Source organism: Ruegeria sp. YKSD163, assembly GCF_059612905.1.
This window is the reverse complement of sequence record NZ_JBXWRM010000025.1, coordinates 1-44,242: the sequence shown is the minus strand read 5'-3', so window position 1 is coordinate 44,242 and position 44,242 is coordinate 1. Positions and strand designations below refer to the sequence as shown.

The 44,242-nt window shown below is 65.2% G+C and carries 39 protein-coding genes and 1 riboswitch; of the genes, 16 read left to right on the top strand and 23 right to left on the bottom strand.

All coding sequences use genetic code 11. From position 1 onward, the window contains the following. Positions 1–21: 21 nt before the first annotated feature. From bhcB to AC2FNA_RS21660, 3 genes are all read right to left on the bottom strand, one after another. Positions 22–975 carry a beta-hydroxyaspartate dehydratase BhcB gene (bhcB, locus tag AC2FNA_RS21670; protein ID WP_496830150.1) on the bottom strand — a complete coding sequence of 318 codons (954 nt, stop codon included), beginning with the start codon at positions 973–975 and terminating at the stop codon, positions 22–24. After that, positions 975–2,258: a D-amino acid dehydrogenase gene (locus AC2FNA_RS21665; protein ID WP_496830148.1), complete on the bottom strand. Its 1,284-nt coding sequence runs from the start codon at positions 2,256–2,258 to the stop codon at positions 975–977. Before AC2FNA_RS21665 ends, bhcB begins: the two co-directional genes overlap by 1 nt. Before the next feature lie 98 nt (positions 2,259–2,356). Beyond that, positions 2,357–2,441, bottom strand: a riboswitch (glycine riboswitch). A gap of 49 nt (positions 2,442–2,490) precedes the next feature. Further along, positions 2,491–2,979: a MarR family winged helix-turn-helix transcriptional regulator gene (locus tag AC2FNA_RS21660; protein ID WP_496830146.1), complete on the bottom strand. Its 489-nt coding sequence runs from the start codon at positions 2,977–2,979 to the stop codon at positions 2,491–2,493. A gap of 145 nt (positions 2,980–3,124) precedes the next feature. Between AC2FNA_RS21660 and AC2FNA_RS21655 the strand changes: the two genes are divergently transcribed. The 4 genes from AC2FNA_RS21655 to AC2FNA_RS21640 all read left to right on the top strand — a co-directional run bounded on the left by AC2FNA_RS21655 (position 3,125) and on the right by AC2FNA_RS21640 (position 7,242). Further along, the gene (locus AC2FNA_RS21655) at positions 3,125–4,315 is read left to right on the top strand and encodes a M20 metallopeptidase family protein (protein WP_496830144.1); all 1,191 of its coding nucleotides are present in this window, start codon (positions 3,125–3,127) and stop codon (positions 4,313–4,315) included. A 28-nt stretch (positions 4,316–4,343) separates the two neighbouring features. After that, complete coding sequence (locus AC2FNA_RS21650) at positions 4,344–5,396, top strand: TRAP transporter substrate-binding protein (RefSeq protein ID WP_496830142.1); 1,053 nt, start codon at positions 4,344–4,346, stop codon at positions 5,394–5,396. Between the two features lie 101 nt (positions 5,397–5,497). After that, positions 5,498–5,953 (top strand): TRAP transporter small permease, encoded by a 456-nt coding sequence (locus tag AC2FNA_RS21645; protein WP_496830140.1) that lies wholly within the window; start codon positions 5,498–5,500, stop codon positions 5,951–5,953. Beyond that, positions 5,950–7,242, top strand: coding sequence for a TRAP transporter large permease (locus AC2FNA_RS21640; RefSeq protein ID WP_496830138.1), 1,293 nt, complete (start codon positions 5,950–5,952; stop codon positions 7,240–7,242). The genes AC2FNA_RS21645 and AC2FNA_RS21640 overlap by 4 nt, the downstream gene beginning before the upstream one ends. A 75-nt stretch (positions 7,243–7,317) precedes the next feature. On the opposite strand, the gene AC2FNA_RS21635 is transcribed toward AC2FNA_RS21640, so the two are convergent. From AC2FNA_RS21635 to AC2FNA_RS21625, 3 genes are read right to left on the bottom strand one after another with little or no spacing between them, the layout of a single operon-like run. Beyond that, a complete protein-coding gene (locus tag AC2FNA_RS21635; protein WP_496830136.1) occupies positions 7,318–8,277 on the bottom strand; it encodes a glutathione S-transferase family protein in 960 nt (319 codons plus the stop codon). A gap of 12 nt (positions 8,278–8,289) precedes the next feature. After that, entirely contained in the window at positions 8,290–9,111 is an 822-nt protein-coding gene (gene ygiD / locus AC2FNA_RS21630) for a 4,5-DOPA-extradiol-dioxygenase (RefSeq protein ID WP_496830134.1), read from the bottom strand. Between the two features lie 59 nt (positions 9,112–9,170). Then, positions 9,171–9,593: a DoxX family protein gene (locus tag AC2FNA_RS21625; RefSeq protein WP_496830132.1), complete on the bottom strand. Its 423-nt coding sequence runs from the start codon at positions 9,591–9,593 to the stop codon at positions 9,171–9,173. A gap of 126 nt (positions 9,594–9,719) precedes the next feature. Between AC2FNA_RS21625 and AC2FNA_RS21620 the strand changes: the two genes are divergently transcribed. Beyond that, complete coding sequence (locus AC2FNA_RS21620) at positions 9,720–10,613, top strand: LysR family transcriptional regulator (RefSeq protein ID WP_496830152.1); 894 nt, start codon at positions 9,720–9,722, stop codon at positions 10,611–10,613. A gap of 192 nt (positions 10,614–10,805) precedes the next feature. Here the strand turns inward: AC2FNA_RS21620 and AC2FNA_RS21615 are convergent, their stop codons facing one another. The 14 genes from AC2FNA_RS21615 to AC2FNA_RS21550 form a co-directional block, all read right to left on the bottom strand. Then, positions 10,806–11,207: a hypothetical protein gene (locus AC2FNA_RS21615; protein ID WP_496830130.1), complete on the bottom strand. Its 402-nt coding sequence runs from the start codon at positions 11,205–11,207 to the stop codon at positions 10,806–10,808. Next, entirely contained in the window at positions 11,174–11,683 is a 510-nt protein-coding gene (locus tag AC2FNA_RS21610; RefSeq protein ID WP_496830128.1) for an anthrone oxygenase family protein, read from the bottom strand. The genes AC2FNA_RS21615 and AC2FNA_RS21610 overlap by 34 nt, the downstream gene beginning before the upstream one ends. 68 nt (positions 11,684–11,751) lie before the next feature. Further along, positions 11,752–12,162, bottom strand: coding sequence for a DUF4345 domain-containing protein (locus AC2FNA_RS21605; protein WP_496830126.1), 411 nt, complete (start codon positions 12,160–12,162; stop codon positions 11,752–11,754). Positions 12,163–12,195: 33 nt separating this feature from the next. Continuing rightward, positions 12,196–13,023 (bottom strand): NAD(P)H-binding protein, encoded by an 828-nt coding sequence (locus AC2FNA_RS21600; RefSeq protein WP_496830124.1) that lies wholly within the window; start codon positions 13,021–13,023, stop codon positions 12,196–12,198. 104 nt (positions 13,024–13,127) lie between these two features. After that, entirely contained in the window at positions 13,128–14,282 is a 1,155-nt protein-coding gene (locus tag AC2FNA_RS21595) for an AraC family transcriptional regulator (RefSeq protein ID WP_496830122.1), read from the bottom strand. Between the two features lie 30 nt (positions 14,283–14,312). Next, the gene (locus AC2FNA_RS21590; RefSeq protein ID WP_496830120.1) at positions 14,313–14,624 is read right to left on the bottom strand and encodes a glyoxalase superfamily protein; all 312 of its coding nucleotides are present in this window, start codon (positions 14,622–14,624) and stop codon (positions 14,313–14,315) included. 42 nt (positions 14,625–14,666) lie between these two features. After that, complete coding sequence (locus AC2FNA_RS21585) at positions 14,667–16,055, bottom strand: MATE family efflux transporter (protein WP_496830118.1); 1,389 nt, start codon at positions 16,053–16,055, stop codon at positions 14,667–14,669. A gap of 451 nt (positions 16,056–16,506) precedes the next feature. Continuing rightward, positions 16,507–17,649 carry a glycosyltransferase gene (locus AC2FNA_RS21580; protein ID WP_496830116.1) on the bottom strand — a complete coding sequence of 381 codons (1,143 nt, stop codon included), beginning with the start codon at positions 17,647–17,649 and terminating at the stop codon, positions 16,507–16,509. Next, positions 17,646–19,043 (bottom strand): O-antigen ligase family protein, encoded by a 1,398-nt coding sequence (locus AC2FNA_RS21575; RefSeq protein ID WP_496830114.1) that lies wholly within the window; start codon positions 19,041–19,043, stop codon positions 17,646–17,648. Before AC2FNA_RS21575 ends, AC2FNA_RS21580 begins: the two co-directional genes overlap by 4 nt. Beyond that, on the bottom strand, positions 19,040–20,824 hold the full coding sequence (locus tag AC2FNA_RS21570; protein ID WP_496830112.1) for a GumC domain-containing protein: 1,785 nt from the start codon (positions 20,822–20,824) through the stop codon (positions 19,040–19,042). Before AC2FNA_RS21570 ends, AC2FNA_RS21575 begins: the two co-directional genes overlap by 4 nt. Continuing rightward, positions 20,812–21,780 carry a sulfotransferase family protein gene (locus AC2FNA_RS21565; protein WP_496830110.1) on the bottom strand — a complete coding sequence of 323 codons (969 nt, stop codon included), beginning with the start codon at positions 21,778–21,780 and terminating at the stop codon, positions 20,812–20,814. The genes AC2FNA_RS21570 and AC2FNA_RS21565 overlap by 13 nt, the downstream gene beginning before the upstream one ends. After that, a complete protein-coding gene (locus tag AC2FNA_RS21560; protein WP_496830108.1) occupies positions 21,777–23,012 on the bottom strand; it encodes a glycosyltransferase family 4 protein in 1,236 nt (411 codons plus the stop codon). The genes AC2FNA_RS21565 and AC2FNA_RS21560 overlap by 4 nt, the downstream gene beginning before the upstream one ends. Further along, positions 23,009–24,292, bottom strand: coding sequence for a polysaccharide deacetylase family protein (locus tag AC2FNA_RS21555; protein WP_496830107.1), 1,284 nt, complete (start codon positions 24,290–24,292; stop codon positions 23,009–23,011). Before AC2FNA_RS21555 ends, AC2FNA_RS21560 begins: the two co-directional genes overlap by 4 nt. A 9-nt stretch (positions 24,293–24,301) precedes the next feature. Further along, a complete protein-coding gene (locus AC2FNA_RS21550; RefSeq protein WP_496830105.1) occupies positions 24,302–25,504 on the bottom strand; it encodes a sugar transferase in 1,203 nt (400 codons plus the stop codon). Positions 25,505–25,737: 233 nt separating this feature from the next. Between AC2FNA_RS21550 and AC2FNA_RS21545 the strand changes: the two genes are divergently transcribed. Beyond that, positions 25,738–26,880: a glycosyltransferase gene (locus AC2FNA_RS21545; RefSeq protein ID WP_496830103.1), complete on the top strand. Its 1,143-nt coding sequence runs from the start codon at positions 25,738–25,740 to the stop codon at positions 26,878–26,880. 42 nt (positions 26,881–26,922) lie between these two features. After that, the gene (locus tag AC2FNA_RS21540; protein WP_496830101.1) at positions 26,923–27,618 is read left to right on the top strand and encodes a hypothetical protein; all 696 of its coding nucleotides are present in this window, start codon (positions 26,923–26,925) and stop codon (positions 27,616–27,618) included. Here the strand turns inward: AC2FNA_RS21540 and AC2FNA_RS21535 are convergent. Both AC2FNA_RS21535 and AC2FNA_RS21530 read right to left on the bottom strand, forming a co-directional pair. Then, positions 27,582–28,664, bottom strand: coding sequence for a GNAT family N-acetyltransferase (locus tag AC2FNA_RS21535; protein WP_496830099.1), 1,083 nt, complete (start codon positions 28,662–28,664; stop codon positions 27,582–27,584). The two genes, AC2FNA_RS21540 and AC2FNA_RS21535, sit on opposite strands and share 37 nt — an antisense overlap. After that, on the bottom strand, positions 28,661–29,734 hold the full coding sequence (locus AC2FNA_RS21530; RefSeq protein ID WP_496830097.1) for a GNAT family N-acetyltransferase: 1,074 nt from the start codon (positions 29,732–29,734) through the stop codon (positions 28,661–28,663). Before AC2FNA_RS21530 ends, AC2FNA_RS21535 begins: the two co-directional genes overlap by 4 nt. 203 nt (positions 29,735–29,937) lie before the next feature. Between AC2FNA_RS21530 and murJ the strand changes: the two genes are divergently transcribed. From murJ to AC2FNA_RS21490, 8 genes are all read left to right on the top strand, one after another. Further along, complete coding sequence (gene murJ / locus AC2FNA_RS21525) at positions 29,938–31,461, top strand: murein biosynthesis integral membrane protein MurJ (RefSeq protein WP_496830095.1); 1,524 nt, start codon at positions 29,938–29,940, stop codon at positions 31,459–31,461. A gap of 243 nt (positions 31,462–31,704) precedes the next feature. Then, on the top strand, positions 31,705–32,340 hold the full coding sequence (locus AC2FNA_RS21520) for a DUF4956 domain-containing protein (protein WP_496830093.1): 636 nt from the start codon (positions 31,705–31,707) through the stop codon (positions 32,338–32,340). Positions 32,341–32,345: 5 nt separating this feature from the next. Further along, positions 32,346–34,580, top strand: a complete 2,235-nt coding sequence (locus AC2FNA_RS21515) for a hypothetical protein (protein WP_496830091.1) — start codon at positions 32,346–32,348, stop codon at positions 34,578–34,580. Further along, entirely contained in the window at positions 34,577–35,173 is a 597-nt protein-coding gene (locus AC2FNA_RS21510) for a VTC domain-containing protein (protein ID WP_496830089.1), read from the top strand. Before AC2FNA_RS21515 ends, AC2FNA_RS21510 begins: the two co-directional genes overlap by 4 nt. A 144-nt stretch (positions 35,174–35,317) precedes the next feature. Beyond that, positions 35,318–36,298, top strand: coding sequence for an efflux RND transporter periplasmic adaptor subunit (locus AC2FNA_RS21505; RefSeq protein ID WP_496830087.1), 981 nt, complete (start codon positions 35,318–35,320; stop codon positions 36,296–36,298). Further along, the gene (locus tag AC2FNA_RS21500; RefSeq protein WP_496830086.1) at positions 36,291–39,497 is read left to right on the top strand and encodes an efflux RND transporter permease subunit; all 3,207 of its coding nucleotides are present in this window, start codon (positions 36,291–36,293) and stop codon (positions 39,495–39,497) included. Before AC2FNA_RS21505 ends, AC2FNA_RS21500 begins: the two co-directional genes overlap by 8 nt. A gap of 75 nt (positions 39,498–39,572) precedes the next feature. Continuing rightward, positions 39,573–40,355 carry a quinoprotein dehydrogenase-associated SoxYZ-like carrier gene (locus AC2FNA_RS21495; protein ID WP_496830084.1) on the top strand — a complete coding sequence of 261 codons (783 nt, stop codon included), beginning with the start codon at positions 39,573–39,575 and terminating at the stop codon, positions 40,353–40,355. Next, a complete protein-coding gene (locus tag AC2FNA_RS21490) occupies positions 40,355–41,311 on the top strand; it encodes a quinoprotein relay system zinc metallohydrolase 1 (protein WP_496830082.1) in 957 nt (318 codons plus the stop codon). The genes AC2FNA_RS21495 and AC2FNA_RS21490 overlap by 1 nt, the downstream gene beginning before the upstream one ends. Positions 41,312–41,322: 11 nt before the next feature. Here the strand turns inward: AC2FNA_RS21490 and AC2FNA_RS21485 are convergent, their stop codons facing one another. Then, the gene (locus AC2FNA_RS21485; protein WP_496830080.1) at positions 41,323–41,910 is read right to left on the bottom strand and encodes a PQQ-dependent catabolism-associated CXXCW motif protein; all 588 of its coding nucleotides are present in this window, start codon (positions 41,908–41,910) and stop codon (positions 41,323–41,325) included. A 173-nt stretch (positions 41,911–42,083) separates the two neighbouring features. Between AC2FNA_RS21485 and AC2FNA_RS21480 the strand changes: the two genes are divergently transcribed. Beyond that, positions 42,084–44,150, top strand: coding sequence for a 4Fe-4S binding protein (locus tag AC2FNA_RS21480; RefSeq protein WP_496830079.1), 2,067 nt, complete (start codon positions 42,084–42,086; stop codon positions 44,148–44,150). Positions 44,151–44,242: the final 92 nt, after the last annotated feature.

The following is a 44,242-nucleotide window of genomic DNA, read 5'->3' as shown; positions in this document are numbered from 1 at the left end:
CTTTCATGGGAATTCTCCTGTTCAGCCCTGCATCCAGGGCAGTTTGTCCAGATCGACGTTGCCGCCGGTGATGATCACGCCCACGCGCTTGCCACGAAACGCGTCGGGGTTTTTGAGGATGGTCGCCAGAGGTACCGCGCTGGAGGGTTCCATCACGATGCGCAGGTGCTTCCAGATCAGCTTCATCGCATCGACGATTTCCTGTTCCGAGGCGGTGTAGATCTCGGACACGTGGTTTGACACGAAATGCCAGGTCAGGTCCTTGAGCGGCACCAGGAGCCCGTCAGCGATGGTCTTGGGTGCATCATCGGCAATGATGTGACCCGCCTTGAAGCTGCGATAGGCGTCGTCGGCCTGTTCCGGCTCGGCGGCGATCACATCTGTTTCGGGGGCCAGCGTCGACAGTGTCAGACAGGTGCCCGAGATCATCCCGCCGCCCCCGATTGGAGCCACCACCATATCCAGCCCGTCGGTCTGCTCCATGAACTCCCTGGAACAGGTGCCCTGCCCCGCGATCACGCGCGGATCGTTGTAGGGGTGGACGAAATCACCACCCGTCGCGGCCTGCACCTCGGCAAAACGCGCCTCGCGCGAGGTCGTCGAGGGCTCACATTCGGTGATCACGCCGCCATAGCGACGCACCGTGTCTTTCTTGGCCTGCGGCGCGGTGCGCGGCATGACCACGTTGCAGGGAATGCCACGCAGCATCGCGGCATAGCTCAGGCACGAGGCATGATTGCCGCTGGAATGCGTTGCGACCCCTTTGGCGGCCTGCCCCTCATCCAGGCCAAAGACCGCATTCGCCGCGCCGCGCACCTTGAACGCGCCAGGCTCCTGAAAGTTCTCGCATTTGAAGAACAGCTGGCACCCCGCCAACTCGCTCAGATAATCCGACACCCGCACCGGCGTAAGCCGGATATAAGGCGCAATCCGAAAATGCGCACAAAGCATGTCCTCGTAGGTCGGGATATACATCATACCGCTCCTCGCACTTGCAGCGCAGCCCTTGCACCCGGGATCACCGCGCCTGCACTGTTGACAGTCCGCGACCCCGCGACCTTTTCGGCCACCATTTCGGCGGTAACCGCGGACAGCGTCCAGCCAAGATGCCCGTGCCCGGTCTTGTAGAACACCCGGTCGCGGGCACCCTGCCCCACCTTGGGCATCATGTTCGGCATCATCGGTCGCAGTCCTGCCCATGGGATGGCGTGTTCGGTGCTCACACCGGGGAAGAACCGTTCGCACCACTTCACCAGCGGGCGTACCCGGTCGTCCCGAATGTCGAGGTTGTAGCCGTTGAACTCCGCCGTGCCGGCGATGCGGAAACGGTCCTTGCCCAGGCGGCTGGTCACGACCTTCGCCTCGTCATCGAGCAAGCTGATCCAGGGAGCAGACTGCTGGCTTTCCTCGTCATCGAGGCGAACGGTGATCGAATAGCCTTTGACCGGATAGACGTTCACCCGGTCGCCAAGCTGCTCCGCGATAGCCCGGCTTTCGACACCCGCACAAACGACGATGGCATCGAAGGTTTCGGTCTGACTTTCGTTGTTCCGGCTCCAGGTCAGGCGGACCTCGTTCTTGTCGACCTTCAGCGCGTCGACATCGGTGCCGAAGCGTAAAACCGCCCCACCCCGTTCGATGGATTTGGCAAGACCCGTCGTGTAGCGGTGAATGTCGCCGGTGAAATCGCTTTCGGTGTAGTAACCACCGTAGAAATCCCCGCTGAGCGCCGGTTCGATCTGGCGAACCTCTTCGGGCGCCACCGCGCGGCGCTCCAAACCACCCTCAGCCAGCAGCTTGTTGACCTCGGTCGCGTGGTCGAATTCGGCCTTGTCGGTGTAGATATGCAGGATGCCTCGGTTTTCGCAGTCGAAGTCGAAACCATGCCGCTCGGCCTTCTCACGAAGAAGCCCGCGCGCAGCAATCGCCATACGGGTCGTCTCGACGGTGTTCGCCCGGTATTGCGGGATCGACGCCACGAACTCGGCCATCCAGCTATACTTGTGCCAGCTCGGCTTGGGGTTGACGAGAAGTGGCGCGCCCCGGGTCATCATCCACTTCATGCCCTTGAAGACCGTCGACCAACGATTCCAGATTTCGGCATTCGATGCCGACAACTGTCCGCCATTGGCGAACGACGTCTGCATCGCGGCATAACGATTGCGATCGAACAAGGTGACATCATAGCCCCTGTCCATCAGGCTTGATGCTGTAGTTACGCCAGTAATTCCGGCGCCGATTACGGCAATTCTGGTCATGGCATCCTCCCGCGACCCAAGGTTTCGTCCTGCCGGATGACAGGTCCAATCCCCTCTGTCGCGAGATGCGGAGGCTCCACAGCGCGCTTCAGATCGCCGCGCTTGTCACAGTCCTTTTGCCTGAGAGGTTCCGGGGGGTTGCTCCTTCGGCGCCGAGTTATCGGCCTCTCCTGTGACAGCTTGGTAGGCTGAAAAAGGTCTAAACCGTATTTAGTTTCACGTCAAGACTATTTTAAAGTGCATCTTTTTGCAGTTCTTTGGCGAGAGCATCTCGGTAGTCTTCCGAGGTCACCCAGGCCCCAAGACGAGCAAGGATTTCGTTGAACGCCCGCATCTCCTGAGCAGAGAGCGGGTCCGTCAGGATCACCTCTAGCCGATCAGACAAACGGCGCGCCACTTGGCGAACCTCTTTGCCCTTTGGCGTTGTGGAGAGCAGGAACACCCGCGCGTCTTCGCTTGAATTTTCTCGCTCGATCAGACCGGCGCCGATCAAATTCTGGATGATTCTCGAGGTCAAACTTCTGTCAAAACCAGTTATTTTCGCGATTTCTGCGAAAGTTGTGCCCGGCCGATCATCGATCAAACGCAACACACGCAGATCGCGGATCCGGCATCCCGTCTCTCTCAGGAAAATCTCGTCGTTGGCCTGGATCGCTTCTTGGGCGACGATGTTCAATCTGTATGTCAGGCGCTCGTTCTTGAAAGTCTTGTCGGTCTGCACGATCCGCTTCTCCTGTAGTCGATACCAAAAAAGTATCACGTCTTACCCTGATTTCCACACGAAATAGTCTTAACAAGAAACCATCTTGCCGGAAAAGTATCTCCGCGCAATATTCTCACATTGAGATAACTTGGAGCCCGCGAAGATGTTTCCCACCTGGTACGAGACTCACCGCAAAACGTCGCAAGACTGGCTGCAGACCCTGCATCGCCACCCCGAAATCGGCTTCGAGGAAGTGCGGACGGCGGCCTTTGTCGCAGCACGGCTGACCGAGCTCGGTTACAGTGTAGCAACTGGCATCGGCGGCACGGGCGTCGTCGGGACCTTGTATGGTCAAGATGCGTCACCTGCTGCACCCGGACGTTGCATCGCCTTTCGGGCAGAACTTGATGCCCTTCCGATGCAGGAGAAAGCCACGGTCGGCTACGCGTCCGAAGTTCCTGCCCGGTTTCACGGCTGCGGGCATGACGGACACATGGTCACCGCACTGACCGCCGCCGCCTATCTCGCGACGCATCGGGACTTCGACGGCACAATTCGCTTCATCTTCCAGCCTGCCGAGGAACTCCTGACCGGTGCACGCGCGATGATCGCAGACGACCTGTTCGAGCGGTTCCCCTGCGACGAGATCTACGCCTTGCACAACTCGCCGGACCTTCCCGCCGGTCAGCTCGGCGTGCCGGCGACAGCGGCGCTGTCGTCTGCGGACAACATTGATATCACGATCCAGGCGCAAGGTGCGCACGGGTCGATGCCGCATACCGGGCAGGATGCCGTCGCAGCCGCCGCCCACCTGATCTCGTCCGTTCAGCAGGCCGCTACTCGGAATTTTGACGCACGCCAAACCGGGGTGATTTCCTTTGGTCTGATCAAAGGCGGTACGGCCCGCAACATCCTGCCCGATACCGTTCGGATCGAAGGGACCATGCGCACGACGGCGACCGAGGTGCGCGATACGCTGGCCGATTTGCTGCAGGACGCGGTGCGCGCGACCGAGCTTCTCTTTGGCGTTCTCATCGAAATCGACGTGACCAGCATGGTGCCCGTCACGCTGAATAATCCCGCCTGCGTCGCCGCGGCCGTGGCTGCGGCAACGCGGGTCGTTGGACCGGGCCGAGTGACCGAGAACGCCCGCAGTCTCATGGCATCCGAGGACTTCTCCGAACTCTCGGGGCTCGTGCCCGGTGCCTGCTTCTTCATAGGTCAGGGCGGCTATGCCCCTCACCACCCGGAATTCGTCTTCGACCCGGAAATCATCCCTGTCGGAGCCGCCATCTTTGCCGACCTGGCAAAGCACCGCACGAGCGCAACGCTCAACTCTCACCAACTGACCTGAACCAGATATCATCCTAGGGAGGATCCAGATGATCACCTTCACCAAGTCCATGCTCACCTGCGCTGTCGCCGCAACCGCAATGATGGCGGGGACGATGGCAAGTTCCGAGACGCTCACCATGTCGTCCTGGGTGCCGCCGACCCACTTTGTGCACACCGACTTCCTTGTGCCCTTCACCGAGAAGGTCACCGAAGTCACGGAAGGTCGCGTCAACGTCGTGATCCTGCCCGCGCCGCTGGCTAGCCCGCCGCAGCACTGGGAACTGGCACGCAACGGCGTGGCCGACATCACCTGGGGCAACTTCACCTATGAGCCCGAGCGCTTCGTTTCGATGTGGTTTGCCGAGTTCCCGAATGCCGGGACCAATGCCGAAGCTCAAAGCCGGGCACTGTGGCAAACCTATGACGCCTATCTCGCCGACAACGCTGCTTTCGACGGTGTGAAGATGCTCGCGGTTGGCATGTTCGGCGGCGGCCAACTGCACCATGGCTCCAAGACCGTGACCTCGCCCGAGGATTTGGCCAACGTCAAGTTCCGCATGGGCGGGCCGATCCAGGAGAAACTGTTGACCTCGCTGGGCTCGGTTCCGGTGGCCGCACCCGCTACCAAGGCCTACGAGATGCTGGAAAGCGGCGTCATCGACGGATCGCTTCACACCATGGAATCGGTAGTCAACTTCCGCCTCGAAGACAGTCTCGAGCATCACACCATCTTCCCGAACGGCTTCTATGACGCGACCTTCTTCGTCATCATGAACGGCGCCAAATGGGATGGGTTGGCTGACCAGGACAAAGCTGCGATCGAAGGCATCATCGGCGAAGAACTCTCCGCCGCATGGGGCAAGAACTTCGACCTGCAGAACCCCGCCGCCACCGAAAAGCTGGGCGCGGCCGGTCATGAGATCGTGGAAGCCTCGCCCGAACTGATCGCGGCGGTAGATACCATCTACGACACGATGGTTGCTGACTGGGTGGAGGCCGCCAAGGCCGCTGGCGTTGCCGACCCGCAGGCCATGCTGTCCTTTTACAACGACACGTATGAGGCGCTTGCAACCGAATTCGCAGCGTCTGCATCGAACTAAACCGCGCAACGGGGACCGGTTTGCCGGTCCCCGCCTTTTTGGGAGGAGACGGGATCATGCTGTCCATGGCATGGAAAGTCCGCCGGGGAGTTGAAACAGTCATGGCACTGTTCCTTCTGGCAATGGTCGCACTGACCTTCGCAGACGTCATAGGCCGCCGCATCGTCGGCAAGCCGATCTACGGGGCCAATGACATCACAGAGCATCTGATGGCACTGGTTGTTTTTGCCGGCCTTCCGCTGGTGACCGCTGCTGGGGCGCACCTGACAATCGACCTGCTCGACAAGCTTGTGAACAAGCCCTGGATGGCGTGGTGGCGCGTCCTGATCAGTGTGTTGGTGACCACAGTGCTGGCTCTTGTCGCCTGGCTCTTTGTCAAGCACGGACTGAACGCGTCGCGCATCTCGGAAGTCAGCCAGGCTCTCCGTGTCCCACGTGGCCCGCTCTATTTCTACATGGCCGCAAGCTGCGCCCTCTCGGCGCTGGCCGCCCTGGCCACCGCCTTTACCGGGCCGATGGTCGATCCCGAAGACACCCATGAGGAGGAAGCGCTATGATCGTCGGTTCCATTGCAATGCTTGCGGCCATTATGCTGGCCTTTCTGCGGGTTCCCCTCGCCTTTTCCCTGCTCGCCGTCTCTGTGGCCGGGATTGGTTTTTCCATCAACTGGAACATCGCGCTGCAACTCTTGCCATTGACGATTTCCGATGCGGTTCTGTCCTACGATCTGGCCGTCGTGCCGATGTTCATCCTGATGGGAAACGTGATCTCCAAGACAGGCATCGCCCACGATCTGTTCCGCGCGGCCTATGCCTTTGTCGGCCATGTGCGCGGAGGGCTGGCGCTCTCGACCATGGTCGCCTGTTCGGGGTTCTCGGCGGTCTGCGGCTCAAGCTACGCCACGGCGGCCACCATGGCCAAGGTCGCCTATCCCAGCATGAAGAAGTACAAGTATTCTGATGAGCTGGCCTCCGGCACCATTGCCGCTGGCGGCACGCTGGGCATCCTGATCCCGCCCTCGATCATCATGGTGGTCTACGGCATCCTGACCCAGACCAATATCGGGGACCTGTTCATCGCCGGTGTGATCCCCGGTCTGCTGGGCCTCGCACTTTATATGGCCGCGATCCGGTTCGTTGCTGGCCGCAATCCCAGCCACGCCCCTCAAGGCGAAAAGACCCCGTGGCCCGAAAAGCTGATAGCGTTGTCCGGCATTTGGCCTTTCGTTCTGCTCTTCGGTCTCATCATCGGCGGCCTCTATGCCAAGCTCTTCACGCCGACCGAAGCGGCCGGCATGGGCGCGGGCCTTGCGATCCTGATTGCAACCTTTCACGGGCGGCTGACCTGGGCCGTGCTGCGCAGGGTGATCATCGACACGGCCTATACGTCGGTGTCGCTCTACACGGTCCTGTTCGGCGCGCTGATGCTGTCCAAACTGCTGACCTTGTCGGGGCTGGCGGCCGGTGTCTTGGCATTGGTGCAATCCACAGGGTTGGAAGGCTATGCCCTGATCTTCGCGATCATGCTCGTGTTCATGGTGCTGGGCTGCGTGATGGACTCCATGGCGATCATCCTGATCTTCGTGCCGCTTTTCGCGCCTATCGTCGTCGCTCAAGGGTTCGACCTTGTCTGGTTCGGGATCATCGTGATCGTGGTGACCGAGATCGCACTGGTCACGCCACCCGTCGGGATGAACGTGTTCGTGCTCAAGGCGGTCCTGCCCGATGTCCCGGTGGTCCGGATCTTCAAGGGACTTGTCCCCTTCATCGCGGTCGATGTCGTACGCCTTGCCGTGCTGGTCGCCTTCCCCGCAATCACGCTCTGGCTGGGAAGCACCGCCGGATAGAGGCCGACCAGGCACAAAAACGAAGAGCGGCGGACGAAGGAGATCCTTGCCCGCCGCTTTTTTCGTGCCGCATCTTCAGGGGCGCAGCAGGTCCGCAAGGTGATCCGGCGCCATCGGCACGATCCCCGTGGGATTGAGCGCCTTTATCGAATAGTAGCCTTGCAGGATGTGGTCGATATCCACTGTCTCTCGCACACCAGGCAGGTCGAGCATCCGCGCGAGGTAGCCCGACAGACGCGGGTAATCCCTGACCTGTCGCCGGTTGGTCTTGAACAGGCCATGATAGGCGGCGTCGAACCGGATCAGTGTCACAAAGGCGCGAATGTCCGTTTCAGTCAAGCTGTCCCCGAACAGGTAGTCGCCAGTCAACCGCTCCTCAATCTCGCCCAGCATGGCGAACACACCCTCCAGCGCCTCTTCATAGGCGGGCTGGGATGATGCGAACCCCGCCTTGTAGACGCCGTTGTTGAGCAAGTCGTAGAGGCGCGGATTCAGAGCGTCGATCTCGGCTGCCAGATGCAGGGGATAGAGTCGCAGATCTGAGGGCACGAGATGTTCGAAGGCGCTATCGAACATGCGCAGGATATCGGCGCTTTCATTGTTTACCATCACGTTCCGCCTAGTGTCCCAGAGCACCGGAACCGTTGCACGTCCGGTGAAGTTCGGATCGGCACGGGTGTAGAGCTCGTGCATGTAGCGCGCGCCGAAGAGCGGATCCTCGTCAGCGCCGGCAAAGCCACCGAAACTCCATCCCTGATCCGTCAGGGACGGGTTCACCACGGTCACCGGGATCATGTCCTCCAGGCCCTTGAGCTTGCGCGCGATCAGCGTTCGCGACGCCCAAGGACAGATCAGCGCGACATAAAGCCGATAGCGGCCAGGTTCGGCCTTGAACCCTTCCTCGCCTGTCGGGCCGGGCGCACCGTCCGACGTGATCCAGTTGCGAAAGCTGGAGGTCTGGCGCACGAAGCGGCCGTCCTTGTCGGTTTTTTGCACCGGCTGCCAGTTCTCCATCCATTTGCCGTCCACAAGCATGTGCCGGTCTCCTCAGGTTGCGTGAAAGATGAAGGACCGCATCGAGACCGATCCGAGATCGATGGCATCGGTCATGAAGGTCAATTCGTCGCGCGCATCTGACGCGCCGGCGATGGTCAGGGCTGGTAAGTAATGATCCACGGTCGGATGAGCTGCGGTGAGAAGAGCGCCCAGCCCGTCCGCATCCGCGAGCGCGCGGAAATCCCGGTCCACGAGACGATCGGCAAAAAGCGCATCAAACGCCTGCGCGAAATCCTGTGGCGTGCCACCCGGGCGCATGGCGCGCAGGTTGTGGACGACATTGCCCGAGCCGAGGATCAGGATGCCCCGGTCCCGCAGGTCCGACAGAGCCCGACCGACCTCGAGTTGGTGTTCCAGCCCCCGTCCCATGTCGATCGAGACCTGAAAGACCGGAACATCCGCATCGGGATAAAGAAACTTCAGGACAGCCCAGGCACCGTGGTCGAGCCCCCAGGTTTCATCCCCGGCGGCGCGGTGGCTGCTCAGAAGCGATATCACTTCGCGCGCCAGATCGGGCCGGCCGGGTGCCGGGTACTGCTGTTGAAAAAGCGCCTCGGGGAACCCGTAAAAATCATGGATCGTGCGCGGCATGGCCGAGACATCCACAAGCGTCGTTCCGTTGGTCATCCAATGTGCCGAGACGACGAGGATCGCTTTTGGTCGTGGCAGGCTCTGGCCAAGCAGCGCCCAGGATCGGCTGAACGGCCCGTCTTCGATCGCATGCATCGGGCTTCCATGCCCGAGAAAAACGACCGGCATCCGGTCGGAGGGAGCGAAACGTTCCTTAAGGTCTTGTAAGCTGTGTATACGCATGATGGGCCGCTTTCGATTGTGTCCGAGCCGCCCAAAGGCCGCCCGGGATTGATGGAAAATCAGGCGAACTGGCCCAGTGTCCGCTGCAGCGCCGGGACTTTCAGGGCAAAGGCACCGCTGCCGAGCGTTGCAATCGCACCCTGCACGACTGCCCAGAAGATCGGGAACTCCCAACCGCCGCCTTCGGACGAGAACAGCCAGCCATTGCCGGCATGAACCCAAGTAGCGCCCAGAAGCACCGGGATCAGTGCCAGTGAGACAAGCCGCGTGCCGATGCCGAGGACCAGGGCGATCCCGCCGATGATCTCGGCAGCGATCGTGAAATAGGCCAGAAGCCCGGGCAGGCCGAGGCTCTCGAAGAAGCCGACGGTTCCGGCGACGGTGAAGACGCTGATCTTCAGCCAGCCATGGGCGAGAAAGAGCGAACCGCTGGTGACGCGAAGTGCGAAGGCAGCATAGTCAGAATTCGTTTGCGTGGTCATATCCGTGTCCTTTTGTTGAAAGCCGCCCGGAGACAGCTTGTCTGTGAAGGAACATAGGCCTTGCAGATAACCCTCAAAATGGCGAATATAGTAAATTACTTTCTACGATTTGTTCGTAATGGCCACATGGACCTTTTTGATCAACTCCGCGCTTTTGTCGCTACCGCGCAGTCCGGCTCCTTCACCGGGGCGGCAGCACAGCTGGGCATGTCGAACCGATTGACCTCGAAATATGTGGCCGAACTCGAGCAGCGTCTCGGTGTGCGGCTCTTTCAGCGCACAACCCGCAAAGTTGGCCTGACCCCAGCCGGGTCCGATCTTCTGTCCCGAGCCCCCGCCCTGCTGGCCGATCTTAACGAATTGCTCGCCGATATCTCGGACTCCACGAAAGGGTTGTCTGGCGTTCTAAGGATTTCCGCTCCGATCACCTTCGGCGAGGTCTACATCGCGGGTATGCTGGCGCGGTTCTCCGAACTTCACCCCGGGATCATCATCGACCTCAGGCTGAGCGATGCCTTCAGCGATCTTGCCGCAGAGGGGATCGACCTGGCCTTTCGGATTGGACGCTTTGACATAGCCTCTCTCAAGGTCCGACGACTGGGCACGTTCCAGAGCCTGCCTGTCGCCAGTCCGGCCTATGTCGCACGGGCCGGCCTCCCTGAGACCCCAAACGATCTTTCAGAACACAGCTGCATCGTCGATACCAACCGCCGGAATCCCAAGCGTTGGGCCTTCGAACATAATGGCACTCAGGTCGCGGCTCAGATCGAGGGCCGATTTCACGTCAATTCAGCAAGTGCCGCGGTCGATCTGGCACGCCGCGGTCTTGGGATCGCCTATGTGCCAGGTTTCGCCTTGCGCGATGCGCTCGATAGCGGCGATTTGGTCAGGCTGTTTGAAAGCCATACCGGGGAACGCGGCGACGTCGCTGCCGTCTACCTTGAAGGGCGTACTCTGCCTCGAAAGGTGCGCGCGCTGATCGATTTTGCGCTTGCCGATTTTGGAAATGCCGGTGCGTAACAGCCGCCGTGGCCTGGGCAGGACTCCGGCATGGCAGACGCATCAATCCGGAGCGGCGGCAGGGCACGGTCATACACCCGTCCCGATGAAATCCGCCTTCATCCGGGCGCGTCAGACCGCGTTGATCCGGCAGGCGGGGCCCGACAGTGGCAAGGTCGATGGCTATCGCAAGCGCACCGACAGTCTGCGTGATCAAGGGAAACAGGTTTGCGAGAACCGCGTGGTCCGGCTGGCTTGCCCGGCAGGTCTTTCTGCCCAGATCGCCAAGAGCATGCCGGAGGAACGGAAAAACCAGCAGATCAGGATGATCGGCACGTGGAACAGGCCGAGGCTGGTCGGAAAGTGATGAACCAGCGCAACGCGCGGGGAGGTCTGTTCCGTGGCACTCGGCAGATTGTTGATGGCGATGATGCAAGTGATCGTCGAAAGCGGGATCACGATGCCGATCTTTTCGACCGGGTTATTGGTGAACATCACGCAGCGAGAATGCCACGTGATCCGGGAAGCGCGAAGGAAGACCGGGCGGGAGGTCTGGCCGACCCCGCCCTGTCCGAACTGCGTCAGGTCGGCCGTGCCTGGCCTTGTGTCATCCACAGGAGGCCGAACAGCATGAGAGCTGCACCCAGCGCCGCCGCGCCGGTTCGCACCGAGTTCCAGAAGGTCCAGCGCGGCAGGTAGGTCTGCTGCCAGTACTCTCGCGTCGCGCCCTGCGACAAGTCCATCCCGGCCAGCGCCTCGTTCAGCGGCACGTTGAAGGCGACCGTGACGCCGAAGCAACCGACAAGATAGACCAGCGCGGCGAGCAGGATCAGCGTCGCCGCCGGGCCATCGAGCCCGAACCAAGCATACCCGGCGAGGATGACAGATATGCCGGCCATGCCGAGGAACAGAGCCATGAACAACCAGCGAAAGACCTCGCGGTTGATGACCTGCATGGCCTCCACGCCGCCGACGCCACCGGTAAGGGCGAGCGAGCGCATGATGAAGTCTGAAAAGGCGAGGAAGACGCCCGCGACCAGCGCATAGGCGAGGATCGCGAATTGCATCAGGACGAAGACGACAGGGGTCATCGGGCAATTCCTTTCTTGGCAAAGGATGCGGCGGGACAGATGGCTGTCGCACCGCATCAAGGTGTCGGTCAGCGGGTAGCGAAACCGGTGATTGCGGGATCAGCACTTCGTCGAAACGCGAACAGGCAGAACCCGGCGATCGCGAGTTCCAGGACCAGAGCGCCCAGAATGCCGCCCGAGGGTACCCCGTCGACGACAAGGCCCAGAACACGGCCCGCCGGGAAGGCAAGAAAGACAGTCAGCGCGGCGGTCACGGCGGCTTGCCGCAGCGCCGGTCTCACGATGCCGGCCAGCATCACGGCTCCGAAGGCGGCGAGCGCGGCTCCGGGCGCGCGCAACTCGCTCAGCAGGCTGGGCTCTTGCCCCAGAACGATCCCGTAGCCTGCATAGAAGGCATGCGGTGCAACGAGGATGAAAGCGCCGATGCCCAGTGAAGTGATGCCAGAAACGCCGAGTGCGATTTTTTGAACAGGTGTCATTGGGTTTTCTCCGAATTGGGCTGACGACGAGGCTCAGGCCACGACCATCCACGCGTCCGCCTTGGCAGCGGAACGCGCGAACTCGGCGAAATCGCGGGGCGGACGGCCGAGGGCCTGCATGACGCCGTCGGCGGTGTGGGCGTTGCGGCCGTCGAGCGTCTCGCGGGCGATCGCGGTGAAGACATCGGCGACGAAATCGCCACCCGCGGCCGCGACATTCGCGTGGAAATCCTCGAAGCTGATCGGGATATGGCGGATCCTCTGCCCAGTGGCCTCGCTCAACACCCCGGCCATCTCGGCGAAAGTCATCAACCGGGGACCCGTAACTTCGTAGAGCCGCCCTTTGTGGCCCTCTTCCGTCAATGCCGCGACCGCCACATCGGCAATGTCCTCGATATCGATGATCGGCTCTGCGATATCGCCGCCCGGCATCGGCAGCACGCCGGCCAGAACCGGATCGCGCAGATAGCCTTCGGAGAAGTTCTGCGCGAACCAGGCGGCACGGACGATGGTGAAGTTCACGCCGGACTGTCGCACGACCTCTTCGCCGAGCCGGGCGTGGTGCTCGCCACGGCCCGAGAGCAGGACCAGATGCTCGACGCCGACATCTTTCGCTGTCTCGACCAGCGACTCAAGCTTTTCGACCGCGCCGGGGAACGCAAGATCGGGGAAGTAGGTGACATAGGCTGCCCGGGCACCAGTCAGCGCGGGCGCCCAGGTTTCGGGCGATTCCCAGTCGAAGGGAGTGCCGGAACTGCGAGAGCCGCGACGGACGGGAAGACCCTTGGCTTCCAGCTTTGCGGCGACGCGGGTCCCGGTCTTGCCGGTGGCACCGATGACGAGGATGGGTTGGTGTTGCATGGGGTTTCTCCCTGGTTCGAGTTGACGGACCAAGGGATAGTCAATCGCCGTCGACCCGTATTGACCGGGGTCGCCAACGTCTTGACCGACGCCGCCAGCGCCGGTCAGCGGCCCACGCGTTCCTTGCGGTAGCTCGCAGGTGTCATGCCGACCCAGCGTTTGAAGGCGCGGGTGAAGGAACTCTGTTCGGCGAACCCCGTCAGAAACGCGATCTCGGCCAGCGAGTGCCGATCGTCACGCAAGAGCCCTTCGGCCAGGTCGCGCCGGGTCTCTTCGGTCAGGGTCTGAAAGCTCATGCCGTGCTCGGAAAGCCGCCGGTGGAACGACCGTGCGCTGAGCCCGAGATCGCGCGCGATCTCCGCCATTTTCGGCGCGCCCGCGCTCAGCGCCTGCGCGATGGCATCCTTCGTCCGCGTAATCAGCGGGACCTCGTCGGCGATCTCGGAGAGTTCGCGCTCGAGATGACCCGCGAGATAGCGGGAAATGCCCACATCCCCGAGGATGTTCGGCTGCGCCAGCGTCTCGCGAGAAAAAAGGATGGCGTCGAGTTCCGCATCAAACCGGACTGGACTGCCGAACCAGTCCTCATGGGCGGTGACGGACTGCGGAGCGGCATGCTGGATCAGCACCTCGAGCGGCGCAACCGGCACCGGGCTGACCTGCCGGGCAATCGACACGGAACTCGCAAGCGTCGCCTCGTTCGACAACCGCATCCCCAGACGGCGCCCGCCCTCGCGATGCAGGATGAAGAGCGTGCCGCGCGGATCCGGGCGCAACTCGTACTCCACAACGCTGGTCCAGAGCCGCGCATACCGTTCGACCCGCGCATAAGAAGCGCCCAGCGTCGTTGCCGCCTTGAATGCGAGGCCGAGCGCACCGTATTCATCAAGCCGCATCGACGCGCCTACCCGCAGCGGCAGATCGGTGACATCGACCTCCGCCGCGATCCGTTCCAGCAGGCCATAATAAATGCCGTCCGGGATCATCGCTTTCGGGTCCCATGCGCCTTCAGGATCTATGCCCGCGCCACGCAGGAACGCCGCGCCGTCGATCGCGTCGCCAGCCGCGGCGACCACCTTGCGCGCGAAGAGAGAGGTTACATAGCCCATGGCGCCCATCCTAAGGTGGATTTGCGGAGGGGCAAAGCACCTAGGACTGGCAGAAAGCTTGGGGTCGTTATCCTGACCGGCAAACCCCGCGATCCTGTCCGACCAGACCGGGATGAGCGGCGACAGCAGGAGCGCGGCCCAGCCGGCCATCGACATCCCCCCAACAGCGAGAAGATCAGGTCATGGTTCATGGCATGCCCTGTCGGTACCGGTGCGGGCACAATCCAGCAAGACGTGAGCTGTGCCGTCCGAGATCCGCTCCTTCGAGCGCCGCCCCGGACCGACCTCAACCCGGCTCTGCGTGAGCAGGTTGGAGAAGCGGCCGAAGCGAACGACGTCCACCGCTTCGTCAAGGTCGCACACCAGCCGGACCCTTCCGGGCCGGAGCGCCTGGGGCACAAGCACCATTGCGTCGAAAGACTGTGACAGGCAGCACCCGGTCACCCGCCCGCCGCCCCCGGTCTTTCCGCGGTCAGTGCAGCACCTCGGCATACAAGGTGTTCCAGTCTCGCGTGATCGTTGACAAGTCGCGTGTCATGCCCGCACCTCCCGGCCCGTGCTGAAAAGACCCCAGCGCAGGGACTGCGCCCGTGCGATCTGCGCCAGTACGAGTCCCGTCAGCCCGACGAGCAGGACCTCCGCTACCGGTGCCGCGAACCAGATGCCCGGCTCTCCCAACGCGCCCGCCAGCGCAAATGTAAGCGGCACGGCGAAAAGATAGGGTTTGGAAAGCCCCAGTATCGCCGCGCGACCCGCGTCGCCGATAGCCTGGAAATGCATGGCGATCATCATCAGCGGCCCCGCGGCAAAGAACCCGGCCGAAATCACCGGCAAGATGCGCGCGACCTCCGCCACGACTCGCGGATCCGAAACGAAGGCCGATCCGATCGGAGTGGCAAAAGCTGTCATGCCGATCTGTAGCGACAGGCAATAACCGAAAGCCGCGAGGACCGCTGTCCTAAGGCTCGTGTCGCTGCGACGTAAGGCGCCCGCCCCATAATTGTTGCCCGTAATCGTCTGCATCGCATGGGCAAGGCCAAGGAGCGGCAGGAAGGCAAAGGTGATCAGCCGCGTGACGATCCCGTAGGCCGAAACACTCGCATCGTAATCCGGGGCCTCCACCCATTGCAGCGCGGCGATGATCGCCCCCGATCCCAAGGCGAACCCGAGGAAATTGAGGCTTTGCGGCGCGCCGAGCGCGAGAATGTCCCGCCATCCCGACAGCGGCGAATGGTGCCAGAGCGCAGAGGGTCGCAACCCGGTGTCGCCAAAGACCCGGAATGTTAAGATAATGGTCAGCGCCAGGGCCTGTGCCATCGCGGTGCCATAGGCAGAGCCCGCCACGCCCATGTCGAACAGGCCGATCAGCACGTAGTTGAAGCCCATGTTTGCAAGCGACACGAGCAGGCTCATCGCGGCCATGAACATCACCAGCCCTTCATTGCGAAGGGCATCGGAATTGACTGAAAGCACAAAGATCAAGGGCGCGGCGAAGACACTGATGCGCAGGTAGATCAGCCCCATCTCGGCCAGCTCCTCTGACCCGCCGGCGGCCAAGACCGCGACCGGCTTGCCAAAAGTCAGGAAGAGCGCGATCAGGATCAGACCGATAAAGACAGCGAGCCCGTGCGCCGCCGAGAACGTGGCGCGCGCCGCGTCAACGCGCCAGGCGCCGAACTGCCGGGCAAGGATGCTCGACATGCCCGAGGAGACCAGCGTGGCCAGCGCGACGATCAGCATGTAGAGCGGAAACATCAGCGTGACCGCGGCCAGCGCCTCCGGTCCCGCGAAATGCCCGAGGAAGAGGGCATCGACGACGGCGAGCGCGCCGTTCACGCCCATGACAAAGATGATGGGAAGCGCCGTGCGTGCGTAGATCAGGCCAAGCGGCCCTTCGAGAAATGAGTTGGTCTGGGACGACATGACCCCGTTTTCCTTCCGGCTCAGGTCGCGCAAGGATTGGACGGGGCCCGCATTACCATCCGCGCGACAGGTGCCGAGGATGACGAAGATCGTGTCTGCTACAGAACTTCACCGTGACAAATGTCGGCGGGCGGCAGGCGTCTGTTGCCTGAGAGCCGTGTAGATTGGCCGTCGCACTCTTGTCAAGCGGAACGGTTTCCACGCCCCAAGCGCGCACCCTGACCACGGTTGACCACCCGCAGTGCAGTCCGGTGGAACGCCAGCGCACCCCTGGCGTCGGCCGCTTGCCTCCTGTCTCGGCCTCTGTTTTGCAAGACGCGCCAAGATCGTTTCGAGCAAGCCAAGGAACACAGGCACCTGTTCAAGAGGTGCCGCGGCCCGCAGATGCCCTCTGGCATCCGCGCGACCTCTGGACACGCCTGACGCGGTTCCGGCGCCCCGATTCCGCGCGCTATCCGCGCACCGGCGCCCATTTGGTCGAACGGACACCCATCGCATAGCGCAGCAGCGCCCAGAAGATCGCCGCGTGCCCCATCACGAACAGCACCGCCACCGACGCGCCCGGAAGCCGCCGGCCCCAGCGGGTCGTCACCGCGGCCAGCGCAACGGCACAAAGCGCGACCTGCGCGCCGAACATCGCCACATAGAACGCGCCCTGATCCAATAGGGCGACATTGGCCAGCAGCAGCAGTGGCAGAAGCCCCGCCACCAGACGGCGCAGCACCTTGTGGCAGAAGAGTTGCACCGCATAGAGCCCGGTCCGGCCCGGGTTCATCAGCCCCGCATAATGCATCAATCCACGCCAGCCGCGCTCGGTCGAGCGCACCCGCCGCCCGAATTCTCCGCGCAGGTTCGAGGTCACCGCCTCGCGCGCCACCGCACCCGGCGCATAGGCCAGCCGGTATCCGCGCGCCACCACGCCCAGCGAGATCGCCAGATCGTCGGCCATGTCCGCCGGCACCACCCCGACCAGCCCCCGCCGCACCGCGTAAAGCGTCCCCTGCGCCGAGACCGTGCCCGCGATCCGGTCTTCGGCCTGTTTGAGCGCATTGTCATAGCGCCAGTAAAGCCGTTCGGCCCGCGCCAACAGCCCGTCGCGACCCTTGATCCCCAGTTGTCCGATACTGCCCCCGACCCCGGGGTCGGCAAAGGGTGCCAACAGGCGGATCAAGGCGTCCGGGTCCAGCAGGCTGTTGGCATCCGAGAAGATCACGATCTCGTCCTCGGGGATCATCGCCAGCCCGTGATTGAGCGCTGCCGCCTTGCCGCCATGCTGCGACAACCCGATCACCTGGATATCAGCGTCACCCTCGGCCGCCGCTGCGGCCTCGGTCAGGGTGGCATCCTCGGACCCGTCCGAAACCACCAGTACCCGCACCCGGTGACCGTCCCGGCGCTGCGCCCTGAGCGAGCGGATCTTGGCGCCGATATCGCGCGCCTCGTTGCGCGCGGCGATCAGTACCGTGGCCGACAGCGTCACCGGTGGATGCGCCGGACGGTCGCGCACCAGCCGCGCCAGAGCGATCCAGAGCAGGCCATAACCAACCAGCGAGTACAGGATCAGCCCCAGGCAGGTCCAGAACAGCACCGTCATGCCGCCTGCCCCGCATCCACCCGCCAGCCACCCGCCAGCTGTGCCGCGCGCGCGCAGAGCGCGGCGAGGATCCAGGTGTATTTGATGTCCTCGTTGGGCATGAACAGGCTGGCGAACATGAACACCGCCATCGCGACGCCCAGTGCCTGGGCCAGCACCTGTGTCTCGGTCACCGGTTGCAGCCCGGCCTTCAGCGCCGCCCAGGCCGCGCTCAGCAGCGCGCCCAGGAACAGCACGATGCCCACGATACCGGTTTCCACCGCCACCTCGAGATAGGCGTTGTGAAGCTGGCGCGCCTCGGCCTCGCGCCCAGGATACCAGCGGAAGGCGTCGCTGGCATAATTGACCGGATAGGCCCCCGGCCCCAGCCCGGTCACCGGATGTTCGGCCCACAGCGCCAGTCCGATCTGGTTGTAGCTGAGCCGCCGCAGCAGCGACCGGTCCGATGTATCGCCCTCGCCCAGGAAATCGCCCAGCACACCGAACCGCTCGACCAGCGTGTCGGGCGCGTTCAGCACCGCGACCACCAGTGCCGCCAGCGCCCCCAGCGCCACCACCGGGAACAGCCGGTGATGCCGCATGCGAAAGCCGATCAGCCCGATCCCCATGGCCACGGCAATCGCCCCCGATCGCGCGCCCATCATCGGCAGCGCCACCAGGCAGAGCAGCGAAATCAAGACCCACAACCGCCGCCCGCGCCGGTCATAGAGCGCCATCACCAGCGCCAGCATCAGGCTGACCGCCATCAGATGTGACGAGGTGGTGGGGTTATAGGCCGAGGCCCCGGCGGACCGCACCGCCCCCAGCCAGGCGGCCACATCAGCCTCGTCAGCATAGGGCAAAAGCCGCAGTCCGAACACGGTCTCGAGGATGACAAAGACCGCCGAAATCGCGCCGCTGGCCGCAATCACCAGCACCATACGCCGCAGATGCAGATGCGAGGTGACCGTCAGGCCAAGGATCGGCACCAGCAGCAGGGTCTGCAGGAACCCCTTGGTATGGTCATAGGAATAGGCCTGCCAATCCGAGGCCAGATACGAGACACACAGCCAGATGGCGAACAGCAGGGTGAACATCGCCGTGGGCGACAGCCGCAACCGCCCCTGCATCAGCGGATGGCGCCGCACCGTCAGCAAGAGCGACAGCAGAACCAGCGCGGTGACCGCCTTGAACAGCGAGATTGGCAGTCTCTGATCGACCAGCAGCGCGATCCCGTCGAGCTGGGCCAGCGCCACAAGCAGGTAGGCGCCCAGCACGGTGTTGCCCAGCACGGCAAACCCGCCCAGCGCCGCGGCCAGCAGGCCCGCGGCCATGGCCGGGCCGGACAGCGCGGCCGCGGCGGCCATCACTGCTCCGCCAAAACCCAGCGCCAGCTGCCGGGGCGCCGGGATCATCCCACGCGCCCCCGGATATCGACATAGGCCACCGCCACCGGCAGAGACCGCGACAGGTTGCGCAACTGGTCGAGATAGTCGCGCAGCTCGGCCGCCGACAGCTCGTCCCGGCCCAGCGTGATCAGCACCGCCGCACTGGGCGGCATGTTGCCCGGTCGCACCGCCCGGCGCAGCAGCCCGGTATGAACCTGGTCGCTATAGGGATAGCTCTGCATCACCCGGCGGCCCACCGCCTCGGCGCGGCGCGGATCCGACACGTCGAGGACCGCCACCATGTCGTCGGTATCCAGCGCATCCCAGTCCAGATAGGGCCGTGACAGCTCGGATGCGGTGGCGCCCTTTTCCTCGGCCGCCGGTGCGCCCGTCAGCTCGGCCGCGCCCAGCGCCGCCGGAGACAGCACCCGCAGCCCGGACACGCCAGACAGATCGGTCTGGGTGCGCAGACGGGTCGCCATGTAGTCGCGGCTGAGCACGAGCATCATCGCCAGCAGGAAGCCCGACATCGCCCCCATCACGGTCCGGTTCACCACCTTGGGCTCCTCCGGCAGCACCGGCGGCGTTGCCAGATCGACGATGCGCAGGGTCTCGATGCTTTCGGCCTCGCTGATGCGGACCTCCAACAGGCGCGCGTCGATATCGTTCAGCTGCCCCCGGGTGCGCTCGATTTCCGAGTTCAGCCCCTCGAACCGAGTCTCAAGCTTGGCCAGCGCCGCGATCCGCTGTTCCAGCCGGGCGACGATCTTGTCGCTTTCGACCACCGCGGCGGCCAGTTCCACCTCGCGCAGGCGCGACAGGTTCAGCTCTTCCTTGGTGGTCTGAGTCAGCCCGTCATGCCGGTTGAGCGGCCGGTCGGGCAAAAAGGCGCGCAACTGCGCCTGAATGGCCAGCAGGCTGCGGCGGTCGGCATCGCGTTGGGCGGATTCGGCAAACAGGCGGGCCAGCAATTCGCGCCGCTCGGTCTCGATCTCGACCACGCCCGAGGCAGTACGCAGCGCGTTGCGCTCGTCGATCAGGTCGGACAGGCGGCGCTCGGTCGCCAATTTCTGCGTCTCGAGGAAGCTTGCCAACTCGCCGGTGGTGGCGGCCACCTGTTCGCGGCTGCGGGCGCGATAAACGCGGGCCAGCACATTGGCCAGTTCGGCAGCGATCTTCGGATCCTCCCAGGCCACCGAGATTTCCATCACGAACGAGCTTTCGACCATCTTCAACTCGATCGCGTCCTGGATCTCGGTCACCAGATCCTTTTCGCCCGCCGCTGCCCCGGCGCTGCCGGAATTGAGCCAGCGCAGACCGGCCTCGACCTGTTGCTTGGCCTCCTTGGCAAAGGCGAGCAGCGCCGGGATCTGCTGTTCTTCGGGCGCGGCCGCCGCGGCGCCGAACACCTCAAGCCGGGCGCGTTCGGCGATCTCGCGGCTCTTGAGATATTCGATATGGCTGCGGGTGATCACATTGGCGCTGTCCAGCGAGGACGAGCGTACATAGACCTGCGAATAGCGCAGTTCGGCGTCGGTGGGCTGGGCGGTCACCTTGGCCGAGGCCCGGTAGACCGGCGAGAAATTCAGCTTGTAGACCGCATAGGCACAGGACAGCGCCGCGCAGGCCAGCATCAGCAGCAGGATCAGCCGACGGCTCTGCCGCATCAACTCGGCCACATGGCGGATGGCGGCGCCCGCCTCGTTCTGACGCGGTGCCTCGCCACCCCCCTCGCGCGGGCCGGACGGGTCGGCGGGCCGGTTGCGGGTGGGGCTGGGCAGGTCGTGGATCAACTCTAGTCGCGACATGGCGAGGGGCTCTCCTGCAATGGGGCCGTCGCCTCGGCGCCAAGCGGCGCCGCGAACGAGGGTCCGGAACGAGTGGTTGGCGGCGGCACGAGGCCGCTCCATACCCAGCGGGGAAATTCGGGACGACGCCCGGAGACGCCGGTACGCAGACGATCAAGCAGCCAGAGCGGCACCAGCGCCGACAGCGCCTCGGCCACCGCGATAGCGGCATGGTCGGCACGGGTCAGCCCGCCCGCCGCACCGGGCGCGGCAAAGCTGCTGTTGGGCGCGTATTCCGGCGCAAGGCCTGGCGCGGGCGGCAAGCCCAGCGCATCGACCATCGCCGCCACCGATGCGGCGCCACCCGCGACGAAGCCGCGATAGTCGAGCACGCTCACCCGCTCGGGGAACTGGCGTGCGAACCGGCGCAGAACCCGCCGGTGATAGGTATTGGACAGCGCCCCGCGCAGCACCGCCGGTAGCCGGGCCAGCCCCGTGCGCGGCACCCGGCCATAGGCCCAGAGCCGCGAGCGCACCAGACCGGCGCTGTCGCGATGGATCGCAACAAAGAGCGCGTCGGGATAGGCCGCGGCGATCCGGGCCGCCTCGTGCACGTGATGGGGCGATTTCTCGACCCAGGCCAACGCGCCCTGCTGGCGGGCATGGGCGGTCATCGCCTGGCGAAAGAACACCTCCGGATCGCCAACGCGCTCCAACCGGTGCCTGTCCTCGTCCGTCAGGTCCAGCAGGCGGCCATAATCGCTGTCCAGAAATGCCGCCACAGCCTGCGCGCGGGCGCTGGCATCGGTCCAGTCCCAGGCACGGGCGAAATGAGAAAAGAACACGCTCTCGTGAATGCCCCTATGGCGCGGATCGGTCACCCCGGCCACATCCGGATGCGCCGCCAGCAGGTTGCCGATCAGCGTGGTGCCCGAACGTTGCAGGCCCAAAACAAAGATGGGGCGCGGCGCGGTCATGGCGTCACCGTGCGGGCGCCCTGCGGCGCCTGCCCCTTGCCGGCAGCGGCGAACAGTTCCAGCTGGCGCCGGGCATTGACCCGCAGGTCGAACTCGCGCTCGACCAGCGCCCGCCCCTGCCAGGCCAGTTTGCTGGCCGCCTCGGGCGCGTCATGCACGGCGCAAAGCGCCGCCGTCAGACCCGCCACATCGCCCGGCTCGGTCAGCCAGCCGGTCTCGCCGGGCCGGATCAGTTCGGGAATGCCCGAGACATTGGTCGAGATGGCGGGACGGGCATAGGCCAGCGCCTCGATCATCACATTGGGAATGCCCTCGGTCCGGCCATTGGGCCCGATGATCGAGGGCGCGACACATACCGATGCGGCGCGGTAGAACCCGTCGATCTCGCCGAATGGCCGCTGGCCGAGAAAATGCACCCGGTCATCCAGGCCCAGCCCGGCGCTCAGCGCCTCGAGCTTGGCGCGATCCGGCCCGTCGCCCACGATGTCGAGCTGCCAATCCGGCCGGTCGAAACCGGCCAGCGCCTTGAGCAGCACGTCGACGCCCTTGCGCTGTTGCAGCGAGCCGACATAGAGGATGCGAAACCCGTATTCGGGAGGCGGCGAGGCGCTGGGGGTGATCGCCGAGACATCGACGCTGGAATGGATGACGGCCACATCCTGCTGACGGATGCCCGGCACATGCTCGGCCAGGAAGCGGCTGGCATAGGTGCTGACCGCCCGCACCAGCGCGGCATCAGCGAATTTTTGTTCCAGCAGTCGCTGGCTGCGGAAGATGTCATGCGCCCGGCAGCTGATCGAATAGGGCACGCCAGACACGCGATGGGCGATCCAGGCGGCGGTGGCGGGATGACCGGCAAACTCGGCATGGATGTGATCGGCGCCCCAGTCGCGCAGCTCTCGCCCCAGCCGCAGCGCCGCGGGCAGCAAGGCCAACGACTTGGCGGCGAATTTCGCCTCGCGCCCCTGATGCAGCGCGATGCTGCCCGCCAGCTGTGCCGCAGCCAGCGGATGCGACGCCAGCGCCGCAAGCGAGCGTGGCGCGAACAGCGGTACATGCCGCGCGCGGCGTCCCGCCTCGGCCCCGAAATCGTGCAAGATCTGATCGGTGCGCCAGGGCGCCAGGTGATACAAGCGCAGGTCCACCCCGGCCTCGAGAAATGTCATCAGGTCGCGCAGGATGAAGGTTTCGGTTGTCTTGGGAAATTCGGTAACGATAACGGCCAGTTTCATGACATCCCCTCCTGCAAGGCGCCCGATCCGGCGCCACGGCCCCGGACACGCGTCCGGGCCAGCAGCCGCACGGCGCGGCGCAGCGCGCCCACTGCGCCCAACACGACAACCCATCCCACGTAACCCTGAAAACAGCGGATCTGCGCCCGCACCGCCAGATCGTCGATCCAGCCGCAGCGGAAGCCCGCGTAATCTTCGCCGATATGAACCCGCGACAAGGTCGCCGCCGGGTCCGATGCGGCGTTGCGCGCCTGCCCCGCCGTGGTCGCAATGAACCCCGCCTCGCGCGCCAAAGCCCGAGCGCGGTCGCTGGTCTGGTTCTGCGGCCAGCAGAACAGCACCGGCGCGCGGCCCATCTCGCGGGCGATCACCGCCCTGCTGGTGGCCAGCACCGCCCGCACCCGCGCATCATAGGCGGCTTCGTTTTCCTGACCGGTATCCGGCGACCAGCCCCGCGCGGCAAGCGCCGGCGCGCTGACCGGAACGGCGCTGCCCAGTGGCACCGGGCGGCTGCGGCGCAGATACCAGTCGTGCTTGTCCCCCGGCATTCGCGCCCATTGCATCCACGACAGACGCCCCGCATTCTCGGGCGTCAGATGGTCGACCGTCTCGGGTCCCGTTGCGATGCGGCCATGATCGGTGCCATGCGCCTCGATGCGAAACGTGCCTTCGGCCTCGAGCGCGCGCAGCTCGTCCCAGCTGAGGTAACCGTCCCAGCGCAACGGGCCTTCCTGCCCCTGCATCGGGCGCAAGGGCTGCGGCGGTGCGATAAAATCTGTGGACACGAACAGCGTTGCACAGGCGCCATGGCGGCGCAGGATCGACGTGGCGGCGACCCAATTGTCCAGATAGCCATCGTCGAAATGCAGCGCCATCCAGTTACCCGGCACCGGCCGCCCTGCCAGCCGCGCCCGCACCAGGGTCTCGCTGTCGACGATCTGCATCCCCATGCGGCGGAACAGGCGCAGCTGCCGGTCGAGCGAGGCCGGCCGGATCGAAATCTCGGAGCGCCACGGCAACCAGCCCGCGTTTTCGCTGACACTATGATAGGTAAGCACCGGAACCCCCGGCTCCAGCCGCCAGAAGCGCGCCGCCGCAAGGAAACCTGCGCCCCCCGCCAGCAGCCCGAGCAGCCCGGCCGCCGGGACCCCGGCCAGCGCCACCAACCCGCCGCCCGCGAGACCGCAGAGCAGCGTCACCGCCAGCATCCGTAGCAACAGGCGCCGGCGCGTGGCACGGCGGGCGGTCGTATGCGGGGTCAGGGACCGGGCATCGGACATCACCGCACCTCAGGTCGACAGAACGGTCTCGTCGAGCAGATAACGCTCGATCCGATACCGCTGATAGGGGGTACTAGCCGCATAAGAGGCATGGCACAGGAAACCCGACTTGCCGACGCCCAGCGGAAAGACCGACTTCACCTCGGCCTTGATCTCGATCCGCAGGTGCCGCCCCGAGGCCAGCTTGCGGTCGACGGTCAGAGCATAGCTTCTGCGGCGCGGCGGCAGAGGGCTGACGAATTGCACGATCTGGTCCGAGATGCCGACCACGCCGGCTGTCACGACCTCGCCCTCCATTTCGAATTGCGCCACCGTATTGCGCGGCCGGTGAAAACCCGAGCGCAGGAAATTGAACTGCATCGCCGGACTGCCCAGGTTCAGCGCCATATCCAGAACGCCGCGCCCGGCCCGGCGTATCACGGTCAGTCCCACATGCAGGACAAATCCCAGCGTCGCCCAGTAATTCATCGGCGCCCGGCAGCAGAGCGAGTTGAACCGCCCGCGCAACCGCTTGCCCGCCGAATGCGGCAGCAGCGCCTGCGACATGCCCACAAGGCCCGGCTTGACGTTGAAACGCAGGCCGAACCCGGCTGCTTCGCGCATGTAGAGATCAAGGAGGTCGGGCCTGACCGGACGCGGTCCGAAAAAGACCATGTCGCCTTTGACGATGTTGATCAGCTGCGGCAGCTCGTCCAGGCGGGATTTGCGCAGGTAAGAACCGATATTGGTTTCCAGCAAGGTACGACGCGGCAGGGTCGTTTGGCTGGTCTGGGCAGCGGCGGCGGACAACAGAGTTCTGAATTTCAAAATCTTGAATGGCTTGCGATCCTTGCCTAATCGCACCCCGGAGTAGAACACCGGTCGCCCGGACGACACCAGAACCAGGACCGAAAGAACCAGCATCGCGGGCGCAACCGCGAACAACGCCAGTCCCGCAAGCACTTGGTTCAACGCCGCGTCGAAGCGCGGGTAACGCGGCACATAACCCGACCTGACATTCGCCGGAGACATCAGCCCGCGCAGCGGGGCCGCATCCGCCGGCGACTTCTCTCCCTGCCCAGGCAGCGGGACCACTGTGCCCTCGCGCAGGGATTGCCCAGTCGATGCCTCGCGCAACACCTTTGCCGGCATTGGAGCGATGGCATCGAACAGCCGCGCCCCCCCGTCGACACCGGCAAGATCTGGGTCGATCTCATAGATGTCTATCTTCATCTGCCAAACCCCTCATACCCGTCTCGCTTGCCCGAAAATGGGCTCCCCCTTCGAAACGGTCACAATGTCGCCACCTTATCGACACATTAACCTTGAACATAACAGGCGGTTGGAAACAGTCTGTTTCCGAGACAGTTCAGCTCGATGGCCCTTATTGTTTTGCCTTAATATGAGAATGTTAGCCGCCTCAGACCGCGACTGTCACCCGAATACAATTCCGGGGCGACACGATTATGGATAATTCCCGTGCGATGCTTCCCCAGCTTGCCATTCTGCTGCCCCATTTGCGGCCCGGTGGCATCGAAACATCGACCGTCGCGCTGATCCGGCAACTACAGGGACACCGATTCCGAATCCGCCTGATCCTGGGCAGCCGCACCGGTGCGCTACTGGATCAGATCCCCGACACGGTCGAGACGATCGACCTGGGCGGGCGGCGTGCCATGGCCTCGCTCTGGGCGCTGCGCGCGGCGCTGGCAGGAACGGACGCGGTCTATTCCGGCACCAATGCGCGCAACATCTCGGCCCTGCTGGCGGCACGGCTGCTTCCGGCCCGCCGCCGCCCGGCGGTGATCATCAGCGAACACAGCTCTCCCGAAGCCTATATGGCGATGGCCCGCCATCCCGGCCCGCGCCGCTGGCTGATGCGGCGGCTCTATCCGCTGGCCGATCTGCTGGTGGCCCCGACCGAGGGGCTGGGCGCCGATTGGCTGGCGGCGCTGGGGCTGGACCGGCCCGCGGTGGCAACCCTGCCCAACCCGGTCCTGTCACCCGAGGCGCTGGCGCTGTCCACGCAAGTGGTACAAGGCGACGGCCCGCCCCGTGATCCGGCGCAAGTGCTGGCGGTCGGTCGCTTGCATCCGGCCAAGGGGCATGCCGACCTGATCCGCGCCTTTGCCCACGCCCTGCGGACCCGGCCCGAGTTGCGGCTGACCATCCTCGGCGAGGGCGAGGCCCGGCCCGAGCTGGAGGCGCTGGTCACGGCGATGGACTTGCAGGACCGGGTCACCCTGCCCGGCTACAGCCCGGACGTGGCGCGGCATATGGCGCGCGCCGGATTATTCGTGCTGCCCTCGCATCGCGAGGGGTTCGGCAATGTGGTGGTCGAGGCACTGGCCCAGGGTACGCCGGTGCTGGCCACAGATTGTGACGGGCCAAGGCGGCTGCTCGGCCAGGCCGGGGCGGCTGGCCGGATCGTTCCCATCGGCGATACCGACGCCATGGCATTGGGCATTACCGAGATGGCGGGCCAAGACGAGGCCCTGAGCGCGGCGCTGGCCGCCGCGCCTGCGCAGGCCGGGTTGTATGCACATGCTGCTGCTGCGCGTATCTTTGCCGACCGGATCGCCCCCCTTGCAGTGCGACCTCCGGAATGACAGCCTTAGGCCACCAGAGCCGAGGCCCCGATGCACCCGTTGTTGAGATCGCTTGTTCCACTGCTGATCGCCGCCACCACGGCGCACGCGGCCCCACTGGCGGAGCATCACGCGAGCGCGCCGGAACTGATGGCCCGGCCCGACCTGCGCCTGCAACAGCAGAACGGCACCCTTACCCCCGCCCCCGACCCCGTCGGCACCCGCCAAGTGGTCCGCGCGCAGGCCGGCGCGAAACAGGCGGGCAAGGTGGGCAAGGCGGCGCTGATCCTGCCCTTTGACCCGCTTGGCCCCGGTGCCCGTATCCGGGTCACGGCCGAGCTGTTCCTGCCGACCGGCAACCCGGCGAACTCGATCCACCTGTTCGATCTGGAATGCAAGTTCTGCGGCCAGTCCGGCAATCCCGGGCTGCGGCTCTACCTGCGCCATGGCCGCCTGCGGGTGGACCGCAAGAAGATCGGCGGCGGCCATGCCTGGACCGACGACAGCGCGCCGACGCTGACTACGGGCCTCTGGCACCAGGTCACCTGGGACCTGAGCCTGGGAACCGATGCGGAGCCCGGCACATCGCAGGTCTATCTCGACGGGCAAAAGGTTCTCGACAACCGGGGTCGCACCCTGCCTGATGTGCCCTCCGAGCGCGCCGCCATCGACCGCTTGCAGATCGGCATTACCGCCAATTCCAACCCCGAGACCGTCATCCTCTATCTGGGCGCCGTCACCTTGGAGCGCTGGCCCTGAGCGCGCAGGCGCTCGACCCCGTCGAGCGCCCGGGCCAGCAGCGGGCGCAGGACGAACCGGTGCATCCGGGGCAGGACCACATGGCGCTGTGGAAACCCGTCCTTGAACCGCTCGCGCCCCTCGGCCCCGGCATCGCTGCGGGGCACGCGCGGGTCGTCGCGCCCGGCCAGGTCCAGCCAGCGCGGCCCGTCCGCCTCGGCGTTCCCCGCCCAGCGCCGGATCGCGTACCAATAGACAAGATATGAGCGCGGCAGGCGCGCATCGGGATCGGCCCAGCCGTTGGACATGTTCAGCAGGCGCGGCCCGTCGCGCAGCAGGGAAAAGGCCCCGACCGGGGCGCCCTCGGCCTCGACCAACATCAGCGCGCCGCCATGGAGGGCGATCCAGTCGCGCTGTGCCTCGAGCCCCGGCAGTCCGCGCGTGGTTAGATCGCGGGCGCGGGCGAAGGCCTCGGTCCAGTCACGGACCCGCGCCATCTCGGCCCCGTCCGCGACCGGGCGCAGGGTCAAGCCCAGCTTGTCGAGCTTGCGCAGGTTGCGCCTTGCATGGGCACTGCAGGCGGCAAAGACCTCCTCGGGCGCGGGCGAAAGGTCGATCAGGCCGGTGCAACTGTGCAGCCGTTGCCGTGCCGGCGGGGCCACCTGCCCGCCCAGCCGCGCCAGCAGGCGTTCGACGATCTCGGCCTCGGCATCCTCCCATCGCGGGTTCATGGCGACGGTGATCAGGCCCGCATTGCGCAGGGCAGGCAGAAGCGCCGCCAGCACCGGCTCCAGGTCGGCGGGGGCGGCCACCACCGGACCCCGCCGGAACACCCCCAGCGACAAACCGCCCGGCAACCGGCTGAGCCGCAGTACACCATAGGCGGCCAACCCGCCCGCGTCGCGCGTGACCAGCACATGCCGATAGCTGTGCCGCCCGCCCTCGTCCTGCATGAGGCCCGGCCAGTCGGGATCCTGCAGATAGCTGTAGCCGGGGCTGGCATCGCAAAAGGTCCTGACCGCTGCGTGCTGTCCGGGCGTCAGATCGCGGCTCAGCACGACCTTCACGACACCACCCCGCGCCGGCCCTTCTGCCAGCCGCTGGCCTTGCGCCGCAACCGCCGGACCCCGCGCGCGGCAAAGAAGGCCGCCAGCGTCGGATCGCCGCGCCGGTGGATCAAGAGCCGTTCCAGCGGGCGCTCGTCGGTCGAGACCTCGCGTACCAATCCGTTGCAGCGGGTAAAGTCAAAGCGTGCCGCGCCCCCCTCGAACGCGTCACGGACACTTTGCATGACCGAGTTTCGACCCACTGCAAGATCGGCATATTCCTCGTTGAAATCGTTGGCCATTCCGTAATGCACATTGTCATGCACTATCACGAAGCGCCCCGAGATCGCCACATCGCCCACCTGACGAGCGGCAAGATAGCAGGCCTCGGGCCCCAGCCGGTCAAAGAGCTTTTCGAGAAACGCAACGCCCTCGGGCGCGGCCCCGTAACCGGTGCCGGTCAGCCCCTTCCACGAGGCGCGCGAGGCCGCCAGATAGGCGTCGAGTGCCGCGCGCCCGTCCCGGTCCGAGCGCAGGTCACGCACCTTCATCTCGGCCAGCTTGCGTTCGCTGCGCCGGAACACCTGCCGGGTCTTGGACTTGAGCCCGGCCAGATAGGTCTCGAAATCGCCATTGGCCGTCACGCTGCAGGCACTCATGGTGACCTTGCGCCGCACCGCCAGCCCGGCCAGCCGGGCCGCGCGTTCCAGCATCTCGGCATCCGGGGTCTCCAGCGGCTCCAGCCGCCAGAAGCTGAGCCAGTCAGGCCGCAGCAGCGCCGCCAGCGCCGCGTCTGCATCGGGCAGATCGGGATGCAGCAGCCATTGCGCCATGCCCGCCCGTCCCTCACCCATGGCGGCCACCGCGCGGGCCTGCCCGGTGCGGAACATCGGCAAGGCGCCCACCAGCTTCCCCTTGTGGCGCAACAGCGAGACCACCAGCGGGCGGCCCCGGCCATATGTCTCGGCCCAGCTGAGAAGAAAGGCGTGGCTGGCAAAGACGCCGCCACCGCTGGCTTTGGCCAGCGCGTGCCACTCACCTTCGATCGCGGCGAACCCGGCCGGATCGGTAATGCGTTCATACGCGTACATCCGTCCCCCTCGACGGTTTCCGCCCAAACCCACAGCACAATGTGCCGGACGGAACGAATGATTCATGTTGCATGCAAGGCTGGAAAGCATTCAACCTTAATCTCGATGATTTGCACCGAAACACTTTGTTTCCCGGCGGACGCGACCGCCACTCGTCTGTCCGGGCGCGGCCCGGCCCCCGGCAGAAAGGCCTGACCCCTATCATGTCCGCCGCGCGCCTGCTGGCCAATATCGTGCTGATGACCGGACTGAAGCTGGTGGGGCTCCTGCTCAGCGTTCTGCTGATCGTGCTGCAAACCGCCGCCTTTGGCACCACCCCGGCAGCAGATGCCTATTTCACCGTACGCCGTTTCGTACTGTCGGCCATCGCCATGGCCTTTGAGGCGACCAACCAGCTGGCGGTGCCTGAATTCGTGCGCGAGGTGCAGAGCGGCGGTCATGCCGGCATGCGACGGGCGCTCTTGCGTTTCGGCATCCCCATCGTGGGGTTGCTCAGCCTGATCGCGCTGGCGCTGTGGGTCTTTGCCGAACCCGTGGTGCGGCTGCTGGCGCCGGGCTTCGATGACGACCGGCTGGCGCAGGCGGCCGAGCTGTTGGGCGTGGTCGCGCTCTGCCTGCCGCTGACCGGGATCGCCGCGCTTGCGGGCGCGTTCAACTTTGCCCGCCGCCGGTTTGGCCTGACCACGCTGGCGCGGCTGCTGCCACGCGTGACCTTGTTGCCGGTGCTGTTTGTGATGGGCGCGGCGGTGACGCCGCTGTCGCTGTCATGGGCGTTGGTCATCGGGGTCGCGCTGATGGCGCTGATGATCGTGGTTCAGGGCCTGCGCGATCTGCGCCGGATGGACCGTGGCGGTCTTTCGATGCCGCGCCGGTCGACCACGCCGCGCCGGGCTGCCGCCGTCACCATCAACGCCGCCGCACAGATGGCGATGGGCTGGGCCGACGCGGCGCTTGCCTCGCTGACGGGCCTTGGGGGAGTCACCATCATGTTTGTCGCCCAGCGCCTGCTGAGCGCGGCCCCCGGCGCCGTCAATTCGGCCGTGAACTCGGCCTATTACACCGAGTATTCCCATGCCGCCGGGGCCGAGGCCGGCGCCCGCCCCACCATCGCCGCCGCTGTACGGATCAGCCTGTTCCTGACCCTGCCACTGGTGGCTTTCGTGATGATCGCGGCAACACCTCTCATTACCTTTCTGCTGGAACGCGGCGCCTTTACCGCCGAGGACACCGCCGCCACCGCCGATCTGGTGCGTTTCCTGGCGCCACTCTTGCTGGTGAACGCGGTGCTGGCCGCCTTTCTGCCGGCGACACTGGCCGATGACGGGCTGCCGCTGGTGCGGGTGTTCCTGTGGTTCTCGGCGGTGGCTCTGCTGATCCGCTTTGCCGCCGGCCTGCCGCTGGGCGCGCTGTTCGGCCTCAAGGGGGTGGCAATCTCGATCCTGCTGGCCTCGACCGGGTCGGCGCTGGTGCTGGCACGCGCGCTCCATCGCCGCCACGGCGCGTTGGGCACCTGGCACGACCTGCGCGAGATCGCCCTGATGATCGGCGCCGCGGTGGTTGCGGCGGCGGTCTCGACGCTGGTCTGGCGGCAGCTGGACCTGGGCGACCTGGCCCTGCTGTGCGCCCATGCATTGACTGTCGGACTGCTGTTCCTGGCTGGATGCGCCCTGTTGCGCCTGCCTGAAATGCAGGCCCTGCTGGCGCTTTTGCGTCGTAGACGGCGCTAGGGGTACCGGTTTCGGAAACAGACAGTTTCCAACGTGGTCGATTACCGTGGCCACAAGGCAAGTTATTGATTAGGATAATCGTATCCGGTTACCTCGGGGGTTTCGAAGGCACCGGTCGCAAGAAGCGTGATCCAAAGGTGGGGGCCTTGCCGATTTCGCTGGACAACCATGTGACGCGCGTAAGCATGGCGCAGGTTCGGTGTTGCCGCCCTTCAGGATTGCCGCACATCTCGGGAGGGGGATATGGGCGTATTGTCATCCGAACTGGACAAGCTGCTGGCGGTTGCGCTGCTGCTTTGCGCTTCGCTCCTGGTTCGCCAGGCGGTGATCTTTTCAGGCCAGACTTGGATCCGGACCTTTTCGCATACGCTGACATTGCTTCTGTTGCCACTGGTCACCTATTCGCTGACCTCTGTCATCTCGGGCAATATCGCGCTGTCACTGGGCATGGTGGGGGCGCTGTCGATCGTGCGCTTCCGCAACCCTGTGAAATCACCGCTGGAACTGGTGACCTATTTCCTGATGATCTCTTGCGGGATCGCGGCCGCAGTCAGCGTCTCGTGGCTGGTGCTGCTGGTCGGCAGCGCGGTGGGTACGCTGGTGGTGGCAGAACTGTTCAACCGGTGGTCGCGGCGGGTCCGGGGCGTGCCGCTCTACACCACCTCGTTTACCGAGGGCAACGCGCTGCACACGCTTGAGGTATTCTCCGAAACCGAAATGCCCGACCTACTGGGCCATGCCGCGCTGGTCGGCTTCGACAAGACACCCGAGGGGATCGTCTATCGCTTTGCCAGTCCCTCGCGGCAGGACCTGTTGAAGCTGAGCGGTGCGGTCAACGGCCAGACCGGGATCACCCGTATCGCCTTTGCGGCGGCCTGAACGTCATGTGGCGGCGCCTGCATCTTCTGGTGATGGTGCCTGCCCTGCTGCTGGCGCCGGTGGCAGAGGCGGGTTGCGACTTTCCAACCGGGCAATACCGGGCGGAACTGGCGGATATTGCTTCGGTCAGGCGGATCGAAGTGAGCGTCGACAAGGCGCGAAAATGGGCCCGCAACGGATTGCGGATCATTACCTCGGACGGCGAACAGATCGCCGAGAAATACAAGCGGAGCTTTAAAGGGACCGTCTCGGTCTTCTATGATTTCGGCCGTTGCGACCACCCGGCCCGACTGCGTCAGAACGGCGATTTCAAGGATCACGTGGAACTGGACCGCGGTCGCCTGCTGCAAAGCCTGAACATCCGCCTGGACGAGGGCAATATCGCCCATGCGGTACGGTTCAAGCTGTTCCTGCAAAAAACCCGCAATTCCGAAAACGAGGTGCTGGCCACCCTGCTGTTGTCGCGGCTGGGATTTCTGGCGCCGCGCACGCGGGTCGTCGATGTGGTGCAGAACGGCACGCCGGTGCGGATGCTGTGGCAGGAATCCGTGGCCAAGGAGTTTCTAGAACACAACCGCCGCCGCGAGGGCCCGATGTTCGAGGGCGACGAGGCGCTGCTGGCGCTGTGGTCGGACCGGGGCGGCTATCTGTACGAGGATCTGGGCCTGGCGCGTGTGGTCAACGGCAAATGGGTCGAACGCGGCGCCGCGTCGTTGGCGATGACGGCGGATGCCTTTACCCGGCTTCAGAGCGCCTATGCCACCTATGGCAACAGCAATGCCCTTGACCCCTCGCAGGCGCTGACCGGATTGCCCTTGCCGGACACGACCAGCGCTGAGGCCGCGCGCATCTGGTGGGATTATGCCGTGCTGATGTTTGCGATGCGCGCCAGCCACGGGCTGCGCCCGCATAACCGTAAATTTTACTGGAACGCCTTTCTGCAAGGCATGGAGCCGATCTATTACGATGGCGAGGCCGAGCCGGGGCGAGCCGACCCGCGCTATCTGCGGGCGCGTGACCGGGCGCTATATGCACCGCATTTTACCGTCGAACGCATGGCCCGTCTGCAAGCGGCGGTGGCCGCTCTGGACAGCGCCGACCTGACCGCGCGCTACCGGGCGCTCTGCGACAGCGGCTGCGCACCGGATGCGGCGGCCCATCTGCTGCACCGTCTGGCCGCAAATCTGCCCGCGCTGGTCCTGCCCTCGGAGGGCACCGGGCCTGCCCTCTCCGATCCCTGGCCCGTCTTCCGCACACGCCTCTTCCAGCGACTGACCGAGGCCCGCAGCCGAGACATCGCCGCCGCCGATCCGGCCAGCGGGATCGCAAAGGCGCAGCTCTGTTCCCGCGATGCCTGCGACGCGGAGGTTCTGGACCGCGAAGCCCATGTGGCGGCCCTTTCGGGTGCGGTGCTGGACGGCATGAAACTGACCATGACCCTGACCGCGCAAACATCGGATGGCACGGCCCATACCACCACGCCCCTGACCGGCTGGGGCCTGACCCTGCGCCACAGTCCCGGCCTTGCCATACAGCCGGACCCGCAAGGCCGGCGGCTGGTGCTGACCCAGTCGGCACCCGACGACTGGGCCCTCTTGATGGGCGACCGGCTGGAGGGGGTCGAGATCGCGTTCAGGGGCCTGCCCCTGCCGCCCGCCGCCGCCATGGCCCCGCCAGAACAGCGGTTCAACCCCTATGGGCTGACCGGCTGTCTGACCCTTTTTGGCATGACGCTGTCCCGGGTGAGGATCGCAGCCGAAGGCGGCGGATGCGAAGACGGTGTCAACATCGTCTCCAGCCGGGGGGACATCGCCCTGCTCGAGGTCCACGATGCCGCCTCGGATGCGGTGGACATGGATTTTGCCGATCTGCACGTGACCGAGACACGGATCACCGGCGCGGGCAACGACTGTCTCGATCTCAGCGGCGGCCACTATCGGTTCGACCGGGTATTGGCGGCCAGCTGCGGCGACAAGGCGGTGTCGGTGGGCGAGGCGAGCACGGTCGCCATCGGCGACCTGGAAGCGCGTGCCAGCGCCATCGGCATCTCGTCCAAGGACGGATCCAGCGTGACCGTCGATCGGATCGGGATCGAGGCCACGCTGTTCTGCCACGAGGTCTTTCGCAAGAAACAGGAATTTCCCGGCGCCTACCTGCGCCTTGGTCCCGGCCAATGCAATGGCCCGGCGGGCTGGGTCGACGCCGACTCGGTCCTCGATCCGCGCGGGAACAGCGGATGAGTTTCCGGATCGAAGAAAAGGTGGTTCTGACGGCAAGCGACATGGCCCGCCTGCAAGCCGATTTGCAAGGCCGTGGCATGGTGCCGCTCTATCCCGCGCGGCTGATCCGCTCGGTCTATTTCGACACCACCGGGTTGCAGATGTTCTCGGACTCAGAGGAAGGGGTGCTGCCGCGCAAGAAGGTTCGCTTGCGTCGTTATCCCGAACAGACCGACGCAGGCGCGGTGCTGGAGACCAAGATCTCCTCGGTCGAGGGACGGTTCAAGACAACGCGGCCAGTCGACCCCGCAACCGAGCGGCGACTGCTGCAGCAGGGGTATTTCGACCGCGACTATGGCACCTTGTTTCCGATGGTGGCAGTCAGCTATCGCCGCGCCTATTTCAGTCTGGATGGGCTGCGTATCACCTTTGATCGCGACATCTCCTATGCCCGCCCCGACGGACAGCTGGCGCATCGCGAGTCCTGGACCGTTTGCGAGTTGAAGGCCCCCGCCGAGGCGCCACTGGATGCACTGCAGCATGTCCTGCCCGTCCCCAGGAGGCGTTTCTCCAAATTTTGCAACGGGATAAGCGCCGTAATCGCCCGCGCATAACAACCCCGGCGCGACGCTTTGGCGCTGTGTTTTATGCAAAAAACACGGGCCGCCCATTGAAACGCAATCGTTTTTTTGAATATATAGAAACCAAGCGGTTTCGACCCGTCACCCAGATCGGTCGACCGAACCGAAAGGTGCCCTATGAAAGTGATCCTCCCTGCCCTGCTGATGAGCCTTGCCGCGTTGATCGCGGCGCCCGTACTGGCCGATACCACCGCCCGCCGCGTCACCGTCACCGAATGGAAAACGGTCTTTGCCAAGGTCGAACCCCGCGACAGCCTGCCCGCCCGCTCGCGCCTGGGCGGCATCTTGCAGGAAATCTCCGTGGCCGAGGGCAGCGCGGTCACCCGGGGCCAGCAGATCGGCACCACGGTGGACGAGAAGCTTGAGCTGGAACTGCGCGCCATCGACGCGCAGCTGAGCGCGCTGGGTTCTGAACTGAGCAATGCCGAGGCCGAATTGACGCGCGGCCGGAATCTGCTGGACCGGGGTGTGACCACCGAACAGAATGTCGACGCGCTGCGCACCCGCGTGCAGGTGATCGAAGGCCGCATCGGCACCACCCGCGCCCAGCGGGACGTTTTGCTGCAACGCACCGACGAAGGCCGGATCCTGGCGCCGATCACCGGGACGGTGATCGACGTTCCGGTGACCGAGGGCTCGGTCGTGCTGCCGGGCGAGATGATTGCGGTGATCGGCGGCGGCGGCTTCTTCCTGCGCCTTGCGGTGCCCGAGCGGCATGCGGATTTCCTGGCCGAGGGCGACAGCATCGCCATCGCCGGGATCGAGGGGGTCGAGACGGGCACCCTCGCCAAGCTCTATCCCCAGATCGAGAATGGCCGGGTGATCGCCGATGTCGAGGTTGCGGGCCTGTCGTCCGAATTCATCGGGCGCCGAGTGCTGGTGCGCCTGCCGGTGGGCCGGGCCGAGGTGGTGGCGGTGCCGCCCGCGGCGGTCGCCTCGCGCATGGGGCTTGATTTCGTGCGTGTCGCCGGACCGGATGGCGGCGCCAGCGAACGTGTGGTGGTGATCGGAACCCCGGTCGAGGCCGAGGGCGAAAGCCTGATCGAAATCCTGTCCGGCCTCAAGGGTGGCGAAGTGCTGGTGGCCGGACATGAGTGACAAATCGCAGGACACGCCCCTGGGCATCGCGGGCGGGCTGACACGTGGTTTCATCGGCTCGGCCCTGACGCCGCTGATGATCCTGGCGGCCCTTGCCATGGGGCTGGTGGCGCTGATCAGCCTGCCACGCGAGGAAGAGCCCCAGATCTCGGTGCCACTGGTCGATATCCATATCCAGGCGCCGGGGCTCAAGGCCGAGGATGCAGTGAAACTGGTCACCGAACCGATGGAGACCATCGTCAAGGCGATCGGCGATGTGGACCATGTCTATTCGCAGACCGGCGACGATTATGCCATGGTCACCGCCCGGTTCCTGGTCGGCACCCCCGCCGATACCGCCATCCTGCGCGTACATGACAAGGTGCGCGCCAACATGGACCGCATCCCGGTGGGCATCGGTGAGCCGCTGATCGTCGGGCGCGGCATCGACGACGTGGCCATCGTCTCGCTGACCCTGTCGCCGCGCGATGGGGCCGGGGATGTCTCGGCCAACGACCTGACCCGCATCGCGCGCGAGTTGCAGGTGCAGCTGGCCAAGATCGGCGATGTGGGCCTGACCTATCTGGTGGGCGAGGCGCCCGAGGCGATCCGCATCGCGCCCGACCCCGAGCGGCTGGCGCTTTACGGCGTGACGCTGCAACAGCTGGCGGCCAAGGTCGAGGGCGCCAACCGGGCACTGGCCACCGGGCTGGTGCGCGACGGCGGCGAACAGATCGCGCTGGTGGCGGGCGAGACGCTGCACGCGCCCGCCGAGATCGCCAACCTGCTGCTGACCACCCGCGACAACCGGCCCGTCTATGTGCGCGACGTGGCCGATGTGCGCTTTGTCCCCGACACGTCCGAGCGGATCGTGGCCAATGTCACCCGCGACGACAGTGGCGGGATCCGCCGCAGCCCGGCGGTGACGCTGGCGCTGGCCAAGCGCGCGGGCGCCAATGCCGTGGTGGTGGCCGAAGAGATCCTGCACCGGGTGCATCTCTTGGAACATGACCTGATCCCCGACAGTGTCGAGGTCACGGTGACCCGCGACTATGGCGAAACCGCCAATGAAAAGGCCAACGAGCTGCTGTTCCACCTGGGCCTGGCCACCGTGTCCATCGTGGTGCTGGTGCTGTTCTCGATCGGCTGGCGCGAAAGCATCGTGGTCGCCGTGGTGATCCCGGTCACCATCCTGCTGACCCTCTTTGCGGCCTGGGTCACGGGCTACACGCTGAACCGGGTGTCGCTCTTTGCGTTGATCTTTTCCATCGGTATTCTCGTCGATGACGCCATCGTCGTGATCGAGAATATCGCCCGCCACTGGGCAATGCCCGACAGCGCCAGCCGCACACAAAAGGCGATCCGCGCGGTGGCCGAGGTGGGCAACCCCACCATCGTCGCCACGCTGACCGTGGTGGCGGCGCTGCTGCCGATGCTGTTCGTCTCGGGGCTAATGGGTCCGTATATGAGCCCGATCCCGGCCAATGCCTCGGCCGCGATGATCTTTTCCTTTTTCGTGGCGGTCATCATCACGCCCTGGCTGATGGTCAAGATCGCGGGCCGCGCGCCCGCCCATGCCCATGACGAGGCCGCCCAGCATGGCGGCGCGCTGGGGCGTCTCTATCGCGCCGTGGCACGTCCGCTGTTGCGCACCAAATCCGGCAGCGGTTTGTTCCTGCTGGTGGCGGCAGTTCTGTCCTTCGGCTCGCTGGGCGCGCTTTATACCCGCGACGTGACGGTCAAGCTCTTGCCGTTCGACAACAAGTCCGAACTCTCGGTGGTGATCGACCTGCCCGAGGGCGCCTCGGTCGAGGATACCGACGCGGTGGCGCAACAGGTGGCGCGTCGCGTGCTGGAGTTGCCCGAGGTGATCTCGGCCCAGACCCATGCAGGCGATGCCGCGCCTTTCAACTTCAACGGGCTGGTGCGCCATTACTATCTGCGTGCGCGGCCCGAGCTGGGCGATGTGCAGATCAACCTGCTGCCCAAGGATGCGCGCGAGCGCACCAGCCACAACATCGCGCTGGATATCCGCCAGCGGCTCTCCACGCTCGATTTGCCGGAGGGGACGGTGCTGAAAACCGTCGAGCCGCCCCCCGGCCCACCGGTCATCGCCACCCTGCTGGCCGAGGTCTATGGCCCCGATGCCGACAGCCGCCGCGCCGCCGCCACCCGCATCCGCGAGGCGTTTGAAAGCGTGCCATTCGTGGTCGATGTGGATGACAGTTTCGGCACTCAGGCCCGCCGTCTCAGGGCGACGGTCTCGACCGATCAGCTGGAATTCTTCGGCGTACAGGAGGGGGACGTCTTCTCGACGCTGGCGATCCTGAACGCGGGCCAGACGGTGGGCTATTCGCACCGGGGCGAGGGCCGCCGCCCGATCCCCATCGAGGTCGCGCGCGACAGCGCTGACCGGGTGGTGGACGAGCGGTTCCTGTCGACCCCGGTTCCGGCCAATGTGCTGCCCGGCGCGCGCGGCGTGGTCGAGCTGGGCGATGTGGTCGAGTTGCGTGAAGAGCGCGCCTCCTACCCCGTGTTCCGCCATAACGGGCGCGCAGCCGAGATGGTGATGGCCGAACTGGCCGGCGATTTCGAGGCGCCGCTCTATGGCATGCTCGCGGTGGCCGAGGCGCTGGACGCGATGGACTGGCCCGAGGGCACCAAGCCCCAGATCCGTCTGAACGGCCAGCCCGAGGATGAAAGCGCAATCACCCTGCTGTGGGACGGCGAATGGGAGGTCACCTGGATCACCTTCCGCGACATGGGTGCGGCCTTTGGTGTGGCGCTGTTGGGCATCTATATCCTGGTGGTGGCGCAATTCGGCTCGTTCCGGCTGCCGCTGGTGGTGCTGACGCCGGTGCCGCTGACCTTTCTGGGCATCATCATCGGGCATTGGCTGTTCAACGCACCCTTCTCGGCGCCCTCGATGATCGGCTTTATCGCGCTGGCGGGGATCATCGTGCGCAACTCGATCCTGCTGGTGGATTTCATCCGCCATGCCGACCCGTCGCTGGACAAGATCGAGACGCTGATCGAGGCAGGCGCAATCCGGTTCAAGCCGATCCTGCTGACGGCGGTGGCGGCGATGATCGGGGCGGCGGTGATCCTGACCGACCCGATCTTTCAGGGGCTGGCGCTGTCGCTGTTGTTCGGGCTGCTCAGCTCGACCCTGCTGACGGTGCTGGTGATCCCGGCCATCTACCGCGTGTTCAAGACCTGAGCAGGCGGTATAGAACCAAAGTGCCATTGCCCTTCGCGCCGCCATCTGGCCCAATGCGGCGCGGAGGAGAGAGAGATGTTCAGATACGGGCTTTCCCTGTGCGCCACTCTGCTGGCGGGTGCGGCGTTGGCCGCCGATACGCCGCAAGTGCCGCTTGACGATCCCTTTGCCTCGGGCATGTGGGAGGACCACCAGATCGCGATCCTGGGCGACCCTGCCGATATCCGGTTCGACGACCGGGTGCGCGTGTTTGCGCCCGCCGCCGCCGAGGACGCGTTTCACGTGCCGCTCTTGATCGACGCCACCGCCATCCCCGATGTCGAGGAAATCGTGGTTACCGCCGATTACGGCCCGATCCCCAAGATCCTTAGCTATTTCCCCGGCGAGGCGCAGGCGAAACTGGCGCTGCGCTTCAAGATCGACCAGGCCACCGCCGTGCGCGCCTCGGTCCGCACCAAAAGCGGCAGCTGGCATGTGGGCGGTACCCTGATCGACGCGGCGGGCGGCGGCTGTACCGCTCCGGCCGAGGCCTATGCCTCGGACGACTGGGAGGAGAAGCTAGGTGAAATCCACGGTCGACTCTGGGCCTCCACCGGGCGGGCCCGGTTGATCGTGGATCACCCGATGGATACCGGGCTGGCCGATGGCATTCCGCTGTTCATCATCCGCGATCTCAGCTTTACCAACGACGCCGGACAGGAACTGGCGCGGCTGGCGCTGAGCGAACCGGTGAACGAAGACCCGGCCTTTACCCTCTATTTCGACCCCGCCCGGATGCCGCCGCTGCTGCATGTGAGCGGTCGCGACAATAACGGCAACCAGATCGCGGGCACGCTGACGGGCGAGGAAGTCAACTGATGCCAAGCCGCCGTGCCCTGCTGGCAGGTGCCGCCGCCGGGCTGGGCCTGACCGCCCTGCCCGTCGTCCCGGTCTTTGCCCAGGCAAAGCTGCGCTATGATCTGGCGCCGATCCCGGTGCTGCCGGGTGTCTGGATGATCGAAGGCGTCACAGACTATTTCGACAAAATCAATGGCGGCGCCATCGTCAATTGCGCGGTGCTTCAGGGGCAATCAGGGCTGATCCTGATCGACAGCGGCCCCTCGCGCCGCTATGGCGAGGCGCTGGCGGCAACCCTGCGCCCGCTGGACCTGCGCGGCGTGTCCGCGGTGGTCAACACGCACCACCATCCGGATCATTTCTTTGGCAACCAGGTCTTTGCCGACCGGCCCATCCTGGCCCTTGGCCAGACTTTGGATGCCGCCCGCCGCGACGGCGACGCCTTCGCCGACAACATGTATCGGCTGCTGGGCGACTGGATGCGCGGCACCGAGCCGGCACCGCCCAATACCGCGCTCGACGGGGGCGAGGTCACCATCGACGGGCGCCGGTTCACCGCGTTGCCGCTCGGCGGACATACCGAGGCCGATCTGGCGCTGGTCGACGTTGAAACCGGGTTGCTGATCACCGGCGATCTCGCCTTTCTGGACCGCGCGCCCACCACGCCGCATGCGGATCTGGCACGCTGGCAAGAGGCGCTCAACACGCTCGAAGGGCTCGGCGCCCCCGCCGTGCTGCCGGGCCATGGCCCGTTCGACCGCACCGGCGCCGCGCTGCGCCAGACCCGCGCCTATCTGTCCTGGCTGGACGAGACCCTGCATGATGCCGCCCGCACAGGCCTCGATATGGTCGAGGTGATGGACCTGCCGCTGCCAGAGGAGTTCGCTGCCATGGGCGCGCAACCGCAGGAGTTTCACCGCTCGGTCGCCCATCTGTTCCCCGGCGTGGAGCGCGCGGTGCTACCGCGGGCCAACTAGGCCCACGCGGATCAGTCCACAGACACCGGCACCGGTTCGACCGGCTCCAGCGGCCAGCCCAGTTCGCGCCAGCCATCTGTGCCCAGCGGGAACCAGTGCACCTGAAGATACCCCAGCCCGGCGATCCGCTGCGCCGCGTTCCAGCTCATCCAGCAATCGGCCACGCAGAACACCACGATGGCACGGGCCTTGCTGCCACCGGTCAGCCGCTGCAACTCGCGCTCCAGATAGGCCTGCATGGCAGGTTCAAGCACCCCGCGCCCGACCTCGGGCAGCCAGACCGCGCCAGGCAGGCTCTGTCGCGGTTCGGAAACGAGCCAGGTCCCGTCCAACTCGTCATAGCGCGACTGTGCCGCGCCGTAGACATCCAGCGCCACCGCCCCGCGCGCGATCAGCTTACGCGCCCAGAGCGCCGACACCTTGCGCGCGGGCGGTGGAATATCCTCTGGCACGGGCGCCCTGTGGCGGTCGATCCTGAAACCGGTTTCGGTATGGAACAGATCGGGCTTGCGCGCGCGGATAGCGTCAGAGGTCTCTGCGAGGATCACCCCCGATAGCCCGGAAAGGGCTAATGCCAACAGCGCAGTCGCGATCCGCATGCACGATCTCCATTGCCCCCATTCGCGCGATTGGGACCCGGTTCACCCAAGCTGTCAAGCGTTTTGGGCAGAATTATCCAATGGTTGCACTTCCCGCGTCATCCGAAGGGGGTCTCGATCCTAAGACCTTGGTCCAATGTCACGGCCCGAAAACCCAGCCTAGCCTTGGCGCCATGCGCGCGCTTGTGCTCTCATTCTGCCTGATACTGGCAGCCTTCGTGGCCACCGCCGATCCGCTCACCCCGGACGAGCTCGCCGCCTATGTCAAACCGCCGCTGCTGCTGGGCGAACAGATCGACGAGACCGGGGTTTACGCGCTGATCGACGTCTATGGGAAACCGGCGGGCTACTTGTTCGAAACCGAACCGCTGGCTCCCCTGCCCGGCTTTTCCGGTGCACCGGTCAACCTGCTGGTAATGCTCGATGCGTCGGGCAGCTTCATCGAAGTGCGCCTGATCGAGCAGAACGAGCCGATCTTCGTCTCGGGTCTGGGCGTTGCCCCCTTCGAGAAGTTTCTGGAGCAGTATCGCGGTCTCAACATCGCCACGCCGATGGTGGTGGGCACGCCTTATGGCAACAGCGGCGGCGGCGCCTCGGCACTGACCTATCTGGACGGGGTGACCAAGGCCACCGCCTCGGTCCGCATCGCCCATGAAACCGTGTTGGCCGCCAGCCTGGCCGTGGCGCGCGAACGCATGCAGGGCATCGCCACCGCGCCGCCGCGCGCGCCCGCCCCACGGTATGACGAACCGCTCGACTGGGCAGCGCTGGTCTCCCAGGGCATCGCCACCCGTCACATGATTACCAACGCCCAGGTGCAAGCCGGTTTCGAGGGCACCCTCTGGGCCGGCGACGACCCCGAGGCGGTGACCGAGCCCGAGGCCCCTCTTATCGATCTCTGGATCCTCGACCTGGGACCGCCCGCAATCGCCCGAGCGGTACTGTCGGCCCAAACATTGGAAGAGTTGCAACAGTTTCAGGTGCTTTCACCCCATGACGAGCCGCTATTGCTGATCGAGACCGCGCGTCACGGACTGGTTGGTGAGGATTTCGTGCGCAACACCGCCCCCGATCTGATCTCGGCGGAACAGGGCGGGCTGCCGGTGGCGCTGCGCGATGCGGATCTCTTCGTCGAACTGGCGCCCGGCCTGCCCGAAGGCCGCGCAATGATCCTGCGGGCCGACCGGCGGCTGGGCTTCGATCCGGCCTCGGACTGGGAGCTGACCCTGCAAGTGCAACGCGCCCATGGCAGTTTCCAGCCGGTGATCGGTGCGCGCAGCTTCAGTTTCACCCATGCCACGCCCGAACGGTTCTTTCTGTCCGAGACCGGCCCCACGGCGCTGCCGCCCTGGCAAGAGGCGCTGCGTGGGCGCGCGTTTGATATCGGTCTGCTCACGATTTTTCTGGGGTTGCTGATCCCCGCGCTGCTGCTGGGACAAAGCCGCCTCGCAGGTCTGCGGTCCTATGTCCCGCTGCGACTGGGTGTGCTGGCGGTCACCTTGGGGTTTGTCGGCTGGTGGGCACAGAGTCAGCTGTCGGTGGTGACGCCGCTGGCGGTGCTGCGGGGTGCTCTGGATGGCGGCAGTCTGGCGTTCTTGCTCTATGATCCGGTCTCGCTGCTGCTTTGGGGCGCGGCGGTGCTGGGCTTCCTGCTTTGGGGGCGCGGATTGTTCTGTGGCTGGCTCTGCCCCTATGGCGCAATGCAGGAATTCGCCCATCACCTGGGCCGCTGGCTGCGCCTGCCGCGCCTGCCCCTGCCCGACGCCTGGGACCGGCGATTGAAATGGCTGAAATACGCGGTGCTGGCCGGTCTGGTGGCGGTGGTGCTCTTGGTGCCCGGCGAACTGGAAACCGCGGCCGAAGTGGAGCCGTTCAAGACCGCAATCACCACCTTCTTTTTGCGCGAATGGTATTTCGCGCTTTATGCCGGGGCCTGGATCGTGATTTCCATGGTGACCTTCAAGGGGTTCTGCCGCTATGTCTGCCCGCTGGGCGCGCTGATGGCGATTGGCGGGCTGTTGCGCCTGCGTGGCTGGATCCCGCGCCGCACCGAATGCGGCAGCCCCTGCCAGCTCTGCCGGGTACGCTGCAACTATCGCGCCATCCAGCCCAGTGGAGAAATCGACTATGACGAATGCTTTCAGTGTCTCGACTGCGTGACCATTCACGACTCGCCCAATCAATGCGTGCCGCTGATCTTGGCGCGCCGGCGCTCGATACAGAGCCCCCAAAATCTCTGATGAGATTTTGTTAACAGAGTTTGCTTTGGCAAACTCTGAGATGTTGCTCTGTGAGCAGAGGTCCGCGCGCGGCCAGGCGCGCGCGGGTGTTG

Coding starts and splice junctions, on each gene's coding strand:
- AC2FNA_RS21520 (WP_496830093.1), top strand. CDS start 31,705: ATGGGCGTATTGTCATCCGAACTGGACAAGCTGCTGGCGGTTGCGCTG.
- bhcB (WP_496830150.1), bottom strand. CDS start 975: ATGTATATCCCGACCTACGAGGACATGCTTTGTGCGCATTTTCGGATT.
- AC2FNA_RS21485 (WP_496830080.1), bottom strand. CDS start 41,910: ATGCGGATCGCGACTGCGCTGTTGGCATTAGCCCTTTCCGGGCTATCG.
- AC2FNA_RS21590 (WP_496830120.1), bottom strand. CDS start 14,624: ATGCCGAGGTGCTGCACTGACCGCGGAAAGACCGGGGGCGGCGGGCGG.
- AC2FNA_RS21565 (WP_496830110.1), bottom strand. CDS start 21,780: ATGACCGCGCCGCGCCCCATCTTTGTTTTGGGCCTGCAACGTTCGGGC.
- murJ (WP_496830095.1), top strand. CDS start 29,938: ATGTCCGCCGCGCGCCTGCTGGCCAATATCGTGCTGATGACCGGACTG.
- AC2FNA_RS21585 (WP_496830118.1), bottom strand. CDS start 16,055: ATGTCGTCCCAGACCAACTCATTTCTCGAAGGGCCGCTTGGCCTGATC.
- AC2FNA_RS21500 (WP_496830086.1), top strand. CDS start 36,291: ATGAGTGACAAATCGCAGGACACGCCCCTGGGCATCGCGGGCGGGCTG.
- AC2FNA_RS21640 (WP_496830138.1), top strand. CDS start 5,950: ATGATCGTCGGTTCCATTGCAATGCTTGCGGCCATTATGCTGGCCTTT.
- AC2FNA_RS21655 (WP_496830144.1), top strand. CDS start 3,125: ATGTTTCCCACCTGGTACGAGACTCACCGCAAAACGTCGCAAGACTGG.
- AC2FNA_RS21515 (WP_496830091.1), top strand. CDS start 32,346: ATGTGGCGGCGCCTGCATCTTCTGGTGATGGTGCCTGCCCTGCTGCTG.
- AC2FNA_RS21530 (WP_496830097.1), bottom strand. CDS start 29,734: ATGTACGCGTATGAACGCATTACCGATCCGGCCGGGTTCGCCGCGATC.
- AC2FNA_RS21625 (WP_496830132.1), bottom strand. CDS start 9,593: ATGACCACGCAAACGAATTCTGACTATGCTGCCTTCGCACTTCGCGTC.
- AC2FNA_RS21545 (WP_496830103.1), top strand. CDS start 25,738: ATGGATAATTCCCGTGCGATGCTTCCCCAGCTTGCCATTCTGCTGCCC.
- AC2FNA_RS21645 (WP_496830140.1), top strand. CDS start 5,498: ATGGCACTGTTCCTTCTGGCAATGGTCGCACTGACCTTCGCAGACGTC.
- AC2FNA_RS21580 (WP_496830116.1), bottom strand. CDS start 17,649: ATGACGGTGCTGTTCTGGACCTGCCTGGGGCTGATCCTGTACTCGCTG.
- AC2FNA_RS21595 (WP_496830122.1), bottom strand. CDS start 14,282: ATGGCCGGCTGGGCCGCGCTCCTGCTGTCGCCGCTCATCCCGGTCTGG.
- AC2FNA_RS21510 (WP_496830089.1), top strand. CDS start 34,577: ATGAGTTTCCGGATCGAAGAAAAGGTGGTTCTGACGGCAAGCGACATG.
- AC2FNA_RS21490 (WP_496830082.1), top strand. CDS start 40,355: ATGCCAAGCCGCCGTGCCCTGCTGGCAGGTGCCGCCGCCGGGCTGGGC.
- AC2FNA_RS21505 (WP_496830087.1), top strand. CDS start 35,318: ATGAAAGTGATCCTCCCTGCCCTGCTGATGAGCCTTGCCGCGTTGATC.
- AC2FNA_RS21635 (WP_496830136.1), bottom strand. CDS start 8,277: ATGCTTGTGGACGGCAAATGGATGGAGAACTGGCAGCCGGTGCAAAAA.
- AC2FNA_RS21600 (WP_496830124.1), bottom strand. CDS start 13,023: ATGCAACACCAACCCATCCTCGTCATCGGTGCCACCGGCAAGACCGGG.
- ygiD (WP_496830134.1), bottom strand. CDS start 9,111: ATGCGTATACACAGCTTACAAGACCTTAAGGAACGTTTCGCTCCCTCC.
- AC2FNA_RS21550 (WP_496830105.1), bottom strand. CDS start 25,504: ATGAAGATAGACATCTATGAGATCGACCCAGATCTTGCCGGTGTCGAC.
- AC2FNA_RS21650 (WP_496830142.1), top strand. CDS start 4,344: ATGATCACCTTCACCAAGTCCATGCTCACCTGCGCTGTCGCCGCAACC.
- AC2FNA_RS21570 (WP_496830112.1), bottom strand. CDS start 20,824: ATGTCGCGACTAGAGTTGATCCACGACCTGCCCAGCCCCACCCGCAAC.
- AC2FNA_RS21620 (WP_496830152.1), top strand. CDS start 9,720: ATGGACCTTTTTGATCAACTCCGCGCTTTTGTCGCTACCGCGCAGTCC.
- AC2FNA_RS21480 (WP_496830079.1), top strand. CDS start 42,084: ATGCGCGCGCTTGTGCTCTCATTCTGCCTGATACTGGCAGCCTTCGTG.
- AC2FNA_RS21665 (WP_496830148.1), bottom strand. CDS start 2,258: ATGACCAGAATTGCCGTAATCGGCGCCGGAATTACTGGCGTAACTACA.
- AC2FNA_RS21560 (WP_496830108.1), bottom strand. CDS start 23,012: ATGAAACTGGCCGTTATCGTTACCGAATTTCCCAAGACAACCGAAACC.
- AC2FNA_RS21575 (WP_496830114.1), bottom strand. CDS start 19,043: ATGATCCCGGCGCCCCGGCAGCTGGCGCTGGGTTTTGGCGGAGCAGTG.
- AC2FNA_RS21495 (WP_496830084.1), top strand. CDS start 39,573: ATGTTCAGATACGGGCTTTCCCTGTGCGCCACTCTGCTGGCGGGTGCG.
- AC2FNA_RS21605 (WP_496830126.1), bottom strand. CDS start 12,162: ATGACACCTGTTCAAAAAATCGCACTCGGCGTTTCTGGCATCACTTCA.
- AC2FNA_RS21610 (WP_496830128.1), bottom strand. CDS start 11,683: ATGACCCCTGTCGTCTTCGTCCTGATGCAATTCGCGATCCTCGCCTAT.
- AC2FNA_RS21555 (WP_496830107.1), bottom strand. CDS start 24,292: ATGTCCGATGCCCGGTCCCTGACCCCGCATACGACCGCCCGCCGTGCC.